This window comes from Streptomyces sp. NPDC048462 (genome assembly GCF_043200175.1).
GTDB lineage: Bacteria > Actinomycetota > Actinomycetes > Streptomycetales > Streptomycetaceae > Streptomyces.
The window spans coordinates 114986-167413 of record NZ_JBICXG010000007.1 but is presented as its reverse complement, the minus strand read 5'-3'; the positions used below and the strand labels follow the sequence as shown (position 1 = coordinate 167413).

Sequence of the window (52428 nt, the reverse complement as noted above, 5' to 3'; positions counted from 1 at the left end):
CGGGCGCCGCCCCCCCGCCAGCCGGCAAACAAGCCCGAGGCGCCCTCACTCTAGGGTAGGCCCCGCTGCTCGATCTTCACTGTGGAGCTAAGGAGAATTGAACTCCTGACCTCCTGCATGCCATGCAGGCGCTCTACCAACTGAGCTATAGCCCCGTGCTGCGCCGCCCGGTCTCCCGTGGCGACATCGAGAACATTACCGGTCACCCCGGCCGTCCACCAAATCGTTTCCGGTCCGCCCGGTTCAGCCTCGCCGGCGGGGCCCGGTCATGCGGTGGCGAAGGAGTAGAAGCGCTTGAGCGTGCAGTGCTCCTCCAGCAGGCGTCCGTAGATCGGCTCGCCCTCCAGCTCCCGGTAGGTCTCGATGGGGTCGCCCTTTATGACCAGCGCCCGCGCGCATTCCTCGCACCAGTACTGGTAGTCCGGATTGACCGGGTCCATGTCCCTGACGATGGGCGTACCGCTGCCGCACCAGTCGCACTTCCGCCTGTGGGCACCCATGGGTCAGCTCCGGACCGTGGGGGGCGAACCGCCGGCAGGGAGGCCGCCGCGTACGCGGGCCTCTCGACAAGGGGGCAGGTCCGGGACCTCGTGGCGACTCGCAGACATCGCGCACTCCCTCCCGTTCGGTCCGTCGCCACCTCCGGCGGTCCGATTCTGCCATGACCCCGCAAGGGGGTCAGCCCTGCCGGGATCCCGTGGTCCGCCGACGCCGCACAAGACCCGCCAGCACACCCACGACGGCGGCCGCCGACAGTGCGAGAGCGCATACCCACAGCGCCTCTCCGGAACCCTGCGCCCCAGGCGTATCAAGGCGGTTGAGGTAGAGCGTGCCGAACCCCGCGACGCCTATCAACTGGCCGAGCTGGGTGACGGTGACGAGGACTCCGCTCGCGTCGGCAGCATCCTCCGCTCGTACGTTCGCCAGGGCACCCGTGAGAGTGGGACTGAAGCCCAGCGCCATGCCCGCACCGTTGACGACGAAGGCCGCGTACAGTCCGGGACCGCCGTCGCCGCCGTTGCGCAGCAGGAGGCCGAGCGCCACCGAACCGACGGCGACGAGCACGAACCCGGCCGGGGCGAGAACTCCCTGCAGCCGGGCCGGCCAGCGCCTCCAGGTCAGCCCGACCACGCCGAAGACCACCGCGGTCGGCACGAACATCAGCCCGCAGTGCAGCGCCGTGTACCCGAGACCGCCCTGGACGTGCAGCGTCATCACGAAGAGGAAGCCCGCGTTGATCCCCATCACCAGAAGGACGCGCAGCGCCGCCCGCGCGATGCCGGGGACGCGGAGCACCCCGAGGGCGATGAGCGGCGCGCCGCCGCGGGCGGCCAGCCGCGTCTCGTACGCCGCGAAGCCGGCGAAGACCAGCACGGAGCTGAGCAGGCAGATCCAGGTCCAGGCCGGCCAGCCCAGTTCCTGTCCGAGCACCAGCGGGACGGTGAACAGGATGACGGCCGCCGCGAGCATCAACAGCCCCACCAGGTCGAGCCCGCGGGCCCGTGCCGCACGCCTGGCCTGCCCGGCACGCGGCTCACCCGGCAGCACCCGGACGCCGAGCACCAGCAGCACCAGCCCGATCGGCACGTTGACGAGGAAGACCGGCCGCCAGCCCGTTCCGAACAGGTCCGCGCTGACCAGTACCCCGCCCACCACCTGCCCGGCCGCGGCTCCAACGGCCAGCACCGCGGCGTAGGCGCCCAGCGCCCGGACCCGGGCCTCGCCGCTGAAGTGCTGCTGGATCAGGCTGAGCACCTGCGGGATCATCACCGCGGCGCCGACCCCCTGGATCACCCTGAAGGTGATCAACTGGCCTGTTCCCGTGGCGAGTCCGCAGGCGAGCGAGGCGACGGTGAAGACAGCGAGACCCGCCAGATGCGTGCGGCCGTGCCCGAAGACGCTGCCGAGCCGGGCACCGGTGATGAGCAGGACGGCGTAGGAGACGGTGTACCCCGCCACCACCAGCTGCAACCCGGCCCCGGAGGCGCCCAGTTCGGTACGGATCGTCGGGGCGGCGACGTTGACGATGAAGACGTCGAGCAGCGCCATGAACTGGGCCGCCAGCACCAGGGCGAGCAGCCGTCCGGGGCGATTGTCGGTGGTGGGGGCTTTACTGGGCAGAGAACGTGGAGTTGCCTCGGAAGACGTGTTCGTGGCTGTGGTCGCGGTCATGACCTCAAGGCTGGTCCCGGTCGGATACGGGTAACGAGAGCCCGTTGATGCTGGTACTGGCAGCACCTGGCAACACCCGGCAGGAGCACCGACGATGGGGGTGTGACGACGGTGACGGCACAACATCGGGCAGCACAGGAACGTCAGACACGGCAGGAACGGCAGGAACGGCAGGAACGGCAGCATCGCCAAGAGCGACAGGAGCGGCAGGGGCCCGGGGAGCATGTGCTCAAGGAGTCGGCGCGGCAGCACGGACGGCGGCCCGAGCTCGCCGACTTCCTGCGCAGCCGCCGGGCCCGGGTGACCCCGGCGGACGTGGGTATGGCCCCGGGTTTCCGGCGCCGCACCCCTGGCCTGCGCCGTGAGGAGGTCGCCCAGCTCTCCGGCGTCGGGGTCACCTGGTACACCTGGCTGGAACAGGGCCGTCCGATCAACGCCTCCGCGCAGGTTCTGGACGCGGTGGCGCGCACCCTCCGGCTGGATCCGTCGGAGCGGGAGCACCTCTACCACCTGGCCGAGGTGGCGTACATACCGGGCAGGCAGGGCGACACGGTCGAGGTCGGCCAGGAGGTCCAGGGCATCATCGACGCCCTCGACCCGCACCCGGCGGTCGTCTACAACACGCGTTACGACGTGCTGGCCACCAACCCCGCCTACCGGGATCTCTTCGGCATACCCGCGATGATGGACACCGGCATCCGCAACGTGCTGTGGGCGCTGTTCACGGTCCCCGAGAAGGACTGTCCGATCGTCCACCGCGCCCAGGAGCTGCCGCTCATGGTGGCTACCCTGCGGGGCGGTTACGGACGGCATACGGGCGAGCCCGCCTGGGAGACGTTCGTCGCGGGCCTCTCGGCGGCCAGCCCGTACTTCGCCCAGCTGTGGCGCAGCGGGGACGTCGCCCCGCCCGGCCCCCGGGTGAAGACCTTCCGGCACTACGCGGCGTCCGCCGAGATACGGATGACGTCGGTGTCGCTCTCCGTCAACGGGCTGCCGGAGTGCCGGATCGTCGCCTACACACCGGCCGACCGGGAGAGCGAACGGCAGATGACGATGTTGCGCGGCCGCCGACAAGAAGATCCCGCCCCCTGACGGGGACGGGATCTTGATTGTGGAGCTAAGGAGAATTGAACTCCTGACCTCCTGCATGCCATGCAGGCGCTCTACCAACTGAGCTATAGCCCCGCTGTTCGCTGTGTTTCCCTGCGTTTCCGCGCTGCGAACAAGAAGAACTTTAGCCTGTGACCAGCCGGAAAGTGAAATCCGGCCGATGCCGCCCGGAGGGGCCGTCCGGGCGCCACACGGGCGCCCGGTCAGTCGTCGTCGCCGAGCACCGGCTCGGGTAGCGTGCCCGCGTTGTGCTCCAGCAGACGCCAGCCGCGCGCGCCCTCGCCCAGCACCGACCAACAGCAGTTGGTCAGCCCGCCGAGCCCTTCCCAGTGGTGCGACTCCAGGCCCAGCAGCCGGCCGATGGTGGTCCGGATGGTGCCACCGTGGCTGACGACGACGAGCGTGCCGTCGTCGGGCAGGTTGTCGGCGTGCGCGAGCACCACGGGAGCGGCCCGGTCGGCGACCTCGGTCTCCAGCTCACCGCCGCCGCGCCGCACCGGCTCACCGCGCTTCCAGGCCGCGTACTGCTCGCCGAACCGCCCCACGATCTCCTCGTGGGTGAGGCCCTGCCACGCGCCCGCGTAGGTCTCACGCAGGCCGGGGTCGTGAGCGATGGCGAGGCCGGTGATCGCGGCGAGCTCGGCGGCCGTGGCCGCGGCCCTGCGCAGATCGGAGGCGACGATCGCGTCCGGCTTCAGCGAGGCGAGCAGCCGGGCGGCCCGACGGGCCTGCCCGACGCCGGTCTCGGTCAGCTCGATGTCCGTGGAACCCTGGAACCTGCGCTCCAGGTTCCACGCCGTCTGGCCGTGTCGCCAGAGGACGATCCTGCGGCCCCTGCCGCTTCCGCTGCCGTTCAGCTCCGGTCACCTTCCGTGCCGCCGGTGAGCTGTGCGTGCTCCTCGGCCTTGCCGCGGGTCTTCACGGCGTCCTCGGGCAGAGCGATCTCGGGGCAGTCCTTCCAGAGGCGCTCCAGCGCGTAGAAGACGCGCTCCTCGCTGTGCTGGACGTGAATGACGATGTCGACGTAGTCGAGGAGGATCCAGCGGGCGTCGCGGTCACCCTCGCGGCGGACCGGCTTGACGCCGAGCTGCTTCTGGAGCTGCTCCTCGATCTCGTCGACGATCGACTTGACCTGGCGGTCGTTGGGGGCCGAGGCCAGCAGGAAGGCGTCCGTGATCGACAGCACGTCGCTGACGTCGTACGCAATGATGTCGTGCGCGAGCCGGTCGGCGGCCGCCTGAGCGGCAGCGTTGATGAGCTCGATGGAGCGGTCCGTGGCGGTCACAAGCAGGCTTTCGTCGGCGGGCAGATCAACCTCTAGGGTCTCACGGACCGCCGACAGCCCACGCAGCCATTTTCCGAAGATCGTTCCGGAGCCGCCGGCCGTGGTCCCGGGACCACCACGCGGCGGCCCCGGGAGGGCGACGGCGACTCCTTGCCGGCTCGGCCCGGTCCGGCTAGTCGACCTTGTAGTTCTGGCCGAGGACGACGGACACGTCCGCGTTCCCGGTCGGCTTGCCCTGCTTCACCGCGCTCGCCGGCAGGTCGAGGGTCTTGGCGACCTGGGACGCCTTCTCCTTGCCCTCGGCATCCTTGTAGATGACCTCGGAGGAGGCCTCGGCATCGGACTTGCCGCCGTTGACGAAGACGTAGCCGCCGTTGACCAGCTTGATCCGCGCGGACTCCGTGCCCCGGTCGCTGCCGGTGGCGTTCTTGATGGCGACCCGGACCGCGGCGTCCGCCGACGGGGCCTTGACCGTGCCGCCCAGGATGTCCTTGACGACGCTGTCCGTGGCCGAGTCCGTGAGGCTGCCGTCCTCCTGGACCGGCAGCAGCGCCGTCTTGTAGTCCCCGACCTTGGCGTGCTCGGCGAGCTTGGCCAGCGAGGCGCCGAGGTCCTTCTCGGGAAGCGAGGGGTCGAGGATCTGGGCCAGCGTCTGCACGGTGACGGTGGCGGCCTTCGGATCGTCCGAGATCTTCCGCAGCACTCCGCGCATGACCTGGCCGAACCGCGTCAGCTGCTTGGTCTCGGCCTCGTCGGGACCGCGGTAGGTGGCGTACGCGACGGCCATCGGGCCGCTGAGCGTCTGCGCCGTGCCCTTCTTCACCAGGGGGGAGGCCCCCTTCTTGGTGTCGGGTACATCGGTGTCGGTGTCGATGTCGATGTTCCCGACCAGGTCGACGAGGTTCTCCAGATATGGGGTGTCGAGCCGCCAGGTGCCGCTGATCTCGGTGCCGAGCAGCGTGTCGATGGACTCACGCGTGCCGGTGGTGCCGTCGTCCTCGACCGACTTGCCGAGCGTGCTCGTGTTGCCGTCCTCGTCGGAGAGCGCGAGGGAGTTGGGGAGCAGGACCGTGGCTCCCTGCTTGGTGGTGACGTTGTCGACGAGCAGGGCCGTGGACGTACCGCCGCCCTTGGTGTTGTGGAGATGGACCACGATGACGTCCCGCCGCTGCGGACCGGTCGCCGCCGTGTCCTCCTTCTCCGAGCCGGAGAACCCGGGCAGCTTGTCCGCCGACCACAGGTAGCCGACGCCGCCGACCACGACCAGGGCCACCACGACTATCAGCGCGACCATCCGGTTGTGGCCGCGCCGCCGCGCTTCCTCGCGGCGCTCGCTGCGGCTCTCGGTGAACTTGAGCCAGTCGATGACGTCTTCGGAGTCCTCGTCGGGCTCCTCGATGAAGGAGAACTGCTCGGTGCGGTAGTCGCGGTCGCCGCGGCGCTGTCCGGGGACGGCCGCCTCCGGCTCGCCGTCCGGCGCCGGGGCCGACTCACGCGGCGGCGGGACAGGAGCGGCGGCGGGAGCGGGCGGCGCGGTCTGCTGCGGCACGTTCCACTGGGTGGTGTCGACCGCGGCGGGCTGCTGCCCGGTGTCGTAGCCGTAGCCGTCGTACCCGTAATCCTGCTGGGGGGCCTGGGGCTGCTGCGGGGGGGACTGGGAGGGGGGCTGCTGGGCGGCGTACGGGTCGTACTGCTGCGGAGGCGGGCCCTGCTGGTGTTGCTGCTGGTGTTGCTGCTGCTGTTGCTGCTGCTGGGCATACGGGTCGTAGCCGTAGCCCTGATCCGTACGGGGTGCCTGCTGAGCCTGTTGCTGTTGTTGCTGCTGGCCGTACGGGTCGTACTGCTGCTGAGCGGGCTGCTGGTACACCGGCTGCCCGAACTCGTCGTAGCCGACGATCTGCGGCTGCTGGTAGTACGGATTCTGTCGGTCGTTCACCGGTGCCCCTCTCCGTGGCTCACTCGCCGCGGTAAAGCTGGCGCTTGTCGATGTAGCGGACCACTCCGTCCGGCACCAGGTACCAGACCGGATCGCCCGCGGCGACCCTCCCACGACAGTCTGTGGACGAGATCGCCAGCGCGGGAACCTCCACGAGAGAGACACCGCCCTCGGGGAGACCGGCGTCCGTCAGCACATGGCCCGGCCGTGTCACACCGATGAAGTGGGACAGCGAGAACAACTCGTCGGCGTCCCGCCAGGTGAGGATCTGGGACAGCGCGTCGGCGCCGGTGATGAAGAAGAGGTCCGCGTCCCCGTGGACCGCGCGCAGATCCCGCAGGGTGTCGATCGTGTATGTGGGGCCCTTGCGGTCGATATCGCTGCGGCTGACCGAGAACTGCGGGTTCGACGCCGTCGCGATGACCGTCATCAGATACCGGTCCTCGGCCGCCGACACGTGCTTGTGGCTCTTCTGCCACGGCTGCCCGGTCGGGACGAAGACCACCTCGTCGAGGTGGAACTGGGCGGCCACTTCACTGGCCGCCACCAGGTGTCCATGATGAACCGGGTCAAACGTCCCGCCCATCACGCCGATTCGGCGCTTTCCGGGGCCGGTAGGCACTTCCTGCTCTCCCATGCGTGCAGAGCCTACTGGCACAGCTGTACGCCTCGGTCTCAGCGGTCGCGGTTGAAGCGCGTGGTGATCCACAGAAGGAGGAGAAGCGCGACAAACGCACCGCCACCGGTGAGGTACGGGCTGAGGCTTTCGTGATTGCCGCCGTGTTCGGCGCCCTCGGCGGCGACGGTGACCAGCTGGTGTGCGGTGCTCGTGAGGCTCATCTTCGGCAGGACCTATCGATCGGGAGTCGGAGGGAAGACGTCGCGGACATCGTATGCGGCAGGCCCGGGCACGCTCACGCCGACTCAGTCGTTGTTGTCCTTGTTGTCGTCGCTGCGGTATCCGCGCAGCAGGAACCAGGCCAGCAGCGCGGCTCCGACCAGCGAGCCGAGCAGCACGATGCGGAGTGTGTTGCCCGGCCCCTGCTCTTCGGATGCGGCGGCGAGCAGAGCAACGGTATGCGGCATGTCGGGCGTCTCCTCAGTTATCCACAGCCCCCCGCACACCGTAGCGCCAGCACCTAGGCTGGGATTTATCAGGGGGCGAGCAACGTCTCGTACGAACAGGGGGCCTATTCATGACCGAAAGCAGCCACGAGAGTCACGAGAACGTGCCGAGCAGGCAGCGCAGGCGCTTTCCGGGAATCTCGTCCCGGGCGTACGAACACCCGGCGGACCGCTCGGCCCTGGTAGCCCTGCGCAAGCTGACCGGTTTCGACACCGTCTTCAAGGCCCTGAGCGGCCTGCTGCCCGAGCGCAGCCTGCGACTGCTCTTCCTGTCCGACTCCGTCCGGGTGAGCGACGCCCAGTTCACCCACCTCAACGGCATGCTTCGGGACGCGTGTTACATCCTGGACCTGGAGAAGGTCCCGCCGATGTACGTGAACCAGGACCCCCGGCCCAACGCCATGTGCATCGGTCTCGACGAGCCGATCATCGTGGTGACGACGGGGCTGGTGGAGCTGCTCGACGAGGAGGAGATGCGGGCGGTCGTCGGCCACGAGGTGGGGCACGCCCTCTCCGGTCACGCCGTGTACCGCACGATCCTGCTCTTCCTCACCAGTCTCGCCCTGAAGGTGGCCTGGATCCCGCTCGGCAACGTCGCGATCATGGCGATCGTGACGGCGCTGCGCGAGTGGTTCCGCAAGTCGGAGCTGTCCGCCGACCGGGCCGGGCTGCTGGTCGGCCAGGATCTGCGGTCCTCGATGCGCGGACTCATGAAGATCGCCGGAGGCAACCACCTCCACGAGATGAACGTGGACGCGTTCCTCGCCCAGGCCGACGAGTACGAGAAGGGCGGCGACCTGCGCGACTCCGTCCTCAAGATCCTCAATGTGCTGCCCCGCTCGCACCCGTTCACCACGGTCCGCGCTGCCGAGCTGAAGAAGTGGTCGGAGACCCGCGACTACCAGCGGATCATGGACGGGCACTACCCGCGCCGGGACGAGGACAAGGACACCTCCGTCACGGACGCCTTCAAGGAATCCGCCTCGCACTACGCCGATTCGGTGCGTGGCAGCAAGGATCCGCTGATGAAGCTGGTCGGCGACATAGCGGGCGGCGCCGGCGACCTGGGCGGCAAGCTCCGTGACAAGTTCACCGGCGGCGGGGGCGGCGCGGGCACCGGCAAGGGCAGCGCTACGGACGGCTCGCAGGAGTCCCGGGACCCCGAGGACCCTGAGCAGGGGCCGCAGGAGCCCGGGTCGGCGGGGAGCTGACCTCCAGCGTCCCGCACAGCCCCGCGGTGGGCCGGTCCGTCCGGTACGGGTCGGTGCCCGCCGGGCCCCGGGGGGCCGCCCGCCGGCCGGCCAGCAGCGGCCGCAGCGCACCCCTGGCATCGGCCGTGCAGGACTGCGGCCCGGCCTGCACATAGCTGGTCCGCACCTCCAGCCGGCCCAGCCGCAGGTCCTCCCGGTCGAGCCGGAAGCGCAGCTCCCGCCGCACGGTGAACAGCGAGGCGCCGGCGTCCTGTTGGGGCCCCGAGACGGTCGGGCGGAGCGCGTAGGTGAAGGTGTGGTCGGACGCCACCTCCAGTGCGTCGGTCCCCACCTCGGCGTAGCGCAGCGTGCCCCGGACGCGGACCTCCGGGGCGGGGGTGACCTCGGCAGGGTCGAACCGCACGAGCCAGCCCGTCGCGGCGTGCTGCCCGTCGTCGTACGGCTCGGTCATGCTCCGCTCGAACTGGGCCATCTGGTCCGGGTCGAGCAGTGACTCCACCGGCCGCACCGTGTTCCCGCCGAGGACGTCGGGGTCGAGCGAGGAGGCGACCAGGTAGTTCTTGACGGTGGCCAGGGCGGCGACGACCTGGCTCTCCGAGAAGTTGTCCGTCCGCCGGGCCACCGGCGGACTGATGCCCTGGGCGCCCTTCGGGTAGTCGGCGGCGGGGCTGCTCGCGAAGAGGGCGGCCGGCGTGCCCGGGGGTACCACGCCGCGCGGTGCCAACGGGATGAAGATCATCCGCAGCGGCTCGGCCCGTCTGCCCAAAGGGGCCTGATAGGGGTGACGGAAGCCCATGAAGACAGCCGTGCCGAAGGCCAGGGCGATCAGGACGACCAGGGCGAGCGCGGCCCGGGAGCCGGTACGCACGGCACGGCCCGGCAGGCTCCGCACGGCACGGGCGTGCTCCCCCATCCGCTCCTGCGCGGAGAACTCCTGGAGCCGGGCGGCCCGGACGAAGGATTCGTCGAAGACGAGCGACCGGTACTCGTCCTCGCCGCCGCTCGCACTGTTCTCCGCCGGGCCTTCGGGGGGATCTCCGTGGTCTGCCATGCCGTCTCCCGACTCCACGTCACCGACCGGAGGCCGGTGCGGTGCGCCCCTGCCCCGGCCGGACGGCCTGGGCAGGGCCTGTCCGCCATGCGGGAGCATGCGCGGACAAGTGAGGAGCCCTCTCTTGGAGCAGGTGAGGGGTCATACCTTGAGAGTAGGTCGATTACGGCGAACGTAAACGCGGAGACGGGCGGAGAACCGCCTCGGGGGCACGCGGGCACGCGTGACGGGCCGGTTCCGTGGGACCGGCGGGACAGGGCTTCGTCAGGGGGTGCGCGGGGCCATGGAGACCACCGGGCGCAGGTAGCTGCCCGGAACCGACGGAGCCATGGACGGGACGACGGAGGGAACCACGGACGGGACCGCGGAGGGCGCCGGGGCGCTGTCCACCCCGGTGCTGGCCGGTGGCGGGACCTGGTCCTGCCGGTCGCCCGAGCTGTTGCGGTAGACGGCGCTGAAGGCCAGCGCGACCATGCCGATGCCCATCACCAGGGCGAGCAGCCAGGCCACCGGCCGGTGCCAGCGGGCCGCACCCCGGTAGGGGCGCAGGGCGCCGCCGTGGCGCCCGTAGGGGCCGTCGTCGTAGTAGTCGTCGCCGTCCGCGCCGGGCCGGTCGTCGTAGGCGCTCCCCCGGCCGTAGCCGGCGCCCGGCCCGTAGCCGTCGTCGTACAGGTCGTCGTCCAGCGGTCCGCCGCCGGACCGGGCCCGGAAGGCCTCCGCGTCGGCACGCGCCTCGGCAGCGGCCGACAAACGCTCGACAGCGGTCGGTTCATGGAAGGTGGCGGCCTGTACGAAGTCCTCGTCGAACACCACGGAGGCGAAGTCCTTGTCCGCGCCCCCGCGGTCGTCGTCGGGCTCCCAGCCGTTCGGGAACGGCCTGCCCCCCACGTCGTCCGGCACGGCTTCAGCCTAGCCCCGGAGGGTCGGTTTGGGCAGGGAGACCGCACATCCGGCGCAACCCGAGCTCACCTCACATGGCCGTCGCCGGTCACGATGTACTTCGTGGAGGTCAGCTCCGGAAGCCCCATCGGGCCCCTGGCGTGCAGCTTCTGGGTGGAGATACCGATCTCGGCGCCGAAGCCGAACTGGCCGCCGTCGGTGAAACGCGTCGAGGCGTTCACAGTCACCGTCGTCGAATCCACCAACTGGGTGAAACGGCGGGCCGCGGCCTGCGAGGTGGTCACGATCGCCTCGGTGTGCCCGGACGACCAGAGCCGGATGTGTGCCACGGCCGCGTCCAGCGACTCCACGACGGCGGCCGCGATGTCGTAGGAGAGGTACTCGGTCTCCCAGTCCTCCGGCGTCGCCGCCACCAGGGTGGCCTTGGACCCCTCGGCGTACTCCATGACCCGCTCGTCGCCGTGCACGGTCACACCGGCCTCGGCCAGGGCGTCCAGGGCCCGGGGCAGGAAGGCCCCGGCGATGTCCTTGTGGACCAGGAGCGTCTCGGCTGCGTTGCAGACGCTGGGGCGCTGGGCCTTGGAGTTGACCAGGATGTCGACGGCCATGTCGAGGTCGGTCAGCGCGTCCACGTACACGTGGCAGTTGCCGGTACCGGTCTCGATCACCGGGACGGTCGACTCCTCGACGACCGTGCGGATCAGGGAGGCGCCGCCGCGCGGGATGAGCACGTCGACCAGGCCTCGGGCCCGCATGAGCTCCCGCACGGAGTCACGGTTCTCGCCCGGCACCAGCTGGACCGCGTCGGCCGGCAGGCCGGAGCCGCCGACCGCGTCGCGCAGGACCCGCACCAGTGCGGTGTTGGAGGAGCGGGCCGAGGACGAGCCGCGCAGCAGGACCGCGTTGCCCGACTTGAGGCAGAGGGCCGCGGCGTCCACCGTCACGTTCGGCCGGGCCTCGTAGATGATCCCGACCACGCCGAGCGGCACCCGGACCTGCCGCAGGTCGATGCCGTTGGGCAGCGTGGAGCCGCGCACCACCTCACCGACCGGGTCGGGCAGCGCCGCGACGTCCCGCACATCGGCGGCGATGGCGCGGATCCGCTCGGGGGTGAGGGTGAGCCGGTCGACGACCGACTCACTGGTGCCGGCCTCGCGGGCACGCGCCACGTCCTCGGCATTGGCCGCGATGATGTCGCTCGTCCGTACCTCGAGCGCGTCCGCGATCGCCAGCAGCGCGTCGTCCTTGGCCGCGCGCGGAAGCGGCGCGATATCGGCGGCTGCGGCACGTGCGCGGTAAGCAGCCTGGGCGACCGGGGACATGTTGTCGTACGGCGAAAGCGTGGTCATGCCCGCAGAGTAGTGCGCACACTGCGGGCATCCGTCACGTATCCCGTGATGCGAGACGACCGCCGGCCACCGCGTCAGTACGGGTGCACACCGACCGGGGCAGCGGGGGGCGGCCCGTAACCCTCGGCGATGCGCTGGTGGTACGTCTCGCGGTCGATGACCTCCAGGCCGACGATCTCCCAGGGCGGCAGACCGGCGCTGGAACGGTGCTCACCCCACAGCCTCAGGGCGACCGCCGCCGCGTCGTGCAGGTCGCGGGCCTCTTCCCAGTACCGGATCTCCGCGTGGTCGTTGGCGTACCTGCTCGTCAGCAGGAAGGGGTGGTCGTGCGCGAGTTGTTCGAGGCCGCGTCTGACCTCGTTCAGCGGTGTCTCAGTACCTGAGACGCAGAGCGTGATGTGCCACAGCTTCGACTGGGTGAGCTCCTGGCCCACCGCCGTCTGTTCGGCCCCGGCCGGCCGCTCGTCCCTCCGGTCCGCAGACCTCCTCCCGTCGAATTCGGCACCTGCTCCGACGCTGGTCAGGGCGCGGCCACCCGTTCCTCGGGGCGGCGCCCCCGGGCGCGCTCGTCTCACCGGCGGCCTCCTGTGAATGTGTTGCTGTGCGGTGTCCCCCGCAGTGTCCCTGCTACAAAGTGGACCAGTCCGCGGCCCGGCGTGGGGCGGTTTTCGTGAAGGTCTCTGCCCGAAGGCTGGACTTTCAGCCGTTTCAGGGGTTTGTCAGCTGTACAGGACTACAAGATCGTCCCTGTGTACGACCTCGCGCTCGTAGGCCGGGCCCAGTTCGCGTGCCAGATCGCGGGTGGACCGGCCGAGGAGCTGCGGGATCTCCTTCGCGTCGAAGTTGACGAGTCCCCGGGCCACCGGCCGGCCGCGCAGATCACGCAGCTCCACCGGGTCGCCCGCGGCGAACTCGCCCTCGACCGAGGCGATCCCGGCCGGCAGCAGCGAGCTGTGGCGCTCGACGACCGCCTGCACGGCGCCGTCGTCCAGGGTCAGCGCGCCCTGCGGGGTGGAGGCGTGGGCCAGCCACAGCAGCCGGTCCGCGCTGCGGCGTCCGGTGCGGTGGAAGTACGTACCGGTGTCGCGGCCCGCCAGCGCGTCCGCGGCGTGGCTGGCCGAGGTCAGCACGACCGGGACGCCGGCGGCGGTGGCGATCCGGGCGGCCTCGACCTTGGTGACCATGCCGCCGGTCCCGACGCCGGCCTTGCCCGCGCTGCCGATGCTGACCCCGGCCAGATCGGCGGGGCCGGTGATCTCCGCGATGCGGGTGGTGCCGGGGATGCTCGGGTCGCCGTCGTACAGGCCGTCCACGTCCGAGAGCAGGATCAGCAGATCGGCGCGGACCAAGTGGGCGACGAGCGCGGCGAGGCGGTCGTTGTCGCCGAACCGGATCTCGTCGGTGGCGACGGTGTCGTTCTCGTTGACGATCGGCAGCGCGCCCATGTCCAGGAGCTGGTCCAGGGTGCGGTAGGCGTTGCGGTAGTTGGCGCGGCGGCTGGTGTCGTTGCTGGTGAGCAGCACCTGGCCGACGCGTACGCCGTAGCGGGCGAAGGAGGCGGTGTAGCGGGCGACGAGCAGTCCCTGGCCGACGCTGGCGGCGGCCTGCTGCCTGGCCAGGTCCTTGGGCCGCCGGTGCAGGCCGAGCGGGGCGAGTCCGGCCGCGATGGCGCCGCTGGAGACCAGGACGACCTCGCGTTCACCGCCGTCGCGCACCTTGGCCAGGACGTCGACGAGCGCGTCGACGCGGTCCGCGTCGAGGCCGCCCGCGGCGGTGGTGAGGGAGGAGGAGCCGACCTTGACGACGATCCTGCGGGCCTCCGTGACGCCCTGCCTTGCCCCTGACACGCGTATCCCCCGTGGTTCGCCCTCGATCGGAATCCGCAATCTACGCGAGCGCCGGAATCGGCGCGTGGGCGTTCCGCCCCGTGGACCCCGGTTCATCCTGATCCGTGCCACTCCGTGTCCGAAATGCCCTACTTCTCGTTGCAGGAGTTGTCGGCAGCACGGCCGGCGGATTCGGGAATCTCCAGGAACAAGGACGTGATCGCATGCGCCAGCTCTCCATTCCAGGGGCCTGGGTGCACGAGCCCGAGGTCCTCACGGACGGCCGAGGCAGCTTCCACGAGTGGTTCAGGGCCTCGGATCTCGATGCGGCGCAGGGGCACACGCTGGGGCTCGCGCAGGCCAACTTCTCCAGTTCCGCCCGGGGCACGCTGCGCGGGATCCACTTCGCCGACGTGCCGCCGGGCCAGGCGAAGTACGTGAAGTGCGTGCGCGGCGCGGTGCTGGACGTGGTCGTGGACATCCGGGCCGGCTCACCCACGTACAAGCGGTGGGAGGCGGTGCGCCTCGACGACAGCGCCCACCGGGCGGTCTATCTCGCGGAGGGCCTCGGCCACGCCTTCATGGCGCTGACGGACGACGCGTGCGTCCTGTATCTCTGCTCGCAGGGTTACGCGCCGGCGCGCGAGCACGGCATCGATCCGCTCGATCCGGAGCTGGGCATCGACTGGCCGCTGGACGTCGCCCCGCTGCTGTCCGGGAAGGACGCGTCGGCCCCTTCGCTGGCCGAGGCCGAGGAGCAGGGGCTGCTTCCCTCGTACGCGCAGTGCGAGGCGTACTACGCGCGGCTGCGGACGGCCGGCCCGCCGCCCATCGGTCTGCGGGCGGACGGCGGACCGCTGCTCAGCACCGCCGGGCGCTGAGCCGGGGGGGGCGTCCCGGTACTCAGCGGAGGCAGAGGCCTGATCAGGGGCGTTCCGCTGCGAGCAGCGCCGGGAACGCCTCTCCCAGGGCGGTGCGCCAGTCCCGGATCGGCTCGATGCCGGCCGCCGCGAAGCGGCTCTGCGCGAGCACGCTGAACGCCGGGCGCGGGGCGGGCCGGACGAAGGCCTCGCTGGTGGCCGGGCGGACCCGGGCCGGGTCGGCGCCGAGCAGCCGGAAGATCTCCTGGGTGAAGCCGAACCAGGTCGTCTCGCCCCCGCTGGTGCCGTGGTAGACGCCCGCCGGGGCGGTGCCCTCCAGCGCGGCAAGGCCGAGCCGGACCAGTCGGGCCGCCAGGTCGACAGTCCAGGTGGGCTGGCCGCGCTGGTCGTCCACCACGTCGAGGGTCTCCCTGGCGCCCTCCAGCCTGATCATCGTCCGGACGAAGTTGCCGCCGCCGGCCCCGTAGAGCCAGGCGGTGCGGACCACGTAGCCGGTATCGGGCAGGGTCTCCAGGACGGCGCGTTCGCCCGCGAGTTTGGTGCGCCCGTAGGCGCTGCGCGGGCCGGTGGGGGCGTCCTCCCCGTACGGCCGGGCGCCGTCCCCGGCGAACACGTAGTCGGTGGAGACGTGGAGCAGGACGGCGCCGTGCTCGCGGCAGGCGTGCGCGAGGACCGCGGGGCCGGTGCCGTTGACCCGCAGCGCGTCCTCCTCCCGGGTCTCGGCGTCGTCCACGGCGGTCCAGGCGGCGCAGTTCACCACGACGGCGGGGCGGTGGGCGCCGAAGGCGTCCCGCACGCGGTCCCGGTCGGCGATGTCCAGGGCCTCGCGGTCCGTGGCGACGGCGGTGACGTGCTCGTGGGCGAGGGCCGCCAGCAGGTCCTGGGCCAGCATTCCGGCCGCTCCGGTGACCAGCCAGACCGGGCTCACAGGGCCGCCCTCTCCTTGAGCGGCTCCCACCAGGCGCTGTTCTCGCGGTACCAGCGCACGGTCTCCGCGAGGCCCTTGCGGAAGTCCTTGCGCGGTTCGTAACCGAGCTCCTCGCGAATCTTGGTGCAGTCCACCGAGTAGCGCCGGTCGTGGCCCTTGCGGTCCTCGACATGGGTGACGTCCGTGTCCCAGTCGGCGCCGCAGGCCTCCAGCAGCAGTCCGGTGAGCTCCTTGTTGGACAGCTCGGTGCCGCCGCCGATGTTGTAGACCTCGCCCGCCCGTCCCCGGGTGCGGACGAGTTCGATGCCCTGGACGTGGTCGTCGATGTGCAGCCAGTCGCGGACGTGGGCGCCGTCGCCGTACAGCGGGACCGGCCGGCCCTCCAGGAGGTTGGTGACGAAGAGCGGGATGACCTTCTCGGGGAAGTGGTGGTGCCCGTAGTTGTTGGAGCAGCGGGTCACCCGCACGTCGAGTGCGTGGGTGCGGTGGTACGAGAGCGCGATCAGGTCGCTGGACGCCTTGGAGGCGGAGTACGGGGAGTTGGGCGCGAGGGGTTCGCTCTCGGTCCAGGAGCCCTCGTCGATCGATCCGTAGACCTCGTCGGTGGAGATGTGCACGAAGGCCGAGACGCCCGCCAGGTGCGCGGCATGGACGAGGGTGTGCGTTCCCACGACGTTGGTGCGGACGAAGGCGGCGCCGCCGTCGATGGAGCGGTCCACGTGCGATTCGGCGGCGAAGTGCACCACCTGGTCGTGCCCGGCCATCAGATCGCCGACCAGTTCCGCGTCGCAGATGTCGCCCTGGACGAACAAGAAGCCGGGGTGGTCGCGGACGGCGTCGAGGTTGGCCGGGTTGCCCGCGTAGGTGAGCTTGTCGAGCACCGTGACGGCCACGTCGCCCGGTCCGTCGGGACCCAGCAGCGTGCGGACGTAGTGCGAGCCGATGAAGCCGGCTCCACCGGTCACCAGGATGCGGGTCGTCGTGCGGGTCGTCGTGCGGGGCGTCATGGGGTTCGCCGTGGGGTTCGTCATGAGGAGATCTGCACCTTGCTGTGGTCGCCGAGGACAAGACGGTGGGCCGAGGGGCTCCGGGGGGCCGGGGTCACCTCGACCTCGTGGCCGATGAGGGAGGCCTCCACGCGGCGGACGCCGTCGATCGAGGCGCCCCGCAGGACGATGGAGTACTCGATCTCGCTGTCCTCGATCCGGCACTCCTGGGCGACCGAGGTGAACGGTCCCACGTAGGCGTCGCTGATCACCGAGCGGGCGCCGATGATGGCGGGGCCGACGATCCGGCTGCGGGTGACCCGGGCGCCCTGCTCGATCCGCACCCGGCCGATGATCTCGCTCTCGTCGTCGACGTGGGCGCCCTCGGTGGACGGTTCGACGGTCTCCAGGACGGTCCGGTTGACCTCCAGCATGTCGGTGACGTTGCCGGTGTCCTTCCAGTACCCGCGGATCATGGTGGAGCGGACGTCGCGCTCCTGGTCGATCAGCCACTGGATGGCGTGGGTGATCTCCAGTTCGCCGCGCCAGGACGGGCGGATCGACCGGACCGCCTCGTGGATGACCCGGGTGAAGAGGTAGACGCCGACGAGGGCCAGGTCGCTCTTGGGCTCCCTGGGCTTCTCCTCCAGGGCCACCACCCTGCCGTCCCCGTCGAGCTCCGCGACGCCGAACGAGGTCGGGTCCGGCACCTGGGTGAGCAGGATCTGGGCGTCGGGCCGGTCGGCCCGGAATCCCTCGACCAGGCCGGTGATACCGCCGATGATGAAGTTGTCACCGAGGTACATGACGAAGTCCTCGTCGCCGAGGAAGCGCTGCGCGATCAGGACCGCGTGGGCGAGGCCGAGCGGCTCTGCCTGCGGGATGTAGGTGACGTCGATGCCGAACCGGGAACCGTCCCCGACCGCCGCGCGGATCTCCTCCGCGGTGTCCCCCACGATGATGCCGACCTCGGTGATGCCCGCTTCCGCGATGGCTTCCAGGCCGTAGAACAGCACCGGCTTGTTCGCCACCGGAACCAGCTGCTTGGCCGAGGTGTGGGTGATGGGACGGAGCCGGGTGCCTGCCCCACCGGAAAGTACGAGAGCCTTCACTGTTTCTGCCCCCACGATGAGATGACGGTCCTGTCGCGGCTGCGACCCTGTCGGGCGACCTTACTTAGATTCACTGTCCTATCTGCGGCAAAACAGCCCTCATGACCGATTGCCGACACATCCGGACGAAAACCGGCGGGGGCCCGTAACCGCCGGCCGCCTTTCCGGGCCCGCCCGGCCCGGAATGCGGCTCCGCATTTCTTTACATCGAACTGAACAACGAATGCGTCGGTTCCCGGGATTCGCACCGAAGACGGGTGCGCAGAGCACTGGGCGCAGCCCGTTCGGCGAGTACGGCGAGGTCCGCACTTCCGGGGACACATCCCTCCAATTCACGACCCCTGGAATTGGTTGTGCGTATCCGCTCGACTCTCACGAATCCTTCACGCTCGTCTCATGAACGGACGAGCCGCCCTCCATATGGTGGGGCCCCTGAACCCCCACGCCACCCATGCCAACCGGGCGTACCGGTCCGGGACCGGGCCGCCCGGCCGGCCGCACCGACACGTCGGCGCGGCCCCACCGCGCACGCGAGCGCTCGCGCTCTTTGGAGTCCCCCAGTGCAACCACTCCCCCCGCTCCTGCGGTACGCCGCGAACGCCCTCCCCCTCGCCGTACTCGTCGCGTCCTTCGCCGCCCAGGCAGCCGCGGCAGCTGTCCCGCACCTCGCACTGCTGGTCACCGCGACGGCCGCCAACCTGCTGGCCGAGGCCGCCCTGCACCGATGGCGGCCGGGCCAGGTCTCGCTGCTCGCCAAGGTCCGGGCCGATGTCATGGTCCGTCGGCTGACCTGCGATTTCCTGCTGATCGTGGGGCTGCTCCGGCTGGGCGGCGAACACCGGGAGACGGTCTACCTCCCGCTCGTCCTCGGCTTGCTCCTCTTCTACGCGCTCCACTTCGCCGGCCACGCGGCGGCGATCCGGGTGCGCGCGGCCCGGACCCTGCCGCTGCTCACCCGCAATATCGACGCCTCCGCCCTGGGCATCACGCCGGCGCCCCCGGCCCTGCTGATGCGCCGGCACGGGCCGCGCCTGCTGCTGTTCGGGCTGCCCGCGACCGTCGGGCTGCTGGTGACGGCGGCGGGCGACGAGCCGGAGTTCGCCGCGGCGGGCATCGCGCTGTCGGCCGCCCTCGCCGCCCTCTCGCTGGCCGAGCTGGTGCGGTGCCTGGTCCGGCGCCGCCCCGCGTCGGACCAGGAGGTGCTGGACTGGTTCGACGGCTGGCTCGCGGACTACCGGCCGACCGTCGGCATGTACTTCTCCGGCGGCGTCTCGTCCGCGTACCAGGCCAACATGTGGCTCGACGCGCTGTCCGGACTCGACGGCCGTCCGGTGATCGTGCTGCGCGAGCGCTTCATGATGCAGCGCATCGGCGCCACGGACATCCCCGTCGTGTGCATCCCGAAGGTCGCCCAGCTGCTCCGCCTGGAGCACTCGGCCCTGAAGCTGCTGATCCACCCCGCGAACTCCGGCAAGACCTCGCAGGTCCTGCGGATACCGTCGATCAAGCACGCCTTCGTCAACCACGGCGAGAGCGACAAGCTCTCCAGCTGCAACCCGTACGCGAAGGCGTACGACGAGGTGTGGGTCGCGGGACCGGCGGCGCGCGAGCGCTACGCACTGGCCGACGTCGGCATCGAGGACCGTGACGTGGTGGAGATCGGCCGCCCCCAGCTCGCCCCGATCACCCCGTACGCCGGCCCGCCCGCCGGTGCGCGCACGACCGTGCTCTACGCGCCCACGTGGGAGGGCTGGGACGGCAATCCGGGCAACACCTCGGTCGTCCTGGCCGGCGAGAACATCGTCCGGGCGCTGCTGCGCGACCCGGCCGTCCGGCTCCTCTACAAGCCGCACCCGATGACCGGCTCGGTCGATCCCCGGGCCGCCGCCGCCGACGCCCGCATCCAGGCCCTGATCCGCGAGGCCAACCGCGGCCGCCCCGGCCCGCGCCCCGGCCCGCGGGCAGCCGCCGAGCTGGCCCGCCGGACCGCGGAGCTGGCCGCGCTGACCGCCGCCTCGTTCCGCGACGACGCGGACGACGCGGAACGCATGCTGGCGCAGGGCACTCCGGAGCCCGGCCGGGCCGGGGCGGTCACCGCGGCGACCTCGGCCTGGGAGGCGGCCCACTGGGCGTCGCTCCCGCCCGCTGAGCACCAGATCATCACGGCCCCGCAGCCCGCGCTGTACGCCTGCTTCAACGAGGCGGACCTGCTGATCAGCGACGTGTCGAGCGTGGTCACGGACTACCTGGCGGCCGAGAAGCCGTACGCCGTCGCGAACACCGGCGGCCTGTCCGAGGAACAGTTCCGCGAGGCGTTCCCGACGGTCCGCGCGGCGACGATCCTGACGCCGGACGCGGCCGGTGTCGCCGCCCTGCTCGACTCGGTGCGCAACCCGGGCAACGACGGGCTGGCCGCCGCCCGCGCGGGTCTGAAGCTCCATCTCCTGGGCCCCTCGGACCCGCCGTCCCAGACACGCTTCGGCGAGGCCGCACTGGGCCTGTGCGCGATGGCGGACGAGCACCGCGTACGGATGTCGAACCGGCTGCTCCCGGGGATACCGGCACAGCGCGGAGCGCTGGAGGAGGCCGACGCGGCGGGCGAGGAACAGCTGGAGCCCGCGCCCGAGGCCTGAAGGGCCCGTCCCGCCCGTGGGCCCGGTGACCGGGCCTACGGGTGGCGCAGGCGCCAGCCCTGCCAGGCCGAGCCGATCATCTCGTCCAGGCCGTACCGGGCCGACCAGCCCAGCTCCGCCCGGATCCGGTCGGCCGCCGCGACCACGCGCGCGGGGTCGCCGGGCCGGCGGGCGGTCACCTCGGGGACGGTGTCCCCGTTGTCCGTCACCTTGAGGATGCGGTCGACCATCTCCCGTACGGAACTGCCCTCGCCGCGTCCGATGTTGAGCGTGAGATCCGTACCGGGCTCCGCGTCTTCGAGCCGGTGCGCGGCCGCGAGGTGGGCGGAGGCGATGTCCTCGACGTGGATGTAGTCGCGGACGCAGGTGCCGTCAGGCGTCGCGTAGTCGTCGCCGAAGATCCGCGGACCCAGGCCGGCCTCCAGGCGCTCGAAGACCATCGGGATGAGGTTGAACACCCCGGCGTCGGCCAGCTCCGGCGACGCCGCGCCGGCCACGTTGAAATAGCGGAGCGAGGCGCAGCGCAGCCCGTGGGCGCGGGCGGCGGCGTGGATCAGCCACTCCCCGACGAGTTTGGTCTCGCCGTACGGGCTCATCGGCGCGCACGGGGTGTCCTCGGTCACGAGGGTGACGTCGGGCATGCCGTATACGGCGGCGGACGAGGAGAACACCAGCCGGTCGACACCCGCGTCGACCATGCTCTCCAGCAGCACCTCCAGGCCCGTCACGTTCTCCCGGTAGTAGTGGAGGGGCCGCTCCACGGACTCGCCGACCTGCTTCTTGCCCGCGATGTGCACCACACCGGTCACCCTGTGGTCGCGGATCGCCGCGTCCAGCGCAGGACGGTCCAGGACGCTGCCGGTCACCAGGGGCACTCCTTCGGGTACCTTCTCGGCGCTGCCGGTCGACAGGTCGTCGTACACCACGACCCGCTGACCGCCCGTGAGCATCGCGCGCACGACGTGCGCGCCGATGTATCCCGCCCCGCCCGTAACCATCCAGGTCATATCGTGCGTCTCCCTGTCCGAGTCCTTGCGCATCCGATTCACTCTACGTGTACATAAAGTCGGACCGGCGGACCCGCTCCTGCCCCTCAAAGAGGGCTGACAGGATCAATTACGCTGTCCGGGTGCTGGACACCGTCGCACTGTTCAAAGGTGCGCACCGCGTACCTCGCACACCCCCCTCGGACAGCTCTCTGGACTGGTGGACGATGCCTCGACTGACACTCATCGTGCCTGCGTACAACGTGCAGGGGTACATCGGGGAGTGTCTCGACTCCGTGCTCCAGCAGGACTTCACCGACTTCGAGATCATCGGCGTCGACGACTGCTCACCGGACGGCTCCGGCGCGATCCTCGACACATACGCGAAACGCGACTCCCGCGTCCGTGTGCTCCACCTCACGGAGAACGTGGGTCTGGGACATGCCCGCAACGCGGGTATCGACGAGGCGACCGGTGACTACCTGATCTTCCTGGACAGCGACGACACCCTGGCCCCGGGTTCGCTGGCGGCCATCGCGGCGCGCCTCGACGCGACGGACGACCCCGACGTCCTGGTCTACGACTACACCCGCACCTACTGGGACGGGCGGCTGCTGCGCAACAGGCGTGAGGAGCTGCTGGACGAGAGCGGTCCCGACGTCTTCACTCTGGCCGACCGGCCGCAGCTGCTCGACCTGCTGCAGATCGTGTGGAACAAGGCCTACCGCCGCGACTTCGTCAGCCGGCACGGCTTCCGGTTCCCGGCCGGCTACTACGAGGACGCGCCGTGGACGTTCTCCTCGCTGATCTCGGCGGAGACCATCGCCGTCCTGGACCGCTCGTGCGTGCTGTACCGGCAGCGGCGGGAGGGCGGGAACATTCTCCGCACGGTCAGCCGCAAGCACTTCGACGTCTTCGGCCAGTACGACCGCGTCTTCGCCTATCTGGACGCGCGGCCGGAGCTGGAGACCTGGCGCCCGGCGCTCTTCGGGAAGATGGCCGACCACTTCCTGACCGTCCTGGAAAAGCCGGGCCGGCTTCCGCGGGACGCGCGGGCCGAGTTCTTCCACCGCGCGGCCAAGGAATACCGGAGCCGGCTGCCGGCGGGCTTCAGGCGGCCGCCGGGCGGCAAGGGTTACAAGTACGCCCTGCTCGGCCTCGATTCCTACCCGACGTTCGTCGGCGTCATCCGGGTCAACAACGTGCGCAACCGGGCCAGGCTGGGCGGCCGGGCCCGCGTCGGCCGGGCCAGGCGCGCCGCGCTCGGCATGTTCTACAAGTCCCAGCTGCGCATGCCGCTGGACGAGAACCTCGCGGTGTTCTCCGCGTACTGGGGCCGCGGCTACTCCTGCAACCCCGCGGCCATCGAGGCGGAGCTGGGCCGGCTGGCCCCGGGCATGCGCCGGGTCTGGGCGGTCAGGTCCGAGCACCGCGACCGGGTCCCCGCAGGCGTCGAGGCGGTGGTGGTCGGCTCCCGCGAGTACTGGTCGGTGATGGCCCGCGCGAAGTACCTCACGAACAACGTGAACTTCGGCGACACCGTGATCAAGCGCGAGGGCCAGGTCCATCTGCAGACCCATCACGGCACTCCGCTGAAGACGATGGGCCTCGACCAGGCCCAGTACCCCGCGTCCACCAGCATGGACATGGAGAAGCTGCTGCGCCGGTGCGACCGCTGGGACTACAGCCTGTCCGCCAACCGCTTCTCCACCACCGTGTGGGAGCGGGTGTACCCCTGCCGGTACAAGTCGCTGGAGACCGGCTACCCGCGCAACGACGTCCTGCTCAACGCCACCGCGGCCGACGTCTCGCGGGCCCGGCACGAACTCGGCCTGGCCGACGGCTCGACGGCGTTCCTCTACGCCCCGACCCACCGCGAGTACCAGAAGTCCTTCACCCCCCGGCTCGACCTGCCGAAGCTGGCCGAGGAGCTGGGCCCCGACGTCACGCTGCTGGTGCGCGGCCACTACTTCTACAAGGCGTCCGGCCGGCTCGCCGATCTCCAGGCCGACGGCCGGATCATCGACGTCTCCTCGCACGGGAACGTCGAGCAGCTCTACCTCGCGGCGGACGCCCTCGTCACGGACTACTCCTCGGCGATGTTCGACTACGCCAACCTGGACCGGCCGATCGTGATCTACGCCGACGACTGGGACACCTACCGGGCCGTGCGCGGCACCTACTTCGACCTGATGGCGGAGCCCCCGGGCGCCGTGGCCACCAGCCAGGAGCAGCTGACCTCGGTGCTGGGTTCCCAGGAGTGGCGGAGCGAGAAGTCGGCGGGGCTGCGCAAGGCGTTCCGGGAGCGCTTCTGCGACTACGACGACGGGCGCGCCGCGGAGCGCGTCGTGCGCCGGGTGTTCCTGGGCGAGGAGGCGATGCTCCCGTATCTCCCGGTCGACGAGCGTACCCCGGCGCCCTCCCCCGCCGAAGCGCTGGAGCGGTCCGGCCGGTCCTGAGGGCCGGGCACCGCGCAAAGCACGCGGTCCCGGCTCCCCACCGGGGGAACCGGGACCGCGGAGGTCTCCCGTCGCCTACGCGAACGGGTCGAACTCCTGGTACTCCTTGCTGACGTCGTCGCGCTCGTCCTCGCGGTCGCGACGGCGCTGGGCGGCCGGACGCGGCTCCTCCAGGCGGTGGTCCTCGCCACGGCGGCCGAGCATCTCGGCGCCGGCCGTCACGGTCGGCTCCCAGTCGAAGACGACGGCGTTGTCCTCGGCGCCGATCGCCACCCCGTCTCCCGCACGGGCGCCGGCCTTGCGCAGCGCGTCCTCGACGCCGAGCCGGTTCAGCCGGTCCGCGAGGTAGCCGACGGCCTCGTCGTTGTTGAAGTCGGTCTGGCGCACCCAGCGCTCCGGCTTCTCGCCGCGCACCCGGTAGATGCCGTCGTCCTCCAGGACCACGGTGAACCCGGCGTCGTCCACGGCCTTGGGCCGGATGACGATACGGGTCGCCTCCTCCACCGGCTTGGCGGCGCGCGCCTCGGCGATGACGCCGGCCAGCGCGAAGGACAGCTCCTTGAGCCCGGTGCGGGCCACGGCGGACACCTCGAAGACGCGGTAGCCGCGGGCCTCCAGGTCCGGACGGATCATCTCCGCCAGGTCCAGGCCGTCCGGGATGTCGATCTTGTTGAGGACGACGATGCGGGGCCGGTCCTCCAGACCGCCGTACAGCTTCAGCTCCTTCTCGATCATGTCGAGGTCGGAGAGCGGGTCGCGGTCGGACTCCAGCGTCGCGGTGTCCAGTACGTGCACGAGGACCGAGCAGCGCTCGACGTGGCGCAGGAACTCCAGGCCGAGGCCCTTGCCCTGGCTCGCGCCCGGGATCAGGCCCGGGACGTCCGCGATGGTGTAGACGGTGGAGCCCGCGGTGACGACGCCGAGGTTCGGGACCAGGGTCGTGAACGGGTAGTCCGCGATCTTCGGCTTGGCGGCCGACAGGACCGAGATCAGCGAGGACTTGCCGGCGCTCGGGTAGCCCACCAGGGCCACGTCGGCGACGGTCTTCAGCTCCAGGACGATGTCCCGGCTCTCACCGGGCTCACCGAGCAGCGCGAAGCCGGGGGCCTTGCGGCGGGCCGAGGCCAGCGCGCCGTTGCCGAGGCCGCCTCGGCCGCCCTGGCCGGCGACGAACATGGTGCCCTGGCCGACCAGGTCGGCGAGCACGTTGCCGTCGGTGTCGAGCACGACGGTGCCGTCCGGCACTGGCAGGATCAGGTCCTGGCCCTCCTTGCCGGTGCGGTTGTCACCGGCACCGGGCTGGCCGTTGGTGGCCTTGCGGTGGGGGTGGTGGTGATAGTCGAGGAGGGTGGTGACGGCCTGGTCGACGATCAGGGTCACATCGCCGCCGCGGCCGCCGTTGCCGCCGTCCGGGCCGCCGAGCGGCTTGAACTTCTCACGGTGAACGGAGGCGCAGCCGTGGCCCCCGTTACCCGCGGCGGCATGCAGCTCGACGCGGTCCACGAAGGTGGTCATGGTTGGAACCTCCAGTTACATACGTGCAGAAAAATCTCGCTCGTGCCCCTGTAGGAGCAACACGCGAAAGGCGGACCCACTTCCCGTAACAGGAAGTGAGGTCCGCCTCCACGTCAAACCGTTCTACGAGCGCCGAGAATCAGCCGGCGATCGGAACGATGTTCACGACCTTGCGGCCACGGTGCGTGCCGAACTCGACCGCACCGGCGGCGAGGGCGAACAGCGTGTCGTCGCCGCCACGGCCGACGCCCGTGCCCGGGTGGAAGTGGGTGCCGCGCTGGCGGACCAGGATCTCACCGGCGTTGACGGCCTGACCGCCGAAGCGCTTCACGCCGAGCCGCTGGGCATTGGAGTCGCGCCCGTTACGGGTGGACGATGCGCCCTTCTTATGTGCCATGTCTCCTCAGTCCCTTACTTCGCAGCCGCGGGGATACCGGTGACCTTGATCGCCGTGTACTGCTGGCGGTGACCCTGGCGACGGCGGTAGCCGGTCTTGTTCTTGTAGCGAAGGATGTCGATCTTCGCGCCCTTGTGGTGGTCCACGATCTCGGCCTGGACCTTGATGCCGTCAAGCACCCACGGGTCGCTGGTCACGGCGTCGCCGTCGACAACGAGCAGGGTAGAGAGCTCTACCGTGTCGCCAACACTGGCGGTGGGAATCTTGTCAACCTCAACGATGTCGCCGACAGCAACCTTGTGCTGGCGACCACCGCTGCGCACGATGGCGTACACGCGGATCTCACTCTCACTCGAAGACGAAACCCCTGAAGCCAGCCGCTCACACGGGTCCGGGGACCCGTGATGATCCGGATTGGACGAGCGGCCTCTCCCGAACGAGCGGGAGGTCAGTGCTCAGAGGTGTGGCGAAACAAACGCCGACGGTCAAGATTACGGGGCCTGGGACACCCCGGTCAAACCGGGCCCCGTTTCAGGACCCGGCCGCCCTGACGTAGTCGGCGTAGGCGTCTCTGATCCCGTCCGGGGACAGGTTCAGGTGTTCCAGGATGGTGTACCGGCCCGGCCTGGTCCGGGGTGCGAACTCGACCACCGAGACGAACTCGTCCACGCTGAACCCGATCTCCTGCGCGGTGACCGGCAGGCCGTGGCGCCGCAGCGTCGCGGCCATCCGCGCGGACTCCTGGTAGGCGCCGCGCAGGTGCATCGCGAAGGCCGCGCCCAGACCGCACTGCTCCCCGTGGCTGGCCGCCCGCCGGGGGAAGAGCAGGTCGAAGGCGTGGTTGATCTCGTGGCAGGCGCCGGAGGCGGGCCGGCTGTCGCCCGCGACCGACATCGAGATCCCGGTGAGCACCAGCCCCTCCGCCAACACCTGGAGGAACCGGTCCTCGTCCAGCGACCCGGGGTGGCGCAGCACGGCCTCGCCGGCCTGCCGGGCCATCGCCGCGGCCAGTCCGTCGATGTCCTCGCCGTTGACCTGGTGCGCGAGCTCCCAGTCCGCCACGGCGGAGATGTTCGAGAGCGCGTCCCCGATCCCGGACCGCACGAAGCGGACCGGGGCCTCACGGATGATGTCGAGGTCGATGACGACGGCGATCGGGTTCGGGACACCGTAGGAGCCTCGGCCCGCGTCGTTGTCCAGCGTGGCCACCGGTGAGCACAGACCGTCGTGCGACAGGTTCGTCGCCACGGCGACCAGCGGCAGCCCGATGCGCGCCGCGGCGAACTTGGCACAGTCGATGATCTTGCCGCCGCCGAGGCCGACCACGGCGTCGTACCGCCCGGACTTCATGTCCTCGGCCAGCTTGACGGCGTCGTTCAGCGTGCCGCCGCCGACCTCGAACCAGGAGGCGCCGGGCAGGCTGTCCGAGAGCCGCTCCCGCAGCGCCCGGCCGGAGCCCCCGCTTATCGCGACCGCCAGCTTCCCCGAGCCGGAGATCCGCTGATCGGCGAGGACACCCGCCAGATCCGCCAGAGCGCCGGCCCGGATGTCGACGACGACCGGTGCGGGGATCAGCCGGGTCAGTACTGGCACGCGATGGTCCTGCCCTTGGCCAGGTCCTCGTGGTTGTCGATCTCCACCCACTTGATGTCGCCGATCGGCTCCACGTCGACCTTGAAGCCTCGGTTGACGAGCTCCTGGTAGCCGTCCTCGTAGTAGAGGTCCGGGTCGCGCTCGAACGTGGTCTTCAGCGCGTCGGCCAGCTCCTCGGCCGCCTCGCCCTCGATGAGGGTGACACCGATGTACTCGCCGGTGGCCTCGGCCGGGTCCATCAGCTTGGTGATCCGCCGGACGCCCTTGCCCTCCTCGACGACGACCTTCATCTCCTCGTCGGCGAGCTTCTTCACCGTGTCGAGGGCGAGGATGATCTTCTTGCCGTCGCCTCGGGCCGCCAGCAGCGTCTTCTCGACGGAGACGGGGTGCACGGTGTCGCCGTTGGCGAGGATCACGCCGTCCTTGAGGGCGTCACGGCCGCACCAGAGGGAGTAGGCGTTGTTCCACTCCTCGGCCTTGTCGTTGTCGATCAGGGTGAGGGTGAGACCGTACTTGGCCTCCAGGGCGGCCTTGCGCTCGTACAGGGCCTCCTTGCGGTAGCCCACGATGATCGCGACCTCGGTCAGGCCGACCTCGGCGAAGTTGCCGAGCGTCAGGTCGACGACGGTGAGGCTCTCCTCGTTCCCCTCGGGCCCGACCGGCACCAGGGCCTTGGGCAGGGTGTCGGTGTAGGGGCGCAGACGACGGCCTGCGCCGGCCGCCAGAATCATGCCGATCATGAGGGTTCTCCTTGGTCCTTGGTGCGTGTGTCCCGGGTGGTGGGTCCGGGTGCCGTACGGGAACGGGCCCCGACAGCCTCTCAGAGCTCGGCCGCCACGTAACCGCGCAGCCAGTCGCGGAATTCGGGGCCCAGGTCCTCGCGCTCGCAGGCGAGTCTGACGATGGCCCGCAGGTAGTCGCCCCGGTCACCGGTGTCGTAGCGGCGGCCCCGGAAGACGACGCCGTGGACCGGGCCGCCGAGCTTCTCGTCGGCGGCCAGCTGCTGGAGCGCGTCGGTCAGCTGGATCTCGCCGCCCCGGCCGGGCTCCGTCTCGCGCAGCACGCCGAAGACCGCGGGGTCCAGGACGTAGCGTCCGATGACGGCGAGGTTGCTGGGGGCGTCGCCCGGGTCCGGCTTCTCGACCAGCCCGGTGACCCGGACGACGTCGCCCCGGGACGTGGCCTCCGCCGCGGCGCAGCCGTACATGTGGATCTGCTCGGGAGCCACCTCCATCAGCGCGACGACGCTGCCGCCCTCGCGCTCCTGGATCTCCACCATGCGGGCCAGCAGCGGATCGCGCGGGTCGATCAGGTCGTCGCCGAGGAGCACCGCGAACGGCTCGTCGCCCACATGGGGCTCCGCGCACAGGACGGCGTGACCCAGACCGCGCGGGTCGCCCTGGCGGACGTAGTGCATCGTCGCCAGGTCGCTCGACTCCTGCACCCTGCGCAGCCGTTCGGCATCGCCCTTACGGGTGAGCGCCGACTCCAACTCGTAATTCCGGTCGAAGTGGTCCTCCAGGGCGCGCTTGTTGCGCCCGGTGATCATCAGGACGTCGCTCAGTCCCGCGGCGGCGGCCTCCTCCACGACGTACTGGATCGCGGGCTTGTCGACCACCGGCAGCATCTCCTTGGGAGTTGCCTTGGTCGCCGGCAGGAACCGGGTGCCGAGCCCGGCGGCCGGTATGACGGCCTTCTGGATCTTGCGCATGTGCTCAGACTCCCGTGTCCGCGGGGAAGGATTCGGTGCGGCGGGGGCGGCAGTACGCAGCCGGGCCGGTTCCTGTGACGGAACCGGTCCGGCTGCGTACGGGCGCACGGTGCGAGGTCGCTCAGACCTCGTCCGCCGAAGCCGTGACGGAGGACGGGCTCTGCTGCTCCGCCGCCACCGTCTTCTTCGCTGCCGCCTTCTTGGCCGTCGTCTTCTTCGCGGCGGTCTTCTTGGCGGCGGTCTTCGTGGCGGTCGCCTTCTTGGTGGTGGCCGCCTTCTTGGCCGTGGCCTTCTTGGCGGTCTTACGGGCCGCCTTCTTGGCCGGTGCGGCCTCGTCCGTACCGGCGTCGGCGTCCGCGGCGGACTCCGGCGCCTGCCGGTCCTCGGTGGAGGCGGTCACCACGACGGTCGCGGCCTCGTCCGTACCGGCCGGGGAGCCGGCGGGCGCGGTGGCCTTGCGGGTGGCGCGGCGCCGGGCACGCGGCGGTGCGGCAGGCTCCTCGGCGGGGACCTCCACGTGCGGGGCCTCGGCCACCGGGTCCTCCGCGGCGACCGGGTCGGCGTCGGAGACCGGCGCCTCTGCAGCCGGGGCGGGCTGCGCCGGAGCGGGCTCGGCCACTACCGGCTCGGCCGGAGCCGGCGAACCGGCCGGGGCGGTCGCCTTGCGGGTCGCACGACGGCGCGTGCGGCCCTGGGGCGCCTCAGCGGCGGGGGGCTCGACGGCGGTCTCGGCAACCGGCTCCACGACGGGCTCCGGCTCCACGACCGGCTCCGGCTCGGCCACCGGAGCGGGCGCGGACGCCTGCTTCGGGGCACCTGCCGGGGCGGACGCCTTACGGGTCGCCCGGCGACGGCCACGGCCGCGGCCTGCCGCGGCCTCCGCCTCGGCCGCGCTGCTGTACAGCTCCTCGTCCGGGACGAACTCCGGCTCGGGCAGCGCCAGCGGGGCGGCGACCTCGGCCGCGACCTCCGCCTCGGTCTCGACCTCGTTGTCGCTGTCGTGCTCGTGCTCGTGGCCGTGGTCCTGCTCGTGGTCCTGGCCGGAACCGCCGCGGCGCTTCTTGGACCGCTTGCCGTTGCCGCCGCCACCGCCCACCGAGGTGGGCTGCTCCATGTGCACGATCACGCCGCGCCCGTTGCAGTGGACGCAGGTCTCGGAGAAGGACTCCAGCAGACCCTGTCCGACCCGCTTGCGGGTCATCTGGACCAGGCCGAGCGAGGTGACCTCGGCGACCTGGTGCTTCGTACGGTCGCGTCCCAGGCACTCCAGGAGACGCCGCAGCACCAGGTCCCGGTTGGACTCCAGCACCATGTCGATGAAGTCGACGACGACGATGCCACCGAGGTCGCGCAGCCGCAGCTGGCGCACGATCTCCTCGGCCGCCTCCAGGTTGTTCTTGGTGACGGTCTCCTCGAGGTTGCCGCCCTGGCCGGTGAACTTGCCGGTGTTGACGTCGACGACGACCATCGCCTCGGTCTTGTCGATCACCAGCGAGCCGCCGCTCGGCAGGTAGACCTTGCGGTCCAGCGCCTTCATGAGCTGCTCGTCGATCCGGTACGTCGCGAAGATGTCGACCTCGGAGGTCCACCGCGACAGCCGGTCCGTCAGGTCGGGCGCCACGTGCGAGACATAGCCGTGGATGGTGTCCCACGCCTCGTTGCCGCTGACGATGACCTTGGAGAAGTCCTCGTTGAAGATGTCGCGGACGACCCGGACGGTCATGTCCGGCTCGCCGTAGAGCAGCGTCGGCGCGTTGGAGGCGCCGCTGCTCTTCGACTTCTTCTGGATGTCCTCCCACTGGCCCTGGAGGCGCTCGACGTCGCGGCGCAGCTCGTCCTCGCTGGCGCCCTCCGCGGCGGTGCGGACGATGACGCCCGCGTCCTCGGGGACGATCTTCTTGAGGATGGTCTTGAGCCGGGCACGCTCGGTGTCGGGCAGCTTGCGGCTGATCCCGGTCATCGAGCCCTCGGGCACGTAGACCAGGTAACGGCCGGGCAGCGAGACCTGGCTGGTCAGGCGGGCGCCCTTGTGGCCGATCGGGTCCTTCGTCACCTGGACGAGGACGGACTGGCCGGACTTGAGCGCGGTCTCGATGCGGCGCGGCCCGTGGGCCATGCCGAGCGCCTCGAAGTTGACCTCACCGGCGTACAGGACGGCGTTGCGGCCCTTGCCGATGTCGACGAACGCGGCCTCCATGGACGGCAGGACGTTCTGGACCTTGCCCAGGTAGACGTTGCCGACGTAGCTGGTGGCCTGCTCCTTGTTGACGTAGTGCTCGACGAGCACGTTGTCCTCGAGGACGCCGATCTGGGTGCGCTCGCCGTTCTGGCGGACGACCATGACACGCTCGACGGCCTCGCGGCGGGCCAGGAACTCCGCCTCGGTGATGATCGGGACCCGGCGGCGGCCCTGCTCGCGGCCCTCGCGACGGCGCTGCTTCTTGGCCTCCATACGCGTCGAGCCCTTGATGGACTGGACCTCGTCGAAGCCGGTACCGGGCTCGCGCTCGGCTTCCTTCTTACGGGGCTCACGGACCTTGACGACCGTGCGCTCCGGGTCGTCCGTGCCGTTCTCGGCGTCGGACGAGGAGTCACCGCTGCGACGGCGGCGGCGACGGCGGCGACGGCTGCTGCTCGAACCGGCGGCGCCGGAGTCGCTGTCGTCGTCGTTGTCCTCGTCGCCCTCGTCCTCGGACTCGTGGGCGCGCTCCTGCTCGTCCTCGGAGCGGTCGGAACGGTGGTCGGCGGTGTCGTCGTGGTGCTGCTGCTCCGTGCTCTCGTCCTCGGCGGACTCGCCACGGCGGCGACGGCGGCCACCACGACGGCGGCGGCGCGAGGGCCGGTCACCGTACTCGTCGGTGTCCTCGCCGTCGTGCTCGGCGTCGTTCTCGCTGTCGCCCGAGGGCTCGTGGTCCTCCGTGGCCTGCTCCTCCACCGGGGCGGCGGCAGGCGCGGGTGCGGCGGCGGGCTCGGCCTCGGCGGCCTCACCGCGACGGCGGCGACGGCGGCGCGAACCCCCCTGCGGGGCCTCGGCGGGGGCGGGCGCCTCGGCGACCGGGGTCTGCTCCTCGGCCGTCCCGATCTCGTCCTCGGGCTCCTCGTCCTGCGTACCGGTGCCTGCGGCGGCGGCTGCTGCGGCGGTCTCCGGGGTCTGGAACATCGGCTCGGAGAAGACCGGAGCCTGGAACACGGCGACCGCGGGGCGCGCCGCGCCACGGCTCCGGCGCGCGGGCTCCTCGACCTTGCCGGTGAACTCGGGGCGGCCGGCGGCCGCGGTGGCGCGGCGGCGCTGGCGGCCGCGCGGGGCGGCCTCCTCGACCTCGGCGGTCTCGGCTGCCAGCTCCTCGACGGCTGCCTCGGGCAGGCTCTCGCCGGTCTGGACCTCGTTGCGCTCTTCGGTGGCCTGCGGGGCACCCGCCGGGGCGGTGGCCTTGCGGACCGCGCGACGGCGGCCACGCGGGGCCTCGACCGGCTCGGCCTGCTCGGCGGCGGCCGGAGCGGCCTCCACCGGCTCGGCCGCGACGGGCTCGGCGGTCTCGGTGCGGGCGCCCTGCGGCGCACCGGCGGGGGCGGAGGCCCTGCGGCGGGCACGGCCGCGCGGCGCCTCGGCGGCGGGCTCGGGGCTCGCCGCGGCGGCCGGCTCCTCGACGATCTCCACGACCTCGGCGGCCTGCGGGGCACCCGCCGGGGCGGTGGCCTTGCGGGAGGCGCGGCGACGCGCACGCGGCGCCTCGACCGGCTCCTCGGCAACGGGCTCGGGGCTCGCCGCGGCGGCCGGCTCCTCGACGATCTCCACGGCCTCGGCGGCCTGCGGAGCGCCCGCCGGGGCGGTGGCCTTGCGGGCGGCGCGACGACGCGCACGCGGCGCCTCGACCGGCTCGGCCTGCTCGACCGGCTCCTCGGCGACGGGCTCGGGGGCCACGGTGGGCTCCACGACCTCGGCGGCCTGCGGGGCACCCGCCGGAGCGGTGGCCTTGCGGACCGCGCGGCGGCGGGCCCGCACGGGCGGGGCGGCCTCGGCCTCGGTGGTGTTCTCGGTGGTGGGGTCCGACTCTCCGGCGTCAACGGCCGGTATGGCCGGCGCGTCCGCCGCGCCCTGTGCGCCGCCCGAGGGCGGGCCGGCCGGGCGGGACGCCGCACGGCGCCTGCGGCGCGGCGGCAGCTTGTCCCCGGGGGTGTTGCTGTCTTCTGCGTTCCCGGTCGTGCCGGGTTCGGTGGGCTCGAGCATGCGGGCGGTTCTCCCGTCGGGCTCCCGGGCGCCGCGTCTGTTTCCGGTCCGGCACGGTCCGCTCATGTACGCGGTACCGCCGTCCGGGGCGCGGGCGCCGCACGGGGGCTGAATGTCTGGCTCGCCGGTTCCGTACACGGTGTGCGCACGGCCTGGCGAAAGTCTTATGGGTCTGCGCGCGGCCCGGACCAGGTGGCTCCCGAGTCCGAGGGCTGCGCTACAACGACCGCCTTACGCGGTTCCCGCACCTTCAGGCGCCGTCGCGGCGGCGGTCCCGGTGGCCGTGGGTAGAGCGGCCGGGGCTGCCTCGCGGTCAGGCGCGAGCGGGTCGGTCACCGTGCCGGACTCCTCGTCGAAGAGCCCCTGCGCCAGCCTGGTCACCGCTGCGGGGACCGGCGGCGCCAGGTCGGCCACAACGCGGAGACCGGACAGGACGTCGTCAGGTCGTACGGCAGGTGTCACGTGCCGAACAACCAGCCGCAGTATCGCACAGGCCTTGACCTCGGGCCTATCAGGCTGTTGGTCAAGGGCTTGCAGGTCCACCACGGCGGACCTGGCGTCGAAGGTGCGGATGCCGTTCTTCGTGCGGCGCTGGACCTCGACGGTCTCGGCCCCGTTGAAGGCGGCCACGGCCTTCTCGGCCTCCTCGACGGAGACCCCGTCCAGCCGCATCTCCCAGACGGAGGCGGTCAGCCGGTCGGCGAGACCCGAGGTGCGGGCCTCCACGGCGTCCGTGATGTCGAGCCCGTCCGGCAGCGAGTCGTTCAGCAGCTCACGCAGGACGTCGGGGTCACGCGCCTCGCTGAGGGCGATCTCCAGGAACTCGGCCTCGCTGCCCGTGCCGGTGGGAGCGGCATTGGCGTAGGACACCTTGGGGTGCGGGGTGAAGCCCGCCGAGTAGGCCATGGGCACCTCCGAGCGGCGCAGCGCCCGCTCGAAAGCACGCTGGAAGTCACGGTGACTGGTGAACCGGAGGCGGCCGCGCTTGGTGTAACGCAGACGAATGCGCTGCACTGTGGGTGCGGGCGGCGGGCCTTCGGGCTGTCGCTTGCCCAGTGGTTCTTCTCCTCGGTGCGGGGCGGACGCGGTGGCGCACCGCCCACGAAATACGGGTGGCCCGGGGTGTCCGCTCCGGCTCACCCCTGCTCTGCGGCTTTCCCGCCGTGCAGGGAGATCTCTGGTTCGGGCGCCGCGCTGGGCACAATCGTTGTACTACCCAGAGTACGCGCAACCCGCCTGTCGAGTTCCCGGGGCTCGGTCACGCGCGGCCCGCCGACCAGTGCCCGCCACGCGTCACGACGCGCCTGCCGCACGGTTTCGCGGGCGGTGCGCATCGCGTCCCGGGCCGTCCGGCCAGCTGTGACGGCCGCCCGCCGGGCCGGGGCCCACACCGCGTCGCGCACGAAATGCCCGACAGGGGTGCACACCGTGCGGTAGGCCCAGGCCACCGGCGCCCCGACCAGGTGCCGTGCCAGCCAGGCCAGCGCCCGGCCGACGGCCCGCGAGACGAATCCGGCGGCGCGCCACGCGAACCCGAACGCGGCCGCGACCTCCCGGCCCACGGGGGCGAGCACCCGCTGGTACCCCCAGACCAGCGGAGTGACGAGAAGCACCGAGACGAGCAGGCACAGACCGGCCCACAGCCCCCGGAAGCCGGCGGCGACGCCTCGCCCCAGCAGGTCGAGGAGCCAAGCGGTGCCGTGCCCCAGCGGGGTGAGCAGTTCCCGGTACGCCCACCGGGCGGGGACGACGACCAGGTAGCGGACCACCCAGGCGGCGGCCGACCCCAGCGGCACCAGCACATACCGCCACACGCCCACGACCGGCAGGACGAGCACGGCCCTGAGCAGCCATCCGATCCCGGTGAGGAGTCCGCGTCCGGCGGGTGCGAGCAGCCCCAGGTACGCCCACCGCAGCCCGTGTCCGAGCGGGGTGAGGATCTCCCGGTACATCCAGCCGGCCGGGACCGCGATCCCGTACCGCACCCCGGGCACCACGACGTACCGCCAGAGCGCGGTCCACGGCCACACGAGCACCGCCCACGCCAGCCACCGCACCCCGAGGGCCACCGGGGTCACCACCCACGTCCACAGCCATCCGGCCGGGGCGGCCACGAGGACCTGGAACAGCCAGGAAAGGCCCCGTCCCAGCGGCCTGAGCAGGGTCCGGTCGACGGCGCGGGCGCATGCGGCGAGCGCGTCCCACACCATCCGGACCGGCAGGACGAGCACGAGGACCACGATCCGCACCGGAATCCGGACGAGGGTGGTCAGACAGCCGTCGCCGCTCTCGTACCGCGCGGGGGCCTGGTGCTCTGCGTTGTCCATGCACTCCATGACGCGAAGGCCCGGTCCGGGGGTTTCCCGGGCCGGGCCTTCGTCATCGAGCTGTCACCCGGCCGGAGCCGGACGGTGTCACTTCACGACCGTCAGCGGGAGGAGCTTCTTGCCCGTCGGGCCGATCTGGATGTCGAGGTCGAGCTGCGGGCACACCCCGCAGTCGAAGCACGGCGTCCAGCGGCAGTCCTCGACCTCGGTCTCGTCGAGCGAGTCCTGCCAGTCCTCCCAGAGCCAGTCCTTGTCGAGGCCGGAGTCCAGGTGGTCCCAGGGCAGGACCTCCTCGTACGTCCGCTCCCGGGTGGTGTACCAGTCGACGTCCACGCCGAAGCCGGGCAGTGTCTTCTCGGCGCTCTTCATCCACAGGTCGTAGCTGAAGTGCTCGCGCCAGCCGTCGAAGCGGCCGCCGGCCTCGTAGACGGCGCGGATGACCGAGCCGACCCGGCGGTCGCCCCGGGAGAGCAGGCCCTCGACGATGCCGGGCTTGCCGTCGTGGTAGCGGAAGCCGATCGAGCGGCCGTACTTCTTGTCGCCGCGGATCTTGTCCCGGAGCTTGGCGAGCCGGGCGTCGGTCTCCTCCACGCCGAGCTGCGGGGCCCACTGGAACGGAGTGTGCGGCTTGGGCACGAAGCCGCCGATGGAGACGGTGCAGCGGATGTCGTTCTGCCCGGAGACCTCGCGGCCCTTGGCGATGACGTTGACCGCCATGTCACCGATCTGCAGGACGTCCTCGTCGGTCTCGGTGGGCAGCCCGCACATGAAGTACAGCTTCACCTGCCGCCAGCCGTTGCCGTACGCGGTGGAGACGGTCCTGATCAGGTCCTCCTCCGAGACCATCTTGTTGATGACCTTGCGCATGCGCTCGGAGCCGCCCTCGGGGGCGAAGGTGAGACCGGAGCGGCGGCCGTTGCGGGTCAGCTCGTTGGCCAGGTCCACGTTGAACGCGTCGACGCGGGTGGAGGGCAGCGAGAGCCCGATCTTGTCGTCCGTGTAGCGGTCGGCCAGGCCCTTGGCGATGTCACCGATCTCGGAGTGGTCGGCGGAGGAGAGCGAGAGCAGGCCGACCTCCTCGAAGCCGGTCGCCTTGAGACCCTTCTCCACCATTTCGCCGATGCCGGTGATGCTTCGCTCCCGCACGGGGCGCGTGATCATGCCGGCCTGGCAGAAACGGCAGCCGCGGGTGCAGCCTCGGAAGATCTCGACGGACATCCGCTCGTGGACGGTCTCGGCGAGCGGGACGAGGGGCTGCTTCGGGTAGGGCCACTCGTCCAGGTCCATGACGGTGTGCTTGGACACCCGCCACGGCACGCCCGACTTGTTCGGCACGACGCGGCCGATGCGGCCGTCCGGGAGGTACTCGACGTCGTAGAAGCCGGGGACGTAGACGCCGCCGGTCTTCGCGAGGCGGAAGAGCACCTCCTCGCGGCCGCCGGGGCGGCCCTCGGCCTTCCAGGCCCTGATGATCTCGGTGATCTGCAGGACGGCCTGCTCGCCGTCGCCGATGACCGCGCAGTCGATGAACTCCGCGATCGGCTCGGGGTTGAACGCGGCGTGGCCGCCGGCGAGCACGATCGGGTCGTCCAGGCCCCGGTCCTTGGCGGCCAGCGGAATGCCGGCCAGGTCCAGGGCGGTGAGCATGTTGGTGTAGCCGAGTTCGGTGGAGAAGCTCAGCCCGAAGACGTCGAAGGCCTTGACCGGGCGGTGTGCGTCCACCGTGAACTGGGGCACCTTGTGCTCGCGCATCAGCTCCTCCAGGTCAGGCCAGACGCTGTAGGTGCGCTCCGCGAGGACGCCCTGGCGCTCGTTGAGCACCTCGTAGAGGATCATGACGCCCTGGTTGGGGAGTCCCACCTCGTACGCGTCCGGGTACATGAGGGCCCAGCGGACGTCGCACTCGTCCCACGGCTTGACGGTGGAGTTGAGCTCACCGCCGACGTACTGGATGGGCTTCTGCACATGCGGGAGCAGAGCTTCGAGCTGTGGGAAGACCGAATCGACAGACATCGCGAACTTTCGAGAGCCGGCAAGGATGACCATCCAGCGTACCCCGGCGCTCAGCGTTCCGGAGCCGCCCGGCCCAGCGCCCGGGAAGCCCTGGCCCACACCCCGGGCAGCTCCTGTTCGCGTGCCGCCGCCGTGCGCTCCTCCTGGCCGTACAGCAGTCCCCAGGTGAACGACGGCTCGCCGGACAGCTGTGCCCGGACGGCAAGGGCGCGCAGGGCCTCGCGGGCCACCACGCTGTCCTGGTGGTCGCCCAGCACACCCTGTACGGCCTTCAGCCGCTTGGCGGACTTCCCGGCGGGATTCCCGAGTGCGGGACGGGCGGCCTCGGCCGCGTAGCGTGCGCGCTTCACCGCCTTGCGGGCCTGGTGCAGGGCGAGGTCGCGCTCCGGTCCCGGTGGCAGTTCCAGGGCGTGGGTGATGCGGTGCGCGAGACGCCGGTGGTCCTTGCGCAGGGCGCGCGGCAGCGCCTTTCCGGGTGGCGTCGCCGCGGCGGGCAGCAGGGGCGGGCCGGCGAGGAGGGCGTCCAGGGCGGCGAGCAGCGTCAGGTAGCGGCTGCCGTCGAGTACGGCGACGGCGCGGTGGCGGGAGCTGGTGCTGCGGACCACCGACCAGGTGCGCAGCCGGCCGCGGACCGGGCCGAGGACCAGGGTGCGGGGCAGTCCGTCGAGCCGGGTGCGCAGCCGTTCGCCGAGGACCTCCTGGTCGCGGTCGACGCCGAGCTCCGCGGCGAGCCACTTCAGCTCCTCGGTCACCGGTCCGGTGACGGTCCGGTCGAGGATCTTGCGGTAGGTCCGCAACGCGCTGCGCAGTCTGCGGGTGGCGACCCGCATCCGGTGCACGGAGTCGGGCAGGCCGCGGCGCACGGCCGGGTCGAGGTCGACGATCGCGGTGATCTGGAGGCGCACGTAGGCCAGGACGTGGTCGCCGGCGGTGCGCGGCACGGGGCTCCCGGCCGGCCCTTTGTGCTTCTTCCCGCCGGTTCTGGTCTCGGCCAGGGCCCGGGAGAGTTTGGACGGCGATGCGGAGGGCCGTACCCCGGCCTCGCGTAGCCGCCGTTCGACGGCGTCGAGGAAGGCCGGGTCGCCGCCGTCGGCGAGTTCGGCCTCGATCTCGGTCCAGGAGGCGGTGCCGCTGCCCCCGTGCAGCCGCTCGGCCCGGACCCGGTCCACGCTGACCTCGGCGAGCAGCCCGCCGTCGGGGCCGGTCAGGTGGTGGACGTCGCGCGCGGAGCGCAAGCGGACCACGGGGACGATCTCGGCGTCCCGGACCCGGGAGCGGATCAGCGCGGCCAGTTCGGGCGGCAGGGTGTCGGAGAGCGGGGCCCTGATCTCGTCGCGGATGCCGGTGGCGACCGGGAATTTGAGGTGCCAGCCGGCGTCGTCCCCGCCGGTGCGGCGGCGCAGGGTGAGGGAGCCGGCCGCGAGCCGCAGGTCCTCGGTGTCGTAGTAGACGGCGTCGAGTTCGCTGACGCCCGGGTGGTCGACGGCCGAGACGCCGGCCACCCGGCTCAGGTCGGGCAGCCGGGTGACGTCGGTGGCTTCGTACTTCCGCTCGATCTCGCGCTTCGAGTCCGCCATACGTCGAATCTAAGGGCTGTCCCGTAATCCCTGGTGGATCAGCGCGCGGCGTCAGATGCGGTGCATCGCAAGGCGGAGGAGCGTCCGCATACTGGATGTATTCGGGCGTTTCGACAACGCAGCGAGGTGCCGTAGCTGTCGTCGTGCGCCCGCCAGGGATTACGGGACAGCCCTTAGACGTGATGTGCACGCCTGGGCAGGGTGCTCGCCGGACAGGACCTGGGGCTCAGGCCGTTATCGGCCGTTGCACCCTGATCGACTGGAGCAGTCCGATGGCCACCCAGATGGCGAACATCGAGGACCCTCCGTAGGAGACGAAGGGCAGTGGCAGTCCGGCGACCGGCATGATGCCGAGCGTCATGCCGATGTTCTCGAAGGCCTGGAAGGCGAACCAGGCGATGATTCCGGCGGCGACGATCGTGCCGTACAGCTCGGTGGTCTCGCGGGCGATGCGGCAGGCGCGCCACAGGATGATGCCGAGCAGGACGAGGATCAGTCCGGCGCCGAGGAAGCCGAGTTCCTCGCCCGCGACGGTGAAGACGAAGTCGGTCTGCTGCTCGGGGACGAACTGGCCGGTGGTCTGGGTGCCCTGGAAGAGGCCGGTGCCGGAGAGGCCGCCGGAGCCGATCGCGATACGGGCCTGGTTGGTGTTGTAGCCCACGCCCGCCGGGTCGAGCGCCGGGTTGGCGAAGGCCGCGAACCGGGCGATCTGGTAGTCGTCGAGGAGCCCGAGCTGCCAGATGGCGACGGCGCCCGCGGTGCCCGCGCCGATGAGTCCGAAGATCCAGCGGTTCGACGCCCCGGAGGCCAGCAGTACGCCGAGCACGATGACGGCCATGACCATCACCGAGCCGAGGTCCGGCATGCCCATGACGACCGCCATCGGGATCGCCGCCAGGCCGAGGGCCTTGGCGACGGTCCGGTGGTCGGGGTGCGCCTGGTCGCCCGCGTCGACGCGGGCGGCGAGCAGCATCGCCATACCGAGAATGATCGTGATCTTGGTGAACTCGGAGGGCTGGAGGGAGAAGCCGCCGCCGATGATGATCCAGGCGTGGGCGCCGTTGACGGTGGCGCCGAGCGGGGTGAGGACGGCCAGGACCAGGAGCACGGACAGGCCGTACAGGATCGGCACCGCGCCGCGCAGGGTGCGGTGGCCGAGCCAGATCGTGCCGACCATCAGGGCGAAGCCGATGCCGGTGTTGAGGGCGTGCCGGAAGAGGAAGTAGTACGGGTCGCCGTGGGTGAGCGAGTCCCGTCCCCGGGTGGCCGAGTAGACCAGCATCGAGCCGATGAGGGAGAGCGCGATCGCGGACCCGAGCAGCGGCCAGTCGAGCCGGCGGACCACGGAGTCCCGGGCGGTGAACCGGCCCCAGGCCGAGCGCTCGGGGGCGTACCGCTGGACGGAGAAACCGGCCATCAGTCGCGCCTCCCCAGGACCGCGGCGAGCGTCTGCTCGGCCGGCGGCTTCTGCGAGTTCGGGTCGTACGGCTTGATCTTCGGGGTGTCGATGGTGCCGTCCTGCTGGATCTTCGGCAGGGACTTCTGCGGCTGCGGCAACAGCGCCTTCTTGAGGTCCTGCTTGCCCGAGGCGTCGAGACCGTAGATCGCGTTGTAGATGTTGCGCACGGCGGGCCCGGAGGCGCCGGAGCCCGTACCGCCCTGGGAGATCGTCATGACGACCGTGTAGTCCTTGGTGTAAGTGGCGAACCAGGAGGTCGTCTGCTTGCCGTAGACCTCGGCCGTACCCGTCTTGGCGTGCATCGGGATCTTGTCCTGCGGCCAGCCGCCGAACCGCCAGGCGGCGGAGCCCCGGGTCGCGACGCCCGCGAGGGCCCCGTCGATCTCGTTGCGGGTCTTCTGGGTGAAGGGCAGCTTGCCGTGCGACTTGGGCTCGATCTCTTGGACGCTCTTGCCGTCGCCGCTGACGATCGCCTTGCCGACGGTGGGGTTGTAGAGGGTGCCGCCGTTGGAGATGGCCGAGTAGATGGTCGCCATCTGGATCGGGGTGACGAGGGTGTCGCCCTGGCCGATCGAGTAGTTGACGGAGTCACCGGCACGCATCTTGTCGCCTTCGAGGCAGTTCTCGTAGGCGATCTTCTCGACGTACGTGCCGTCCTTCTTGCCCTGCTTGCACCACGAGTCGTGGTTGGCCTTGGCGAAGTTCTGCTTCCACTGGCGGTCGGGGACCCGGCCGCTGACCTCGTTGGGGAGGTCGATGCCGGTCTCCTTGCCGAGGCCGAACTGGTGGGCGGTCTTGTAGAACCAGTCGTTGGGCTTCTTCTTGGGGTTATTGCCGCCGTCCTTCTGCCACTCCTTGTGCGCGATGCCGTAGTACACGGTGTCGCAGGAGACTTCGAGGGCGCGGCCGATGGTGATGTCGCCGTAGCCCTGGGACTCGAAGTTCTTGAAGGTCTGGCCGCCGATGGAGTACGAGCTGGGGCAGGGGTAGTTGCCGTTGAAGGGGTATCCGGCGTTGACCGCGGCGGTCGAGGAGATGACCTTGAAGATGGAGCCGGGGGCCGCCTGGCCCTGGATGGCCCGGTTCAGCAGCGGGAAGTTCGAGTTCTTGCCGGTGAGCTTGGCGTAGTCCTTGCCGGAGATGCCGCCGACCCAGGCGTTGGGGTCGTAGTTGGGCAGCGAGGCCATCGAGACGACGCGGCCGGTCTTGGCCTCCATCACGACGACGGCGCCGGAGTCGGCCTTGTAGTTCTCGCCGGTGTTGGTGTCGAACTCGGTGCGGGCCGTCTTCATGGCCTGGTTGAGCTCGTACTCGGCGACGGCCTGGACCCGGGCGTCGATCGAGGTGACGACGCTGGAGCCGGGCTCCGCCTCGTCGTTCTTCGCCTGGCCGATGACCCGGCCGAGGTTGTCGACCTCGTAGCGGGTGACGCCCGCCTTGCCGCGCAGCTCCTTGTCGTAGGTGCGCTCCAGGCCGGAGCGGCCGACCTGGTCGGAGCGCAGGTACGGCGAGTCACTGTCCTGGGCCTTGGTGATCTCCCCGTCGGTGACGGGCGAGAGGTAGCCGAGGACCTGGGCGGTGTTGGCCTTGCCGGGTGCGGCGTAGCGGCGTACGGCGGTGGGTTCGGCCGTGATGCCGGGGAAGTCCTCGGTGCGTTCGCGGATCTGGAGGGCCTGCTGGGTGGTGGCCTCGTCGGTGACCGGGATCGGCTGGTAGGGCGATCCGTTCCAGCAGGGCTGGGGGGTCTTCGCGTCGCAGAGCCGGACCTTGTCGATGACGTCCTTGGGCTTCATGCCGAGCACGTCGGCGAGCCGGGTCAGCACGCCCTTGCCGTCGTCGTCCATCTTCAGCAGCTCGGTGCGGCTGGCGGAGACGACGAGGCGGGTCTCGTTGTCGGCCAGCGGCACGCCGCGGGCGTCGAGGATGGAGCCCCGGGCGGCGGGCTGGACGACCTGCTGGACGTGGTTGTTCTTCGCCTCGTCGGAGTACTCCTGGCCGTTGCGGATCTGGAGGTACCAGAGGCGGCCGCCGAGGGTGAGCAGCAGGGAGAAGACGAGGACCTGGATGACGACGAGTCGGATCTGGACCCGCTGGGTCCGGCCCGTCTCGGGAATGTTGGTCACGGGGCGCCCCCGGTGGTGGTCGGACGGGGGGCGCGGTGGGCGGTCCCCGGGAATTGCGGGCTCACAGTCGCTTGACTCCCTTGATCCGTCCGGCGCGCGCTGCCCGGTTCCGGGCGGCCTTGACGCGCAGTCCGCCGCGCTGGCTGCCGATCCGCAGTCCGGTGCCGGCCGCGAGCCAGCCGGCCGTGGCGTCCTTGCCGCCGGAGGAGGACTCGGTGAGCGGGTCGTTCACGGTGCGTCTGGCCATCGCCATGATCAGGGGCACGGTGAACGGCGCGAGCAGCAGGTCGTAGACGGCCGCGGTGAACAGCAGGCTGCCGAGACCCACATGGCGGGCGGCCGTGTCCCCGACGAGCGCGCCGACCCCCGCGTACAGCAGGGTCGATCCGATCGCCGCCGCGACGACCACGGCCATCGGCATCAGGGCCGACTTGAGCTGGCCGTTCTCCGGCTTGGCCAGTCCGGCGAGGTAGCCGATGACGCAGAGGACCAGGGCGTACCGGCCGGCCGCGTGGTCGGCCGGCGGCGCCAGGTCCGCGAGCAGTCCCGCGCCGAAGCCGATGAGGGCGCCGCTGACGTGGCCATAGACGAAGGCCAGTCCGAGAACGACCATGAGGAGCAGATCGGGCACCGCGCCGGGCAGCTGGAGCCGGGCGAGTACGGAGACCTGGACGACGAGGGCGAGCACGACCAGGGCGATGGAGAGCAGAGTCCGGTTGACGTGCATGGGGATCAGCTCTACCTCTGTTCGTTTACCGCGTTGTCGGCGTTCGGCGTGGCGTTCCCGCTGGGGCTGGGGTCCGGACTGCCGCTGGGGTCCGCGCTCTCGTGGATGTTCCCGACGACGTTGCCGCCGGTGTCCACGATGTCGCCGTTGGGCGAGATGGTGACGGTGACCGTCGGGGTGGGCTTCGGCTTGGCGGGCTTGGCCGGCTTCTTCGGCAGGACCGTGTCGCGGGGGTCCTCGCGCGGGGCCTGGACGACGATGCCGACGATGTCGAGCTTGGTGAAGCCGACGTACGGGCGGACGTAGACCGTACGGGTCAGGGCGCCGCCGGACGGGTCGACCCGGACGACCTCGCCGACCGGGACGCCGGGCACGAACGGCTTGTCCTTGCTGGAGCCGAAGGTGACCAGCCGGTCGCCCTTCTTGACCTTCGCCTTGCCGTTCAGGAACTGGACGGCCATCGGGCGCGAGCCCTGGCCGGTGGCGAAGCCGAGTTCGTCGGTGGACTCCATCCGGGTGCCGACGGTGAAGTCGGGGTCGTTGGCCAGGAGCACCGTCGCGGTGTCCGGGCCGACGGTGGTGACCCTGCCGACGAGTCCGTCGCCGTTGAGGACGGTCATGTCGCGCTTGAGACCGTCCTTGGAGCCCGCGTCGATGGTGACCGTCCAGGAGAAGCCCTGGGCCGCTCCTATGGCGATGACCTCGGCGGCCTTGATGCCGTACTGTCCGGCGCCCGACTTCTTCAGCATCTTGTCGAGTTCGCGGACCCTGCTGCGGTTCTGGTCGTCGCTGCCGAGCTTGGCCTTCAGCGCGGCGTTCTGCTGCTCCAGTGCGGCGATCTTGTCGTGCCGGGCGCCGGAGGCGCGTACCGCCCCTATGGCGTTGCCCACCGGGTCGACGGCTGTCGCGACCCCGTTCTCAACCGGTCCGAAGACCGTGGAGGCGGCCTGCCGGGCGCCGTCCACCGGCGACGCCTCGCCACCGCGGATGTCCACCGTGATCAGCGCGAACGCGATGGCGATCAGCAGCACCAGGAGCAGCCGGCTCTCTCGTGTGTCCCTCACGTGCGGCGGCCGTGCCTTCCTCGTAGGAATGTTCGTGCCTGTATATCAACGATCCTCCGCGCGGAGCGGCAGCGTCCGCGCGGAGGGCCACTTGAGTTTCTACCGTCGGGGCTGGGCGTCCAGCACCTGCTGGAGCGCCTCGAACTCCTCGACGCACTTGCCGGATCCGAGCGCGACGGAGTCCAGCGGGTCCTCGGCGATGTGGATCGGCATGCCCGTCTCGTGCCGGAGCCGCTCGTCCAGTCCGCGCAGCAGCGCGCCGCCGCCGGTGAGGACGATGCCGCGGTCCATGACGTCGCCGGAGAGCTCCGGCGGGCACTTGTCGAGCGTCGTCTTGACCGCGTCTACGATCGCGTTGACCGGCTCCTCGATCGCCTTGCGGACCTCGGTCGCGGAGATGACCACGGTCTTGGGCAGACCCGAGACGAGGTCACGGCCGCGGATCTCGGTGTGCTCGTCCTTCTCCAGCTCGAACGCCGACCCGATGGTGATCTTGATCTGTTCGGCGGTGCGCTCACCGAGGAGGAGCGAGTACTCCTTCTTGATGTGCTGGATGATCGCGTTGTCCAGCTCGTCACCGGCAACCCGGATCGACTGGGCGGTGACGATGCCGCCGAGCGAGATGACCGCGACCTCGGTGGTGCCGCCGCCGATGTCCACGACCATGTTGCCGGTGGCCTCGTGGACCGGGAGACCGGAGCCGATGGCCGCCGCCATGGGCTCCTCGATGATGTGCACCTGGCGCGCGCCGGCCTGCGTCGACGCCTCGATGACGGCACGTCGCTCGACCCCTGTGATGCCGGAGGGCACACAGACGACGACTCGCGGGCGGGCCAGGTAGCGGCGCTTGTGGATCTTCAGGATGAAGTAGCGGAGCATCCGCTCCGTGATCTCGAAGTCGGCGATCACGCCGTCCTTCAGTGGCCGTACGGCAACGATGTTGCCCGGTGTACGGCCGATCATCTTCTTGGCCTCGGCGCCGACCGCCAGGATGCCGCCGGTGTTGGTGTTGATGGCCACGACGGACGGCTCGTTGAGAACGATGCCGCGCCCCCTGACGTACACCAGCGTGTTGGCAGTCCCGAGGTCGATAGCCATGTCACGGCCGATGAACGACATTGAGTTCCCCTTGTTCCCCATGAGGATGCGTCGGGCCTTCCCAAGCGAAAGCGATGGCTTGTTTTGGTAGGCGAGATGAGCGCTGCGGGCGTGGAAGCTTCCATCGTAGTGCCGGACACGCCGACACAGCGCGAGGGTCCTTCGCCATGCTGAGCAGAACGGGTGGCCGTCCCACTCATGGTGACGTTACGTCGGGGGGATGCGTTCCCGCGATCGGTGGCCCTATACCGAAGGGCGACCGAATTACTTCGGTCGCCCCAGGTCATGAGCGCTGTTTGGCGGAGCGAAGGTCAGGAAAGTCCCGGAAAGAACAGCTTCATTTCTCGCTCTGCGGACTCCTCGGAGTCCGAGGCGTGGATGAGGTTCTCCCGGGTGATCGTGCCGAAGTCACCACGGATCGAGCCGGGCGCGGCGGCGATCGGGTCGGTCGGGCCGGCCAGGGCACGGACGCCCTCGATCACCCGCTCGCCCTCGGCCACCAGAGCGACGACCGGACCGGACTGCATGAACTCGACGAGCGGCTCGTAGAACGGCCGGCCCACGTGCTCGGCGTAGTGCTGCTCCAGGGTGGCCCGGTCGAGGGTACGCAGCTCCAGCGCGGTGATCTTCCAGCCGGCCTTGCGCTCGATGCGGCCGACGATCTCGCCGACCAGACCGCGACGGACGGCGTCGGGCTTCAGAAGAACGAGGGTGCGCTGGGTCATGTGCGGCTCCTTGCAGACATACGGTCAGACATACGGGTGCGGTGAGGCGACATTACAGGGGCGCGCTGGACACCCCTCGGCCGGGTTTGACCGCTGAGGGACATGGTCCCCCGCTCAGGTACCGGCCGGGGCCTGCGCCGCCTCCTGCGCGGCCCACCGGGCCTTCACCTCGTCGATCTTGCGGCCGTAGTGCACCGAGGCCCACCACAGGCCGCCGAAGACCACCCCGAGGATGAACATCATCGGCACCACGAAACCACTGGCGACCAAGGCGACCTGGAGCGCCCAGCCGAGCTGCACACCACCGGGACGGGTGATCACCCCGCAGAGCAGCACGGAGAGCAGCATGCCGACACCGCAGACCGTCCACACCGTCGCGGACGTCAGGTCGTCGGACTTCATCGCGACGAGTCCGGCGAAGCCGATCACGAAGAACTCACCGATCAGCGTCGATGCACAGAGCGTACGCACGTGGGTCAGCGCCTTCCCAGAAGCAGCCGGGCCTCGCCGACCGTGATCACGGATCCGGTCACCAGCACCCCGGCGCCCGCGTACTCGTCCTCTTCCTCGGCGAGGGTGATCGCCGCCTCCAGCGCGTCGTCGAGACGGGGTTCGACCTGCACCCGCTCGTTGCCGAAGACCTCGACGGCGACGCCGGCCAGCTCGTCCGCGTCCATCGCGCGGCCGCTGGAGTTCTGGGTGATCACGACCTCCGCGAAGATCGGCTCGAAGGCCTCCAGGAGCCCCCGCACGTCCTTGTCTCCGCTGGCCCCGACCACACCGATCAGCCGGGAGAAGCCGAACGCCTCGGAGAGCCCCTCGGCGGCGGCACGGGCGCCGGCCGGGTTGTGGGCGGCGTCCAGGACGACGGTCGGGCTGGAGCGGACGACCTCCAGGCGGCCGGGCGAGATCACCGCGGCGAAGGCCTTGCGGACGATGTCGGCGTCGAGCGATCCGGCCTGCTCGGCGCCGATCCCGAAGAACGCCTCCACGGCACAGAGCGCCACCACGGCGTTGTGCGCCTGGTGGGCGCCGTACAGCGGGAGGAAGATGTTGTCGTACTCGCCGCCCAGGCCGCGCAGCGTCAGCAGCTGCCCGCCGACCGCGACCTCCCGGGAGACGACCCCGAACTCCATGCCCTCGCGGGCCACCGTGGCGTCCGCCGCGACGGCCTTCTTCAGCATCACCTGAGCGGCGTCCACCGGCTGCTGCGCCAGGATGACCGTGGCGCCCTGCTTGATGATCCCGGACTTCTCCACCGCGATCTCGCCGGGCGTGGAGCCCAGCCGGTCGGTGTGGTCCAGGGAGATCGGGGTGACGACCGCGACCGTCGCGTCGATCACGTTCGTCGCGTCCCAGCTGCCGCCCATGCCGACCTCGACGACGGCGACGTCGACCGGCGCGTCGGCGAAGGCCGCGTACGCCATGCCGGTGAGTACCTCGAAGAAGGAGAGCCGGTAGGGCTGCTGCGCGTCGACCATCTCGACGTACGGCTTGATGTCCTGATACGTCTCGACGAACCGCTCGGCGTCCATCGGCGCGCCGTCCAGGCTGATCCGCTCGGTGATCGACTGGACGTGCGGCGAGGTGTAGCGGCCGGTGCGCAGCTCGAAGGCGCCGAGCAGGCCCTCGATCATGCGGGCCGTGCTCGTCTTGCCGTTGGTACCGGTGATGTGGATGGAGGGGTAGGCGCGCTGCGGGTCACCGAGCGTGTCCATCAGCGCGGCGATGCGCGCCACGGACGGCTCAAGCTTCGTCTCCCCCCAGCGCCCGGCGAGCTCCTGCTCCACCGCGCGCAGCGCCTTGTCCACCTCCGGATCGGCGGGGCGGGCGGGGACCTCGTCGACCTGCGGCGGGCCCGAGGCGGCGCGCAGTGTGCGGCTCCCGGCCTCGATCACCGCCAGGTCGGGGTCGCGCTGGGTCTCTTCGTCGACGATCTCCGCGAAGGTGTCGTCGGGATCGGACGCGTCGTGCCGGTCTGAAGGGCGGGGCTCACTCACAGGACCAGTCTACGGATGGGCACCGACATCGCGCGCAGCGCCCGGCGGCCCGGGTACGGCGGAGCCCCCGCGCTCCCGGCAGGCCGGGTTCGCGGGGGCTCCGTGCTCGGGCCGTCAGCCCTTGGGCAGGGCGTCGAGCTGGCTGGTGATCCGCTCGATGTCGGTCTCGGCCTTGGTGAGCCGGCCACGGATCTTGTCGACCACGTTGTCCGGGGCCTTGGCCAGGAACGCCTCGTTGCCGAGCTTCCCGGTGGCCTGCGCCTTCTCCTTGCGGGCTGCCTCCAGGTCCTTCGTCAGCCGCTTGCGCTCGGCCTCGATGTCGATCGTGCCGGACAGGTCGAGCGCGACTGTGGCGCCGGCGACGGGCAGCGACGCGGTGGCGTGGAAGCCGTCCCCGGCCGGCTGCAGGCGCAGCAGCTGGCGGATGGCCGCCTCGTGCGGGGCGAGCGGCGTGCCGGTCAGGTTGAGCTGGGCCGGAACCTTCTGGCCGGGCTGGAGGCCCTGGTCGGAGCGGAAGCGGCGGACCTCGGTGACGACCTGCTGGACGAGCTCGATCTCCTTCTCGGCCGCGTCGTCACGGAAGCCGCTGTCCTTGGGCCACTCGGCGATGACGACCGACTCGCGGCCGGTGAGCGCGGTCCAGAGCGTCTCCGTGACGAACGGGACGACCGGGTGCAGCAGGCGCAGCATCACGTCGAGGACCTCGCCCAGGACCCGGCCCGAGACCTCGGCCGGACGGCCGCCGCCGAAGAACGTGGTCTTGGACAGCTCGACGTACCAGTCGAAGACCTCGTCCCAGGCGAAGTGCCGGAGCGACTCGCTGAGCTTGGAGAACTGGTAGTCGTCGTAGAACGCGTCGACTTCGGCGACGGTCTTGTTCAGCCGGGACAGGATCCAGCGGTCGGTCACCGACATCTCGTCGGCGGACGGCAGCTCGCCCTCGATCGTCGCGCCGTTCATCAGCGCGAAGCGGGTGGCGTTCCAGATCTTGTTGGAGAACTTGGCGGAACCCTGGACCCACTCCTCGCCGATCGGCACGTCCGTACCCGGGTTGGCGCCGCGCGCCAGGGTGAAACGGAGCGCGTCGGAGCCGTACTTGTCCATCCAGTCCAGCGGGTTGACCACGTTGCCGAAGGACTTCGACATCTTCTTGCCGTGCTCGTCGCGGACCATGCCGTGCAGGACGATCGTCCCGAACGGCGGGACGCCGTCGTTGACGTACAGGCCGAACATCATCATCCGGGCGACCCAGAAGAAGAGGATGTCGTAGCCGGTGACCAGGACGGAGTTCGGGTAGAACTTCGCGAGGCTGTCGGTCTGTTCGGGCCAGCCGAGCGTGGAGAACGGCCACAGGCCGGAGGAGAACCAGGTGTCCAGGACATCGCTGTCCTGGGTCCAGCCCTCGCCGGTGGGCGCCTCGTCGTCCGGTCCGACGCAGACGACCTCGCCGTTCGGGCCGTACCAGACGGGGATGCGGTGGCCCCACCAGAGCTGGCGCGAGATCGTCCAGTCGTGGAGGTTGTCGACCCAGTCGAAGTACCGCTTTTCCATCTCCTGCGGGTGGATCTTGACCTTGCCGTCGCGGACGGCGTCACCGGCCGCCTTGGCGAGCGGTTCGACCTTGACCCACCACTGGAGGGAGAGGCGCGGCTCGATGGTCGTCTTGCAGCGCGAGCAGTGCCCGACGGAGTGGACGTAGGGCCGCTTCTCGGCGACGATCCGGCCGTCGGCGCGCAGGGCGGCGACGATGGCGGAGCGGGCCTCCAGCCGGTCAAGACCCTGGAACGGGCCGGGGACGGTGATCACGGCGCGCTCGTCCAGGACGGTGAGGAACGGCAGGTCGTGGCGCTTGCCGATCTCGAAGTCGTTCGGGTCGTGCGCGGGGGTCACCTTGACGGCGCCGGTGCCGAACGCGGGGTCGACGTGGTGGTCGGCGACGACCGGGATCGTGCGGTCGGTCAGCGGCAGCTTGATCTGCCGGCCGACCAGGTGCTTGTAGCGCTCGTCGTCGGGGTGGACGGCGACGGCGGTGTCACCGAGCATCGTCTCGGCGCGGGTGGTGGCGACCACGATGGTCTCGTCGCCCTCGCCGTACTGCATGGAGACGAGCTCGCCGTCGTCCTCCTGGTACTCGACCTCGATGTCGGAGATCGCGGTGAGGCAGCGCGGGCACCAGTTGATGATGCGCTCGGCGCGGTAGATCAGCCCGTCGTCGTACATCCGCTTGAAGACGGTCTGGACGGCCTTGGACAGGCCCTCGTCCATGGTGAACCGCTCACGGGACCAGGCGACGCCCTCGCCGAGGCGGCGCATCTGTCCGGAGATCTGGCCGCCGGACTCGTCCTTCCACTGCCAGACGCGCTCGACGAAGGCCTCGCGGCCCAGGTCGTGGCGGGACTTGCCCTCCTTGCCGAGCTCGCGCTCGACGACGTTCTGGGTGGCGATGCCGGCGTGGTCCATGCCCGGCTGGTAGAGCGCCTCGAAGCCCTGCATCCGCTTGCGGCGGACCAGCGCGTCGATCAGCGTGTGCTCGAAGGCGTGCCCGAGGTGCAGGGAGCCGGTGACGTTGGGCGGCGGGATGACGATGGAGTACGGGGGCTTGTCGCTGTTCTCGTCCGCCTCGAAGTAACCACGTTCTACCCAGCGCTCGTACAGCTTCCCCTCTACCTCGGCCGGCGTGTACTGGGTCGGCAGTTCGGGGTTGCTGGCTGGCTGCTGCGCTGCGTTCTCGGTCACGCGACACAGTTTAGGGCCGTCACAGTCGTGCGCTGAAACCGGTTTGTTCGGTAACGGTGTGCCTCCCGGTGCCCCACGTACGCGGGACGTCCGTCAGGATGTTCGGAACGCATAAGAACGCATGAGCATGACGAACAGGGGAATCCGCAGATGAGCTTCAACCAGCCGGGCCCGTACGACGGACAGCAGCCCCAGGGCCAGCCCGGCCCGTACGGCCAGCAGCCTGGCCCCTACGGTGGCCCGCCGCCGCAGGGCCCGCCGCAGGGTCAGCCCGGTTACGGCTACCCGCAGCAGGCCCCCCAGGGCGTCCCGCCGCAGCAGCAGCCCCCGCAGCCGGGCTACGGCTACCCCCAGGCCCAGCAGCCCGGCCCGTACGGCCAGCAGCCCCCCACTCCCCCGTACGGCGGCCAGCCGGCCTACGGCCAGCAGCCCGGGTTTCCCCCGGCCCAGCCGCCGAAGAAGAAGACCGGCCTGATCATCGGCAGCGTGATCGTGGCGCTCGCGGTCATAGGCGGCGGCGTGTACTTCCTGACGTCGGGCGGCGGCGCGAGCAACAGCGACGTGGCGGACTCCACGAAGGGGTACAAGCTGACGCCTTCGGCGACGCTGGACGGTTACAAGAAGGCCGACGCCGGCGGGACACCTTCGGGGCCGGCCACCGGCAAGGACAAGACCACGCTGGAGGACCTGGGCGTCAAGAACCCCCAGCAGGCCGGGGCCACCTACTCGTCGGTGTCCGGGGACAACCCCGTCGAGGGCAAGTCCATCACCCTCACGGGGTTCTGGGGTGACGTCACCGATCCCGCGAAGGTCATCGACAACGCCTTCAACAACGCGGAGTCGGGCTTCAAGAGTGGCGACGACGGAATGGACGTCCAGCTGGTCGGCAGCCCCACGGCCGTCACGCCGGACGGCTTCAAGGGCGCCCTCATGAAGTGCCAGGACATGAAGGTGACGAACAAAGAAGGAGACGGCACCGCCGCCAAGGGGCCCAAGGAATTCACCGTCCCGATCTGCGTATGGGCCGACTACAGCACGGTGGGCACGGTCCTCGGAATCGACCTGGCCCTGTCCATGACGGGCAAGGGGATGCCGCAGAATGACACGGCAGACCTCACCGCCAAGCTCTACAACACCTCCCGCACCAAGATCTGATCCGGCGCATCGCAACGCGAAGGGGCGCCC

At 70.7% G+C, this 52428-nt stretch carries 43 protein-coding genes and 2 tRNA genes; 6 read left to right on the top strand and 39 right to left on the bottom strand.

Features of this window, described 5'->3' with window-relative positions; all coding sequences use genetic code 11:
- Positions 1 to 82: 82 nt before the first annotated feature.
- The 3 genes from ACGFU6_RS15065 to ACGFU6_RS15055 all read right to left on the bottom strand — a co-directional run bounded on the left by ACGFU6_RS15065 (position 83) and on the right by ACGFU6_RS15055 (position 2172).
- Positions 83 to 155 (bottom strand) — tRNA-Ala (locus tag ACGFU6_RS15065).
- Positions 156 to 266: 111 nt separating this feature from the next.
- Entirely contained in the window at positions 267 to 500 is a 234-nt protein-coding gene (locus ACGFU6_RS15060) for a hypothetical protein (RefSeq protein WP_024494568.1), read from the bottom strand.
- Positions 501 to 678: 178 nt separating this feature from the next.
- On the bottom strand, positions 679 to 2172 hold the full coding sequence (locus ACGFU6_RS15055; RefSeq protein WP_393610999.1) for an MFS transporter: 1494 nt from the start codon (positions 2170 to 2172) through the stop codon (positions 679 to 681).
- Between the two features lie 300 nt (positions 2173 to 2472).
- Between ACGFU6_RS15055 and ACGFU6_RS15050 the strand changes: the two genes are divergently transcribed.
- On the top strand, positions 2473 to 3264 hold the full coding sequence (locus ACGFU6_RS15050) for a helix-turn-helix transcriptional regulator (protein WP_393611204.1): 792 nt from the start codon (positions 2473 to 2475) through the stop codon (positions 3262 to 3264).
- Positions 3265 to 3284: 20 nt separating this feature from the next.
- Here the strand turns inward: ACGFU6_RS15050 and ACGFU6_RS15045 are convergent.
- The 7 genes from ACGFU6_RS15045 to ACGFU6_RS15015 all read right to left on the bottom strand — a co-directional run bounded on the left by ACGFU6_RS15045 (position 3285) and on the right by ACGFU6_RS15015 (position 7589).
- A tRNA-Ala gene (locus ACGFU6_RS15045) sits at positions 3285 to 3357 on the bottom strand.
- Positions 3358 to 3485: 128 nt separating this feature from the next.
- Positions 3486 to 4139, bottom strand: a complete 654-nt coding sequence (locus ACGFU6_RS15040; protein WP_393611202.1) for a histidine phosphatase family protein — start codon at positions 4137 to 4139, stop codon at positions 3486 to 3488.
- Positions 4136 to 4567 carry a ribosome silencing factor gene (rsfS, locus tag ACGFU6_RS15035; RefSeq protein WP_393610997.1) on the bottom strand — a complete coding sequence of 144 codons (432 nt, stop codon included), beginning with the start codon at positions 4565 to 4567 and terminating at the stop codon, positions 4136 to 4138. The genes ACGFU6_RS15040 and rsfS overlap by 4 nt, the downstream gene beginning before the upstream one ends.
- A gap of 172 nt (positions 4568 to 4739) precedes the next feature.
- On the bottom strand, positions 4740 to 6503 hold the full coding sequence (locus ACGFU6_RS15030) for an LCP family protein (RefSeq protein WP_393610996.1): 1764 nt from the start codon (positions 6501 to 6503) through the stop codon (positions 4740 to 4742).
- A 19-nt stretch (positions 6504 to 6522) separates the two neighbouring features.
- Positions 6523 to 7140, bottom strand: coding sequence for a nicotinate-nucleotide adenylyltransferase (gene nadD / locus ACGFU6_RS15025; RefSeq protein WP_393610995.1), 618 nt, complete (start codon positions 7138 to 7140; stop codon positions 6523 to 6525).
- Between the two features lie 38 nt (positions 7141 to 7178).
- On the bottom strand, positions 7179 to 7343 hold the full coding sequence (locus ACGFU6_RS15020) for a hypothetical protein (protein ID WP_024494263.1): 165 nt from the start codon (positions 7341 to 7343) through the stop codon (positions 7179 to 7181).
- 84 nt (positions 7344 to 7427) lie between these two features.
- A complete protein-coding gene (locus ACGFU6_RS15015) occupies positions 7428 to 7589 on the bottom strand; it encodes a hypothetical protein (RefSeq protein ID WP_393610994.1) in 162 nt (53 codons plus the stop codon).
- Positions 7590 to 7699: 110 nt separating this feature from the next.
- Between ACGFU6_RS15015 and ACGFU6_RS15010 the strand changes: the two genes are divergently transcribed.
- Positions 7700 to 8839 carry a M48 family metallopeptidase gene (locus ACGFU6_RS15010; RefSeq protein ID WP_393610992.1) on the top strand — a complete coding sequence of 380 codons (1140 nt, stop codon included), beginning with the start codon at positions 7700 to 7702 and terminating at the stop codon, positions 8837 to 8839.
- Here the strand turns inward: ACGFU6_RS15010 and ACGFU6_RS15005 are convergent.
- The 5 genes from ACGFU6_RS15005 to proB all read right to left on the bottom strand — a co-directional run bounded on the left by ACGFU6_RS15005 (position 8760) and on the right by proB (position 13986).
- A complete protein-coding gene (locus tag ACGFU6_RS15005) occupies positions 8760 to 9890 on the bottom strand; it encodes a hypothetical protein (RefSeq protein WP_393610991.1) in 1131 nt (376 codons plus the stop codon). The two genes, ACGFU6_RS15010 and ACGFU6_RS15005, sit on opposite strands and share 80 nt — an antisense overlap.
- 264 nt (positions 9891 to 10154) lie before the next feature.
- A complete protein-coding gene (locus ACGFU6_RS15000; RefSeq protein WP_393610989.1) occupies positions 10155 to 10790 on the bottom strand; it encodes a hypothetical protein in 636 nt (211 codons plus the stop codon).
- Between the two features lie 65 nt (positions 10791 to 10855).
- Positions 10856 to 12139, bottom strand: coding sequence for a glutamate-5-semialdehyde dehydrogenase (locus ACGFU6_RS14995; RefSeq protein WP_393610987.1), 1284 nt, complete (start codon positions 12137 to 12139; stop codon positions 10856 to 10858).
- A 74-nt stretch (positions 12140 to 12213) separates the two neighbouring features.
- Complete coding sequence (locus ACGFU6_RS14990; protein WP_393610985.1) at positions 12214 to 12714, bottom strand: hypothetical protein; 501 nt, start codon at positions 12712 to 12714, stop codon at positions 12214 to 12216.
- Between the two features lie 144 nt (positions 12715 to 12858).
- Positions 12859 to 13986 carry a glutamate 5-kinase gene (gene proB / locus ACGFU6_RS14985; protein WP_123526026.1) on the bottom strand — a complete coding sequence of 376 codons (1128 nt, stop codon included), beginning with the start codon at positions 13984 to 13986 and terminating at the stop codon, positions 12859 to 12861.
- Positions 13987 to 14189: 203 nt separating this feature from the next.
- On the opposite strand from proB, the gene rfbC reads away from it, so the two are divergent.
- A complete protein-coding gene (gene rfbC / locus ACGFU6_RS14980; protein ID WP_123526025.1) occupies positions 14190 to 14846 on the top strand; it encodes a dTDP-4-dehydrorhamnose 3,5-epimerase in 657 nt (218 codons plus the stop codon).
- Between the two features lie 43 nt (positions 14847 to 14889).
- Here rfbC and rfbD read toward each other — a convergent pair whose 3' ends face one another.
- Genes rfbD through ACGFU6_RS14965 form a run of 3 tightly spaced genes read right to left on the bottom strand, consistent with a single transcriptional unit; the run spans position 14890 to position 17872 of the window.
- Positions 14890 to 15738, bottom strand: a complete 849-nt coding sequence (gene rfbD, locus ACGFU6_RS14975; RefSeq protein WP_393611200.1) for a dTDP-4-dehydrorhamnose reductase — start codon at positions 15736 to 15738, stop codon at positions 14890 to 14892.
- A 32-nt stretch (positions 15739 to 15770) separates the two neighbouring features.
- On the bottom strand, positions 15771 to 16805 hold the full coding sequence (rfbB, locus tag ACGFU6_RS14970) for a dTDP-glucose 4,6-dehydratase (protein WP_393610982.1): 1035 nt from the start codon (positions 16803 to 16805) through the stop codon (positions 15771 to 15773).
- Positions 16802 to 17872: a glucose-1-phosphate thymidylyltransferase gene (locus tag ACGFU6_RS14965; RefSeq protein WP_393611198.1), complete on the bottom strand. Its 1071-nt coding sequence runs from the start codon at positions 17870 to 17872 to the stop codon at positions 16802 to 16804. Before ACGFU6_RS14965 ends, rfbB begins: the two co-directional genes overlap by 4 nt.
- 560 nt (positions 17873 to 18432) lie before the next feature.
- Between ACGFU6_RS14965 and ACGFU6_RS14960 the strand changes: the two genes are divergently transcribed.
- Positions 18433 to 20505 (top strand): hypothetical protein, encoded by a 2073-nt coding sequence (locus ACGFU6_RS14960; protein WP_393610980.1) that lies wholly within the window; start codon positions 18433 to 18435, stop codon positions 20503 to 20505.
- 35 nt (positions 20506 to 20540) lie between these two features.
- Here ACGFU6_RS14960 and galE read toward each other — a convergent pair whose 3' ends face one another.
- The gene (gene galE / locus ACGFU6_RS14955; RefSeq protein WP_393610979.1) at positions 20541 to 21512 is read right to left on the bottom strand and encodes a UDP-glucose 4-epimerase GalE; all 972 of its coding nucleotides are present in this window, start codon (positions 21510 to 21512) and stop codon (positions 20541 to 20543) included.
- A gap of 206 nt (positions 21513 to 21718) precedes the next feature.
- Here galE and ACGFU6_RS14950 point away from each other — a divergent pair, with 206 nt between their 5' ends.
- Positions 21719 to 23950 carry a CDP-glycerol glycerophosphotransferase family protein gene (locus ACGFU6_RS14950; protein WP_393610978.1) on the top strand — a complete coding sequence of 744 codons (2232 nt, stop codon included), beginning with the start codon at positions 21719 to 21721 and terminating at the stop codon, positions 23948 to 23950.
- A 75-nt stretch (positions 23951 to 24025) separates the two neighbouring features.
- Here ACGFU6_RS14950 and obgE read toward each other — a convergent pair whose 3' ends face one another.
- The 20 genes from obgE to ACGFU6_RS14850 all read right to left on the bottom strand — a co-directional run bounded on the left by obgE (position 24026) and on the right by ACGFU6_RS14850 (position 51243).
- Positions 24026 to 25465, bottom strand: a complete 1440-nt coding sequence (gene obgE, locus ACGFU6_RS14945; RefSeq protein ID WP_123526020.1) for a GTPase ObgE — start codon at positions 25463 to 25465, stop codon at positions 24026 to 24028.
- Positions 25466 to 25604: 139 nt separating this feature from the next.
- Positions 25605 to 25862, bottom strand: coding sequence for a 50S ribosomal protein L27 (gene rpmA, locus ACGFU6_RS14940; RefSeq protein WP_018103204.1), 258 nt, complete (start codon positions 25860 to 25862; stop codon positions 25605 to 25607).
- A 14-nt stretch (positions 25863 to 25876) separates the two neighbouring features.
- Complete coding sequence (rplU, locus tag ACGFU6_RS14935; RefSeq protein WP_024494442.1) at positions 25877 to 26197, bottom strand: 50S ribosomal protein L21; 321 nt, start codon at positions 26195 to 26197, stop codon at positions 25877 to 25879.
- A 196-nt stretch (positions 26198 to 26393) separates the two neighbouring features.
- Positions 26394 to 27455 carry an iron-containing alcohol dehydrogenase family protein gene (locus ACGFU6_RS14930; protein WP_393610977.1) on the bottom strand — a complete coding sequence of 354 codons (1062 nt, stop codon included), beginning with the start codon at positions 27453 to 27455 and terminating at the stop codon, positions 26394 to 26396.
- Positions 27443 to 28195 carry a sugar phosphate nucleotidyltransferase gene (locus tag ACGFU6_RS14925; protein WP_393610975.1) on the bottom strand — a complete coding sequence of 251 codons (753 nt, stop codon included), beginning with the start codon at positions 28193 to 28195 and terminating at the stop codon, positions 27443 to 27445. The genes ACGFU6_RS14930 and ACGFU6_RS14925 overlap by 13 nt, the downstream gene beginning before the upstream one ends.
- 80 nt (positions 28196 to 28275) lie before the next feature.
- Positions 28276 to 29166: a UTP--glucose-1-phosphate uridylyltransferase GalU gene (gene galU, locus ACGFU6_RS14920; RefSeq protein ID WP_393610973.1), complete on the bottom strand. Its 891-nt coding sequence runs from the start codon at positions 29164 to 29166 to the stop codon at positions 28276 to 28278.
- 121 nt (positions 29167 to 29287) lie between these two features.
- Positions 29288 to 33394, bottom strand: a complete 4107-nt coding sequence (locus tag ACGFU6_RS14915; RefSeq protein WP_393610972.1) for an Rne/Rng family ribonuclease — start codon at positions 33392 to 33394, stop codon at positions 29288 to 29290.
- Positions 33395 to 33625: 231 nt separating this feature from the next.
- Entirely contained in the window at positions 33626 to 34408 is a 783-nt protein-coding gene (locus ACGFU6_RS14910; RefSeq protein ID WP_393610970.1) for a TIGR03936 family radical SAM-associated protein, read from the bottom strand.
- 122 nt (positions 34409 to 34530) lie between these two features.
- Complete coding sequence (locus tag ACGFU6_RS14905; protein WP_393610969.1) at positions 34531 to 35721, bottom strand: hypothetical protein; 1191 nt, start codon at positions 35719 to 35721, stop codon at positions 34531 to 34533.
- Between the two features lie 87 nt (positions 35722 to 35808).
- A complete protein-coding gene (locus tag ACGFU6_RS14900) occupies positions 35809 to 37734 on the bottom strand; it encodes a TIGR03960 family B12-binding radical SAM protein (RefSeq protein ID WP_393610968.1) in 1926 nt (641 codons plus the stop codon).
- 50 nt (positions 37735 to 37784) lie between these two features.
- On the bottom strand, positions 37785 to 39311 hold the full coding sequence (locus ACGFU6_RS14895; RefSeq protein ID WP_393610966.1) for a CHAD domain-containing protein: 1527 nt from the start codon (positions 39309 to 39311) through the stop codon (positions 37785 to 37787).
- Positions 39312 to 39537: 226 nt separating this feature from the next.
- Positions 39538 to 40728 carry a rod shape-determining protein RodA gene (gene rodA / locus ACGFU6_RS14890; RefSeq protein ID WP_393610964.1) on the bottom strand — a complete coding sequence of 397 codons (1191 nt, stop codon included), beginning with the start codon at positions 40726 to 40728 and terminating at the stop codon, positions 39538 to 39540.
- The gene (gene mrdA / locus ACGFU6_RS14885) at positions 40728 to 42893 is read right to left on the bottom strand and encodes a penicillin-binding protein 2 (protein WP_393610962.1); all 2166 of its coding nucleotides are present in this window, start codon (positions 42891 to 42893) and stop codon (positions 40728 to 40730) included. Before mrdA ends, rodA begins: the two co-directional genes overlap by 1 nt.
- Positions 42894 to 42954: 61 nt before the next feature.
- Positions 42955 to 43620 carry a rod shape-determining protein MreD gene (mreD, locus tag ACGFU6_RS14880; RefSeq protein ID WP_123526011.1) on the bottom strand — a complete coding sequence of 222 codons (666 nt, stop codon included), beginning with the start codon at positions 43618 to 43620 and terminating at the stop codon, positions 42955 to 42957.
- Between the two features lie 11 nt (positions 43621 to 43631).
- On the bottom strand, positions 43632 to 44684 hold the full coding sequence (mreC, locus tag ACGFU6_RS14875; protein ID WP_393610960.1) for a rod shape-determining protein MreC: 1053 nt from the start codon (positions 44682 to 44684) through the stop codon (positions 43632 to 43634).
- Between the two features lie 99 nt (positions 44685 to 44783).
- The gene (locus ACGFU6_RS14870) at positions 44784 to 45803 is read right to left on the bottom strand and encodes a rod shape-determining protein (protein ID WP_024492993.1); all 1020 of its coding nucleotides are present in this window, start codon (positions 45801 to 45803) and stop codon (positions 44784 to 44786) included.
- Positions 45804 to 46093: 290 nt separating this feature from the next.
- Positions 46094 to 46507, bottom strand: coding sequence for a nucleoside-diphosphate kinase (gene ndk / locus ACGFU6_RS14865; protein WP_024492992.1), 414 nt, complete (start codon positions 46505 to 46507; stop codon positions 46094 to 46096).
- A 114-nt stretch (positions 46508 to 46621) separates the two neighbouring features.
- Entirely contained in the window at positions 46622 to 46978 is a 357-nt protein-coding gene (locus ACGFU6_RS14860) for a DUF4233 domain-containing protein (RefSeq protein WP_393610959.1), read from the bottom strand.
- Between the two features lie 5 nt (positions 46979 to 46983).
- Complete coding sequence (locus tag ACGFU6_RS14855; RefSeq protein WP_393610957.1) at positions 46984 to 48507, bottom strand: bifunctional folylpolyglutamate synthase/dihydrofolate synthase; 1524 nt, start codon at positions 48505 to 48507, stop codon at positions 46984 to 46986.
- A 114-nt stretch (positions 48508 to 48621) separates the two neighbouring features.
- Positions 48622 to 51243: a valine--tRNA ligase gene (locus ACGFU6_RS14850; RefSeq protein ID WP_393610955.1), complete on the bottom strand. Its 2622-nt coding sequence runs from the start codon at positions 51241 to 51243 to the stop codon at positions 48622 to 48624.
- A 150-nt stretch (positions 51244 to 51393) separates the two neighbouring features.
- Here ACGFU6_RS14850 and ACGFU6_RS14845 point away from each other — a divergent pair, with 150 nt between their 5' ends.
- The gene (locus tag ACGFU6_RS14845; RefSeq protein ID WP_393610954.1) at positions 51394 to 52398 is read left to right on the top strand and encodes a hypothetical protein; all 1005 of its coding nucleotides are present in this window, start codon (positions 51394 to 51396) and stop codon (positions 52396 to 52398) included.
- Positions 52399 to 52428 lie beyond the last annotated feature (30 nt).

Coding starts and splice junctions, on each gene's coding strand:
- ACGFU6_RS15060 (WP_024494568.1), bottom strand. CDS start 500: ATGGGTGCCCACAGGCGGAAGTGCGACTGGTGCGGCAGCGGTACGCCC.
- ACGFU6_RS15055 (WP_393610999.1), bottom strand. CDS start 2,172: ATGACCGCGACCACAGCCACGAACACGTCTTCCGAGGCAACTCCACGT.
- nadD (WP_393610995.1), bottom strand. CDS start 7,140: ATGGGAGAGCAGGAAGTGCCTACCGGCCCCGGAAAGCGCCGAATCGGC.
- ACGFU6_RS15020 (WP_024494263.1), bottom strand. CDS start 7,343: ATGAGCCTCACGAGCACCGCACACCAGCTGGTCACCGTCGCCGCCGAG.
- ACGFU6_RS15015 (WP_393610994.1), bottom strand. CDS start 7,589: ATGCCGCATACCGTTGCTCTGCTCGCCGCCGCATCCGAAGAGCAGGGG.
- ACGFU6_RS15010 (WP_393610992.1), top strand. CDS start 7,700: ATGACCGAAAGCAGCCACGAGAGTCACGAGAACGTGCCGAGCAGGCAG.
- ACGFU6_RS15005 (WP_393610991.1), bottom strand. CDS start 9,890: ATGGCAGACCACGGAGATCCCCCCGAAGGCCCGGCGGAGAACAGTGCG.
- ACGFU6_RS14995 (WP_393610987.1), bottom strand. CDS start 12,139: ATGACCACGCTTTCGCCGTACGACAACATGTCCCCGGTCGCCCAGGCT.
- rfbC (WP_123526025.1), top strand. CDS start 14,190: ATGCGCCAGCTCTCCATTCCAGGGGCCTGGGTGCACGAGCCCGAGGTC.
- rfbD (WP_393611200.1), bottom strand. CDS start 15,738: ATGCTGGCCCAGGACCTGCTGGCGGCCCTCGCCCACGAGCACGTCACC.
- rfbB (WP_393610982.1), bottom strand. CDS start 16,805: ATGACGAACCCCACGGCGAACCCCATGACGCCCCGCACGACGACCCGC.
- galE (WP_393610979.1), bottom strand. CDS start 21,512: ATGACCTGGATGGTTACGGGCGGGGCGGGATACATCGGCGCGCACGTC.
- ACGFU6_RS14950 (WP_393610978.1), top strand. CDS start 21,719: ATGCCTCGACTGACACTCATCGTGCCTGCGTACAACGTGCAGGGGTAC.
- obgE (WP_123526020.1), bottom strand. CDS start 25,465: ATGACCACCTTCGTGGACCGCGTCGAGCTGCATGCCGCCGCGGGTAAC.
- rpmA (WP_018103204.1), bottom strand. CDS start 25,862: ATGGCACATAAGAAGGGCGCATCGTCCACCCGTAACGGGCGCGACTCC.
- ACGFU6_RS14925 (WP_393610975.1), bottom strand. CDS start 28,195: ATGATCGGCATGATTCTGGCGGCCGGCGCAGGCCGTCGTCTGCGCCCC.
- galU (WP_393610973.1), bottom strand. CDS start 29,166: ATGCGCAAGATCCAGAAGGCCGTCATACCGGCCGCCGGGCTCGGCACC.
- ACGFU6_RS14915 (WP_393610972.1), bottom strand. CDS start 33,394: ATGCTCGAGCCCACCGAACCCGGCACGACCGGGAACGCAGAAGACAGC.
- ACGFU6_RS14905 (WP_393610969.1), bottom strand. CDS start 35,721: ATGGACAACGCAGAGCACCAGGCCCCCGCGCGGTACGAGAGCGGCGAC.
- ACGFU6_RS14900 (WP_393610968.1), bottom strand. CDS start 37,734: ATGTCTGTCGATTCGGTCTTCCCACAGCTCGAAGCTCTGCTCCCGCAT.
- ACGFU6_RS14895 (WP_393610966.1), bottom strand. CDS start 39,311: ATGGCGGACTCGAAGCGCGAGATCGAGCGGAAGTACGAAGCCACCGAC.
- rodA (WP_393610964.1), bottom strand. CDS start 40,728: ATGGCCGGTTTCTCCGTCCAGCGGTACGCCCCCGAGCGCTCGGCCTGG.
- mreD (WP_123526011.1), bottom strand. CDS start 43,620: ATGCACGTCAACCGGACTCTGCTCTCCATCGCCCTGGTCGTGCTCGCC.
- ACGFU6_RS14870 (WP_024492993.1), bottom strand. CDS start 45,803: ATGTCGTTCATCGGCCGTGACATGGCTATCGACCTCGGGACTGCCAAC.
- ndk (WP_024492992.1), bottom strand. CDS start 46,507: ATGACCCAGCGCACCCTCGTTCTTCTGAAGCCCGACGCCGTCCGTCGC.
- ACGFU6_RS14845 (WP_393610954.1), top strand. CDS start 51,394: ATGAGCTTCAACCAGCCGGGCCCGTACGACGGACAGCAGCCCCAGGGC.